Annotated in this window: 59 protein-coding genes (2 of these 59 running past the window's edge); 28 read left to right on the forward strand and 31 right to left on the reverse strand. The window is 58.0% G+C overall.

Annotated features, from left to right (window positions below):
- Positions 1-528, forward strand: partial view of a GTP-binding protein gene (locus A7976_RS03525; protein ID WP_067106941.1) — the 3' portion only. The gene continues 489 nt to the left of window position 1, outside the view; the window shows 528 of its 1017 coding nt (coding positions 490-1017); the start codon falls outside the window, past its left edge; the stop codon is at positions 526-528.
- A gap of 59 nt (positions 529-587) precedes the next feature.
- Here the strand turns inward: A7976_RS03525 and A7976_RS03530 are convergent, their stop codons facing one another.
- From A7976_RS03530 to A7976_RS03540, 3 genes are all read right to left on the reverse strand, one after another.
- Positions 588-1337 (reverse strand): endonuclease/exonuclease/phosphatase family protein, encoded by a 750-nt coding sequence (locus A7976_RS03530; protein ID WP_082877958.1) that lies wholly within the window; start codon positions 1335-1337, stop codon positions 588-590.
- Positions 1337-3496: a VTT domain-containing protein gene (locus A7976_RS03535; RefSeq protein WP_067106944.1), complete on the reverse strand. Its 2160-nt coding sequence runs from the start codon at positions 3494-3496 to the stop codon at positions 1337-1339. Before A7976_RS03535 ends, A7976_RS03530 begins: the two co-directional genes overlap by 1 nt.
- Before the next feature lie 133 nt (positions 3497-3629).
- Entirely contained in the window at positions 3630-4826 is a 1197-nt protein-coding gene (locus A7976_RS03540; protein WP_067106946.1) for an ammonium transporter, read from the reverse strand.
- Positions 4827-5049: 223 nt separating this feature from the next.
- Between A7976_RS03540 and pap the strand changes: the two genes are divergently transcribed.
- Positions 5050-6528 (forward strand): polyphosphate:AMP phosphotransferase, encoded by a 1479-nt coding sequence (gene pap / locus A7976_RS03545; RefSeq protein ID WP_067106949.1) that lies wholly within the window; start codon positions 5050-5052, stop codon positions 6526-6528.
- Here pap and A7976_RS03550 read toward each other — a convergent pair.
- From A7976_RS03550 to A7976_RS03630, 17 genes are all read right to left on the reverse strand, one after another.
- The gene (locus tag A7976_RS03550; protein WP_067106952.1) at positions 6525-7199 is read right to left on the reverse strand and encodes a hypothetical protein; all 675 of its coding nucleotides are present in this window, start codon (positions 7197-7199) and stop codon (positions 6525-6527) included. The genes pap and A7976_RS03550 overlap by 4 nt on opposite strands.
- A gap of 2 nt (positions 7200-7201) precedes the next feature.
- Positions 7202-7999, reverse strand: a complete 798-nt coding sequence (fliR, locus tag A7976_RS03555) for a flagellar biosynthetic protein FliR (protein WP_067106955.1) — start codon at positions 7997-7999, stop codon at positions 7202-7204.
- Between the two features lie 14 nt (positions 8000-8013).
- Positions 8014-8283, reverse strand: a complete 270-nt coding sequence (gene fliQ / locus A7976_RS03560; RefSeq protein ID WP_067106958.1) for a flagellar biosynthesis protein FliQ — start codon at positions 8281-8283, stop codon at positions 8014-8016.
- 12 nt (positions 8284-8295) lie between these two features.
- On the reverse strand, positions 8296-8991 hold the full coding sequence (gene fliP / locus A7976_RS03565) for a flagellar type III secretion system pore protein FliP (RefSeq protein ID WP_106403881.1): 696 nt from the start codon (positions 8989-8991) through the stop codon (positions 8296-8298).
- A 44-nt stretch (positions 8992-9035) separates the two neighbouring features.
- Positions 9036-9419: a flagellar biosynthetic protein FliO gene (gene fliO / locus A7976_RS03570; protein ID WP_165601714.1), complete on the reverse strand. Its 384-nt coding sequence runs from the start codon at positions 9417-9419 to the stop codon at positions 9036-9038.
- A 77-nt stretch (positions 9420-9496) separates the two neighbouring features.
- On the reverse strand, positions 9497-9937 hold the full coding sequence (fliN, locus tag A7976_RS03575) for a flagellar motor switch protein FliN (protein ID WP_067106967.1): 441 nt from the start codon (positions 9935-9937) through the stop codon (positions 9497-9499).
- A gap of 51 nt (positions 9938-9988) precedes the next feature.
- Complete coding sequence (fliM, locus tag A7976_RS03580; RefSeq protein WP_067106969.1) at positions 9989-10975, reverse strand: flagellar motor switch protein FliM; 987 nt, start codon at positions 10973-10975, stop codon at positions 9989-9991.
- Positions 10976-11008: 33 nt separating this feature from the next.
- Entirely contained in the window at positions 11009-11530 is a 522-nt protein-coding gene (fliL, locus tag A7976_RS03585; RefSeq protein WP_067106971.1) for a flagellar basal body-associated protein FliL, read from the reverse strand.
- A 216-nt stretch (positions 11531-11746) separates the two neighbouring features.
- Positions 11747-12760, reverse strand: a complete 1014-nt coding sequence (locus A7976_RS03590) for a flagellar hook-length control protein FliK (protein WP_082877959.1) — start codon at positions 12758-12760, stop codon at positions 11747-11749.
- A 69-nt stretch (positions 12761-12829) separates the two neighbouring features.
- Positions 12830-13282: a flagellar export protein FliJ gene (fliJ, locus tag A7976_RS03595; RefSeq protein ID WP_067106977.1), complete on the reverse strand. Its 453-nt coding sequence runs from the start codon at positions 13280-13282 to the stop codon at positions 12830-12832.
- Positions 13283-13303: 21 nt separating this feature from the next.
- The gene (gene fliI, locus A7976_RS03600) at positions 13304-14719 is read right to left on the reverse strand and encodes a flagellar protein export ATPase FliI (RefSeq protein WP_067106979.1); all 1416 of its coding nucleotides are present in this window, start codon (positions 14717-14719) and stop codon (positions 13304-13306) included.
- Positions 14706-15356, reverse strand: coding sequence for a flagellar assembly protein FliH (locus A7976_RS03605; RefSeq protein ID WP_131800991.1), 651 nt, complete (start codon positions 15354-15356; stop codon positions 14706-14708). Before A7976_RS03605 ends, fliI begins: the two co-directional genes overlap by 14 nt.
- A 39-nt stretch (positions 15357-15395) precedes the next feature.
- Positions 15396-16388 (reverse strand): flagellar motor switch protein FliG, encoded by a 993-nt coding sequence (gene fliG, locus A7976_RS03610; RefSeq protein WP_067106985.1) that lies wholly within the window; start codon positions 16386-16388, stop codon positions 15396-15398.
- Positions 16385-18037, reverse strand: coding sequence for a flagellar basal-body MS-ring/collar protein FliF (gene fliF / locus A7976_RS03615; protein WP_067106988.1), 1653 nt, complete (start codon positions 18035-18037; stop codon positions 16385-16387). Before fliF ends, fliG begins: the two co-directional genes overlap by 4 nt.
- 134 nt (positions 18038-18171) lie before the next feature.
- A complete protein-coding gene (fliE, locus tag A7976_RS03620) occupies positions 18172-18489 on the reverse strand; it encodes a flagellar hook-basal body complex protein FliE (protein ID WP_067106991.1) in 318 nt (105 codons plus the stop codon).
- 116 nt (positions 18490-18605) lie between these two features.
- The gene (locus A7976_RS03625) at positions 18606-19931 is read right to left on the reverse strand and encodes a sigma-54 dependent transcriptional regulator (protein WP_067106993.1); all 1326 of its coding nucleotides are present in this window, start codon (positions 19929-19931) and stop codon (positions 18606-18608) included.
- The gene (locus tag A7976_RS03630; RefSeq protein ID WP_067106996.1) at positions 19928-21094 is read right to left on the reverse strand and encodes a PAS domain-containing sensor histidine kinase; all 1167 of its coding nucleotides are present in this window, start codon (positions 21092-21094) and stop codon (positions 19928-19930) included. Before A7976_RS03630 ends, A7976_RS03625 begins: the two co-directional genes overlap by 4 nt.
- A gap of 467 nt (positions 21095-21561) precedes the next feature.
- On the opposite strand from A7976_RS03630, the gene A7976_RS03635 reads away from it, so the two are divergent.
- The 10 genes from A7976_RS03635 (at position 21562) to hslO (ending at position 31335) form a co-directional block, all read left to right on the forward strand.
- Positions 21562-22521, forward strand: a complete 960-nt coding sequence (locus tag A7976_RS03635) for a chemotaxis protein (protein ID WP_067106999.1) — start codon at positions 21562-21564, stop codon at positions 22519-22521.
- A gap of 23 nt (positions 22522-22544) precedes the next feature.
- Positions 22545-23480 carry a chemotaxis protein gene (locus A7976_RS03640; protein WP_067107390.1) on the forward strand — a complete coding sequence of 312 codons (936 nt, stop codon included), beginning with the start codon at positions 22545-22547 and terminating at the stop codon, positions 23478-23480.
- Positions 23481-23506: 26 nt separating this feature from the next.
- A complete protein-coding gene (gene cheY, locus A7976_RS03645) occupies positions 23507-23896 on the forward strand; it encodes a chemotaxis response regulator CheY (protein ID WP_067107003.1) in 390 nt (129 codons plus the stop codon).
- Between the two features lie 16 nt (positions 23897-23912).
- Positions 23913-24680: a protein phosphatase CheZ gene (gene cheZ, locus A7976_RS03650; protein WP_067107006.1), complete on the forward strand. Its 768-nt coding sequence runs from the start codon at positions 23913-23915 to the stop codon at positions 24678-24680.
- Positions 24681-24698: 18 nt separating this feature from the next.
- Entirely contained in the window at positions 24699-26531 is a 1833-nt protein-coding gene (locus A7976_RS03655; protein ID WP_067107009.1) for a chemotaxis protein CheA, read from the forward strand.
- Positions 26532-26623: 92 nt separating this feature from the next.
- Entirely contained in the window at positions 26624-27838 is a 1215-nt protein-coding gene (locus A7976_RS03660; protein ID WP_067107012.1) for an EAL and HDOD domain-containing protein, read from the forward strand.
- 43 nt (positions 27839-27881) lie between these two features.
- A complete protein-coding gene (locus A7976_RS03665; RefSeq protein ID WP_067107015.1) occupies positions 27882-29084 on the forward strand; it encodes a PilT/PilU family type 4a pilus ATPase in 1203 nt (400 codons plus the stop codon).
- A gap of 4 nt (positions 29085-29088) precedes the next feature.
- The gene (locus A7976_RS03670) at positions 29089-29409 is read left to right on the forward strand and encodes a DUF3301 domain-containing protein (protein ID WP_067107018.1); all 321 of its coding nucleotides are present in this window, start codon (positions 29089-29091) and stop codon (positions 29407-29409) included.
- A 19-nt stretch (positions 29410-29428) separates the two neighbouring features.
- Positions 29429-30361 carry a tRNA glutamyl-Q(34) synthetase GluQRS gene (gene gluQRS / locus A7976_RS03675; protein ID WP_067107021.1) on the forward strand — a complete coding sequence of 311 codons (933 nt, stop codon included), beginning with the start codon at positions 29429-29431 and terminating at the stop codon, positions 30359-30361.
- 95 nt (positions 30362-30456) lie between these two features.
- On the forward strand, positions 30457-31335 hold the full coding sequence (gene hslO / locus A7976_RS03680; RefSeq protein ID WP_067107023.1) for an Hsp33 family molecular chaperone HslO: 879 nt from the start codon (positions 30457-30459) through the stop codon (positions 31333-31335).
- On the opposite strand, the gene A7976_RS03685 is transcribed toward hslO, so the two are convergent.
- Both A7976_RS03685 and A7976_RS03690 read right to left on the reverse strand, forming a co-directional pair.
- Complete coding sequence (locus A7976_RS03685) at positions 31332-33503, reverse strand: bifunctional diguanylate cyclase/phosphodiesterase (RefSeq protein ID WP_240483776.1); 2172 nt, start codon at positions 33501-33503, stop codon at positions 31332-31334. The two genes, hslO and A7976_RS03685, sit on opposite strands and share 4 nt — an antisense overlap.
- 105 nt (positions 33504-33608) lie before the next feature.
- Positions 33609-34385: an RNA methyltransferase gene (locus A7976_RS03690; protein WP_082877961.1), complete on the reverse strand. Its 777-nt coding sequence runs from the start codon at positions 34383-34385 to the stop codon at positions 33609-33611.
- A gap of 57 nt (positions 34386-34442) precedes the next feature.
- Between A7976_RS03690 and A7976_RS03695 the strand changes: the two genes are divergently transcribed.
- The 3 genes from A7976_RS03695 to A7976_RS03705 all read left to right on the forward strand — a co-directional run bounded on the left by A7976_RS03695 (position 34443) and on the right by A7976_RS03705 (position 37231).
- Positions 34443-35165: a pseudouridine synthase gene (locus tag A7976_RS03695; protein ID WP_067107418.1), complete on the forward strand. Its 723-nt coding sequence runs from the start codon at positions 34443-34445 to the stop codon at positions 35163-35165.
- Positions 35162-35569: an MAPEG family protein gene (locus A7976_RS03700; RefSeq protein WP_067107029.1), complete on the forward strand. Its 408-nt coding sequence runs from the start codon at positions 35162-35164 to the stop codon at positions 35567-35569. Before A7976_RS03695 ends, A7976_RS03700 begins: the two co-directional genes overlap by 4 nt.
- A 201-nt stretch (positions 35570-35770) precedes the next feature.
- Entirely contained in the window at positions 35771-37231 is a 1461-nt protein-coding gene (locus A7976_RS03705) for a DEAD/DEAH box helicase (RefSeq protein ID WP_082877962.1), read from the forward strand.
- A 67-nt stretch (positions 37232-37298) separates the two neighbouring features.
- Here A7976_RS03705 and A7976_RS03710 read toward each other — a convergent pair whose 3' ends face one another.
- The gene (locus A7976_RS03710) at positions 37299-38042 is read right to left on the reverse strand and encodes a ferredoxin--NADP reductase (RefSeq protein WP_067107035.1); all 744 of its coding nucleotides are present in this window, start codon (positions 38040-38042) and stop codon (positions 37299-37301) included.
- A gap of 138 nt (positions 38043-38180) precedes the next feature.
- On the opposite strand from A7976_RS03710, the gene A7976_RS03715 reads away from it, so the two are divergent.
- The gene (locus tag A7976_RS03715) at positions 38181-38534 is read left to right on the forward strand and encodes a hypothetical protein (RefSeq protein ID WP_067107038.1); all 354 of its coding nucleotides are present in this window, start codon (positions 38181-38183) and stop codon (positions 38532-38534) included.
- Between the two features lie 134 nt (positions 38535-38668).
- Here A7976_RS03715 and A7976_RS03720 read toward each other — a convergent pair whose 3' ends face one another.
- On the reverse strand, positions 38669-38881 hold the full coding sequence (locus tag A7976_RS03720; RefSeq protein WP_067107041.1) for a hypothetical protein: 213 nt from the start codon (positions 38879-38881) through the stop codon (positions 38669-38671).
- A gap of 295 nt (positions 38882-39176) precedes the next feature.
- Here A7976_RS03720 and A7976_RS03725 point away from each other — a divergent pair, with 295 nt between their 5' ends.
- The gene (locus A7976_RS03725; RefSeq protein ID WP_240483777.1) at positions 39177-39611 is read left to right on the forward strand and encodes a hemerythrin domain-containing protein; all 435 of its coding nucleotides are present in this window, start codon (positions 39177-39179) and stop codon (positions 39609-39611) included.
- A 48-nt stretch (positions 39612-39659) separates the two neighbouring features.
- Here the strand turns inward: A7976_RS03725 and recJ are convergent, their stop codons facing one another.
- Together recJ and A7976_RS03735 are read right to left on the reverse strand one after the other, a co-directional pair.
- Positions 39660-41351 carry a single-stranded-DNA-specific exonuclease RecJ gene (gene recJ / locus A7976_RS03730; protein ID WP_067107044.1) on the reverse strand — a complete coding sequence of 564 codons (1692 nt, stop codon included), beginning with the start codon at positions 41349-41351 and terminating at the stop codon, positions 39660-39662.
- Positions 41344-42321, reverse strand: a complete 978-nt coding sequence (locus tag A7976_RS03735) for a phosphoglycerate mutase (protein ID WP_131800992.1) — start codon at positions 42319-42321, stop codon at positions 41344-41346. Before A7976_RS03735 ends, recJ begins: the two co-directional genes overlap by 8 nt.
- A 70-nt stretch (positions 42322-42391) precedes the next feature.
- Between A7976_RS03735 and A7976_RS03740 the strand changes: the two genes are divergently transcribed.
- The 9 genes from A7976_RS03740 (at position 42392) to A7976_RS03780 (ending at position 53505) form a co-directional block, all read left to right on the forward strand.
- Positions 42392-42847: a histidine phosphatase family protein gene (locus tag A7976_RS03740; protein WP_067107049.1), complete on the forward strand. Its 456-nt coding sequence runs from the start codon at positions 42392-42394 to the stop codon at positions 42845-42847.
- Positions 42848-42856: 9 nt separating this feature from the next.
- Positions 42857-44890: a TonB-dependent siderophore receptor gene (locus A7976_RS03745; protein ID WP_067107051.1), complete on the forward strand. Its 2034-nt coding sequence runs from the start codon at positions 42857-42859 to the stop codon at positions 44888-44890.
- Positions 44891-44893: 3 nt separating this feature from the next.
- Positions 44894-45811 (forward strand): ABC transporter substrate-binding protein, encoded by a 918-nt coding sequence (locus A7976_RS03750; protein ID WP_067107053.1) that lies wholly within the window; start codon positions 44894-44896, stop codon positions 45809-45811.
- A gap of 1 nt (position 45812) precedes the next feature.
- Positions 45813-47951, forward strand: coding sequence for an EAL domain-containing protein (locus A7976_RS03755; RefSeq protein ID WP_067107057.1), 2139 nt, complete (start codon positions 45813-45815; stop codon positions 47949-47951).
- A gap of 5 nt (positions 47952-47956) precedes the next feature.
- The gene (locus A7976_RS03760; protein ID WP_067107060.1) at positions 47957-48592 is read left to right on the forward strand and encodes a ParA family protein; all 636 of its coding nucleotides are present in this window, start codon (positions 47957-47959) and stop codon (positions 48590-48592) included.
- A complete protein-coding gene (locus A7976_RS03765) occupies positions 48582-50084 on the forward strand; it encodes a CYTH and CHAD domain-containing protein (protein WP_067107063.1) in 1503 nt (500 codons plus the stop codon). Before A7976_RS03760 ends, A7976_RS03765 begins: the two co-directional genes overlap by 11 nt.
- Before the next feature lie 65 nt (positions 50085-50149).
- Positions 50150-50533, forward strand: coding sequence for a DUF6394 family protein (locus tag A7976_RS03770; RefSeq protein ID WP_067107066.1), 384 nt, complete (start codon positions 50150-50152; stop codon positions 50531-50533).
- Between the two features lie 17 nt (positions 50534-50550).
- The gene (locus A7976_RS03775) at positions 50551-52242 is read left to right on the forward strand and encodes a TrkA family potassium uptake protein (protein WP_067107069.1); all 1692 of its coding nucleotides are present in this window, start codon (positions 50551-50553) and stop codon (positions 52240-52242) included.
- A 45-nt stretch (positions 52243-52287) separates the two neighbouring features.
- Complete coding sequence (locus tag A7976_RS03780; RefSeq protein ID WP_067107072.1) at positions 52288-53505, forward strand: MFS transporter; 1218 nt, start codon at positions 52288-52290, stop codon at positions 53503-53505.
- Positions 53506-53617: 112 nt separating this feature from the next.
- On the opposite strand, the gene A7976_RS03785 is transcribed toward A7976_RS03780, so the two are convergent.
- A complete protein-coding gene (locus A7976_RS03785; RefSeq protein ID WP_240483778.1) occupies positions 53618-54208 on the reverse strand; it encodes a glycine zipper 2TM domain-containing protein in 591 nt (196 codons plus the stop codon).
- 223 nt (positions 54209-54431) lie between these two features.
- Between A7976_RS03785 and A7976_RS03790 the strand changes: the two genes are divergently transcribed.
- Positions 54432-55373: a pentapeptide repeat-containing protein gene (locus tag A7976_RS03790; RefSeq protein ID WP_088178366.1), complete on the forward strand. Its 942-nt coding sequence runs from the start codon at positions 54432-54434 to the stop codon at positions 55371-55373.
- 13 nt (positions 55374-55386) lie between these two features.
- On the opposite strand, the gene A7976_RS03795 is transcribed toward A7976_RS03790, so the two are convergent.
- The gene (locus A7976_RS03795) at positions 55387-55962 is read right to left on the reverse strand and encodes a DUF882 domain-containing protein (RefSeq protein WP_067107074.1); all 576 of its coding nucleotides are present in this window, start codon (positions 55960-55962) and stop codon (positions 55387-55389) included.
- Positions 55963-55970: 8 nt separating this feature from the next.
- A complete protein-coding gene (locus A7976_RS03800; protein WP_240483779.1) occupies positions 55971-56846 on the reverse strand; it encodes a L,D-transpeptidase family protein in 876 nt (291 codons plus the stop codon).
- A gap of 95 nt (positions 56847-56941) precedes the next feature.
- On the opposite strand from A7976_RS03800, the gene A7976_RS03805 reads away from it, so the two are divergent.
- Positions 56942-57133, forward strand: a complete 192-nt coding sequence (locus A7976_RS03805) for a hypothetical protein (protein ID WP_067107081.1) — start codon at positions 56942-56944, stop codon at positions 57131-57133.
- Here the strand turns inward: A7976_RS03805 and A7976_RS03810 are convergent.
- The gene (locus A7976_RS03810) at positions 57130-57594 is read right to left on the reverse strand and encodes a YhcH/YjgK/YiaL family protein (protein ID WP_067107084.1); all 465 of its coding nucleotides are present in this window, start codon (positions 57592-57594) and stop codon (positions 57130-57132) included. The two genes, A7976_RS03805 and A7976_RS03810, sit on opposite strands and share 4 nt — an antisense overlap.
- A protein-coding gene (locus A7976_RS03815; protein WP_067107087.1) for a leucyl aminopeptidase family protein crosses the window boundary here: on the reverse strand, positions 57591-57671 show its final stretch. Its footprint extends 1380 nt past the window's final position; the window shows 81 of its 1461 coding nt (coding positions 1381-1461); its start codon lies beyond the right edge, outside the window; it ends in the stop codon at positions 57591-57593. The genes A7976_RS03810 and A7976_RS03815 overlap by 4 nt, the downstream gene beginning before the upstream one ends.

A 57671-nucleotide genomic window follows, 5' to 3' on the forward strand; every position in this document is an offset into this window, starting at 1 on the left:
ATTTCGAAAGCCGATCTCGCCACGCGGGAGCAACTGGAGGCGCTCACCCAGGCTTTGAGCACACTCAATCCGGGCGCAACGCAGCATCGCATGACGTTCGGCCACATCGACCCGCAATCCATCATCAACGTCGGCCTGTTCGACGCCGACAGCAAAAAAGCCCAGCCGCAACGCTGGCTGCGCTCGCCGGACCGCGCCAACACCGTGCGCGGCACCTTGCCGCAAAAAATACACAACGACGCCATCGCCAGCTTTACGGTCGCCCTGCCCAAGCCATTACGCTGGGCAGCACTGGAAAAAGCGCTGGAAAAACTGTGCGAGCAGCACGGCCCCGTCCTGCTCCGCCTGAAAGGCATTATCCATGCGGAAGAAAGCCCGGTGCCGTTTGCGGTCCATGCGGTTCAGCATACGCTCTACCCGCCCGTGCCCCTTGCAGGCTGGAATGAGGAACAGCCAGAATCGCGCATCGTGATCATAGGAAAAGGTCTGGACGAGAAGAAAATCCGCAATCTGCTGATGCAGATTTAGAGCCTGTTTCAGGAGATATCATCCTCCGCCGCGAAGCTTCGGGATACATGCAACAGGCCCTAGCCGTCGATACGCGCGATCAGGGGAAGATGATCCGAAGCTGTTCTCGCCAGTGGCGTTGCATGCACATCGACGTGTACCAGCCGTCGGCGCGGGCTGATCCAGATGCGGTCCAGCGCGAATACCGGCCAGGGCGCCGGAAATGTCGCCGGCGCGGGCGCTTCCTCGAAATGACGATGCAGCATGCGCAGCGGCCTTCCCCAGGTCAGCCATTCGTTGATGTCGCCCATCAGGATCATCGCCATCTGATTGGTGCCGAAAGCGTGCAGCAAGGTGCGTATCTGCGCGCGGCGCTCGCCGGGGCGCAGGCCGAGATGGGTGGCAACCACGCGTAGCGGATGACCGTGGCAATCGATATCTGCATCCAGCGCGCCACGCGGTTCGCAACGGCCGAAGGCGAGATTGATATTGCGTGTGGCGATGATGGGATAGCGGCTGAGAACCGCATTTCCAAAGCGGCGTTGCGGATTGCAATGGGTCGGGCCCTCCACCGCGTTGTAACCGGTCGCCATTTGCAGCACCTCCAGGACATCCGGCCAATCGCTGCCGCCGAGCGGCACTTCCTGCAATGCAATGATGTCAGCGTGCATTTCCTCCAGTACCTCGCCTACGCGGTCGGGGACAAAGCGGCCATCCATCCCGATGGCACTGTGGATGTTATACGTGGCAACGGTGACCGGCCAGGGAGTAAAGTCCGGGGTCATGCCCTCTTCGGCAGGACTCAGCAGATTGGCGTCGTTCAGATTCATTATGTTTGGGCGTTGCTCCTGCGCTCGAACAGGCGTTGCAACCCAACCGCCGTGCCAATCAACAGCACTGCCACGCCAGCCAGTACGGCAATCGCTTCGGGGCTCGGATTGCGTACTGCCTCGGCGAGGTGGTGGGCGAAAGTCACGGTGATAATGATGCCAGGCGCCATGCCCAGGGCGGTTCCGATCAGGTAATCGCGGAAACGTATCTGCAATGCGCCGGCCAGCACATTGACCATGGTAAATGGCGCCACCGGCAGCAGGCGCGTGATCACCATCGCGACGATGCCTTGCCTGGAGAGACGGCGGCTAATGCGGCTCACGCGCGCTCCGATGAAACGATGCACGCCATCCCTGCCCAGCCAGCGACCGACGCCGTAGCTTATGACCGCGCTCAACAGCGTGCCTCCGGCGGCATAGAAGCCGCCCGTCAGCGGCCCGAACACGATGCCGGTCACGCCTATCAGCAGCATCACAGGCACCATCAGCATTCCGGCAACGACGTAACCCAGGATCACCGCCAGCGGGGTGAATGGCAAGGCGTCCAGACTGCGTGCCAATTTGATCAGCGCAGCCAGGTTGACTGCTTCACCCAACGGCGTAGAGCGCCACGCGACGGCCAGCAACGCCAGCGCAACCGCGGTTACTCCCAACACGATCATGCGGCGCGGCACCGGTTTATGGTCATCCCTGGGAACGAATTGCTCGATCAGCGCATCCGGATCGATAGGTTTTTCGGGATCCAATACTGCCTGATCCGGAATCAGCGCATCCAGCTCGGGCGTGGCTTCGGGCTCAAGCACGCGCAATGATCTGGCGGAACCCTGCAAGGCCGCAACCGTTTCATGCAGGCTTTGGCGCCGCTGAAGTTCCGCATCCACCTGTTCCGGTTTAACGTCGAGATGCTCGGCCATCAGCCGGCTGCGCAGGTGCGCGATCGCACCGCGGATTTCGTCCCGCCTGCTGCCATGCGCTTCAATGACCAGCTTGCATTCGGTATCCAACGCCATCGAGCGATTGCTGAGATTGGCCGAACCGACACCGAGAACGTCGTCGTCCACCGTGAAAACCTTGCTGTGCACATTCAGGCAGTTATCGCCGTTCAGGCCGGGAAGCTCTGCGCAATACATCCGGTAGCGCCCCCGTGCATCGGCCTGTTTCAGGCGGCGATGCACGCGTGCCCGCAATACCCCCATGGTGGATTGTTCCAGCCAGCCACTCTGGATTCTTGGCATGACGATCATGACTTCCGGCGCGTCATCCTCGATCAGGCGCGCCGCCAGGGCGTTGCATATCAGATCGGAAGTAAAATACTGATTCTCGAAAAAAAGCCTCTGCCGCGCAGCGGCGATGGCATCGAGATGCAGCTGGCGCACCTCGTACACGCCCTCGCGCCCGTTATAGGCCGGCTCGGTGCGCGCAATGCCAACTTCAATGTCGATGATGTCGGGGGCAATGTCTTCAGGCCATAAATCGGCCGCCGTGTTCACCGACGCAGCCTTGGGCTCCTGGCCTGTCGCACGCTCCCAGCGCTGGCGTGCCAGTTCGCCAAGCGCACGCGCCGCGTCACCGTCAATCATGGCCTGCACATCGTGGAAAGGCCCGTAAGGCTTGCCGTCGCTACTGCGGCGCAAGGGCGAATCGCAGGCATGCTCGGGGGTATCCCAGCGGCAACGCGTGATATCCAGCCCTCCCGCAAATGCCAGCGCATCGTCGATAACCACGACTTTTTGGTGATGCGAAGCTCCCACCGGATGTTTCTCATCCATATGAAACATCAATCGCCGATGATGTCCACGCCAGCCCAGTCTGGTCACCGGCCATTTGCGCTCCAGCGCAAACAGCATCGCAAAATCCCAGTTCAGCACATGAATGTGCAGGTCGGGGCGGGCATCTGCGACCGCATACAGAAAATTTCCCAGTTGCTCCGGATAGCCGTCGTTCGCGCCTTGCGGCACCAGCCGTATCTGACTGTCGATATCCCAACCCAGAATGAAAACGCTATGCCTGGCCTTGAGAATGGCTTGCCGCAACGTCCGAAAATAAATCTCGGCATCGACCAGCATGCTGAAACGCCGAGCATGCTCGATACGCCAGCAATTGCGACCAGGCTGCAAAAGGCGGGAGGGCTGATGCGCAGATGTATGGCTGAGAGACATGATCGGGCGCCAGAAAGGAACTTTTGTTCGACGCTCGAATGCCGCGATGGTTTCTGAAGGATATTAGGCAAATGAATTAAAAAAGGCCTGAAGTCAGGCCTTTTTGATTTTATAAAGCTGAAAATTTTACGGTCTACTCTTCCGACTCCGGCGTTGCCGTAATCTTGTGAATGGACAAGTCAGCGCCGTTGAATTCATCTTCTGCATCGAGGCGGATTCCAAAAATAGCTTTCAACAACCCATAAACGGTAAAACCCGCTATCAGGGCAATGCCCACACCGCCCAATGTGCCCAGCACCTGGGACATAAAACTGACGCCACCCATGCCTCCCAGTGCCTTGGCACCGAAAATGCCGGCGGCGATGCCGCCCCAGGCGCCGCACAAGCCATGCAGCGGCCAGACGCCGAGAACGTCGTCGATTTTCCAGCGATTTTGCGTGAGCGTGAATGCCCAGACGAACAATCCACCGGCAACCGCTCCGGTAGCCAGCGCGCCCAGCGGGTGCATGACATCGGAGCCGGCGCAAACTGCAACCAGGCCGGCCAATGGACCGTTATGAACGAAGCCGGGGTCGTTCTTGCCGCAAAGCAGCGCCGCCAGCGTACCGCCTGCCAGCGCCATCAGCGAATTCATCGCGACCAGGCCGGTGACGGCCTGCAGGGTTTGCGCAGACATGACGTTGAAGCCGAACCAGCCAACCGTGAGTATCCACGCCCCCAGCGCCAGGAAAGGAATGTTGGAGGGCGGGAAGGCGTGCAGGCGCCCATCCTTGCCGTAACGGCCATTACGCGCGCCCAGCAGAATAACGGCTCCGAAGGCTATCCAGCCGCCCATCGCATGGACGACCACGGAGCCGGCGAAGTCATGGAATTTTGCCCCGAAGCTGGCATTCAGCCAGTCCTGGATACCGAAATGGCCGTTCCAGGCAATGCCTTCGAAAAACGGATATACCACACCCACCAGCGCAAAAGTAGCGGCGATTTGCGGGTTGAATTTCGCACGCTCGGCAATGCCACCGGAAATAATGGCGGGAATTGCTGCAGCGAAAGTCAGCAGGAAGAAGAACTTGACCAGCTCATAGCCGTTCTTGGCCGCCAATACTTCCGCGCCCTGCAGAAAGCCGACGCCATAGGCGATGCCGTAGCCAATGAAGAAATAGGCGATGGTGGAAACCGAAAAATCCACCATGATCTTGACCAACGCGTTGACCTGATTCTTGCGTCGTACCGTTCCTACTTCCAGGAATGCGAACCCCGCGTGCATCGCAAGCACCATAATGGCGCCTAACAATACGAACAAAACGTCATTTGCCGATTGCAATGTCTCCATAACCCCTCCATTGATAAATTCAAGACGGCTAAAAATAGCAAATTTCGAGCCAAATCCTCAAGTTATTGTTTAGGAAAACAATTCTGTAAATCAAAAACGGTATTACGCACCAATTTTGTGCCATGCAGTGTGCATTGCATTATTTTGGTGCCTTTTGGCGCATTCTTTACATTCCGGATCGAATGTTCCATCCTCTTTGGCATCTCACAGACGAGTAAACGCAATGTTTGAATCCGCCGAGCTTGGGCATCAGATCGACAAGGAAACTTACCGGCAGGAAGTCCCCACCTTGCGCGAAGCACTTCTTGAAGCGCAACTCGACTTGCTTGAATCGCGAAAATTTCCAGTCGTTATCCTGATAGGAGGTGTAGATGGCGCCGGCAAGGGCGAGACCGTCAACAAGATCAACGAGTGGATGGACCCGCGGCATATCGATACCTATGCGTTCGGGCCGGCGTCCGACGAAGAGGCGGAGCGGCCGCGCATGTGGCGCTACTGGCGCACCCTGCCGCCCAAGGGAAAAATCGGCATTTATTTCGGATCATGGTATAGCGACCCCATCGCCAGGCGCGTATATGGCGAGAGCAAGAACGAAGCACTGGTCGAGGCCATGGATGAAATTGTCCGGTTCGAAAAAATGCTGATCGACGAAGGCACACTTGTGCTCAAGTTCTGGTTTCATCTATCCAGGGATAAGCAGAAAGCGCGGATAGACAAGCTGAAAAGCGATTCGATGACACGCTGGCGAATCTCCGATCGGGACAAAAAACACTACAAGCTATATGACAAATTCAAATCGGTGTCCGAGCAAATGCTGCGGGAAACCAGCACTGCCGGCGCGCCCTGGATCATCGTCGAAGGTTTCGATGCGAACTACCGTAACCTGACCGTCGGCAAGCACATCCTGCAGGCAATCCGCGACCGTCTCGATAGCGCTCAGGCATCGCCACATGAGTTGAATACTCCGCCCTTGATGGCATCCGCCGATAATACCAACGTCCTCTCGAATCTCGATTTATCGCATAAGCTTGAAGACAAGAAGTACGGCGAAAAACTGGAACGCTACCAGGGCAAGCTGAACGAGCTCTCGCGCGACCCGAAATTCGGCAAGCTGTCGGTCATATGCGTTTTCGAAGGCCCTGACGCGGCGGGCAAGGGTGGATGCATACGCCACGTCACGCAGGCGGTGGACGCTCGTCTGTTTCATGTCATTCCCATCGCCGCGCCCACCGAGGAAGAACGTGCCCAGCCTTATCTGTGGCGTTTCTGGCGCCGCATCCCCCGACACGGGAGCCTGACGATATTCGACCGCTCCTGGTATGGGCGTGTTTTGGTCGAGCGTATCGAAGGCTTTTGCAGCGAATATGACTGGATGCGCGCCTATGGCGAAATCAATGACTTCGAGGAGCAGCTCAGCCTTCATAATTTCGTTGTCGTGAAATTCTGGCTGCAAATCAGCAAGGACGAGCAATTGCGGCGCTTCGATGAGCGCCAGAACACGCCTTACAAACGATTCAAGATTACCGAGGAAGACTGGCGCAATCGCGACAAGTGGGAGGCATACGAAACGGCAGTGTGCGACATGATAGACCGGACCAGCACGGACCACGTGCCCTGGACGCTGGTCGAGGCCAACGACAAGAACTACGCGCGCATCAAGGTATTGAAAACCTTGTGCGCACGAATCGAAAAGGCGATTTAGGTTTCTTCCTGCTGCGCATCCAGCACGAGATGGCTGGCAGCCTCAGGATCGCCTATCCAGAAATAGTAGAATTCCTGCACGACGATCTGGAACAACAGGCGCATTTCCTTCATGGCAAACAAGGGAAGCGTGGAATCGACGGCTTTACGGTAGAGGCCCGCCTCTTTTGCCGATGCTCCGCGCAAACGCACAAGCAGGAGTTTTACCAGCTTGCTGCGCGTTTCCACCACGGATTTCTCGGCTCCCTCGTCGCGCAAAGCGGAAGCATATGCTTTCAATGGCCATGTTTCGGCCAGCTCGAATTTTTCCTGATCTATGCTTTTCCAGAGCGTTCGCAAATCTTCCAATGGGACGTGGTCGTGCAGGTTTGCGATATCGTACCCGCCTCCGGAATGCATGGCCGCAATCGCCTTGATATCGCTGGCCCAGAAATAATAGTATTCGCGCGCCACCGTGAGAAACGCCGGCCAGGCCGTTCTGTCCAGCAAATCCAGTACACACTCGATCTGATCGCGAAAAGCATTGCCGTCCATTGGCTGATGTTCGAGCAACGGCAATAGCTTCATTAGCAATGTTCTACGCTGCGCCAGATTCTCGGCGCTTGCGCCCTTGCTTTCCAGAAAACGCAAATAAGCGTTGAAAGCGTCCTGCTCCCGGTTATTTTTTGTCATGTTCAGAATGCCGCCGGATAACTCGCATCGGATGCGATTTTCATCATTGTCATGATTGCCGTCTCTATCATCGAACTGAATATAGGCAGCAAATAACTTACCGAAAGCGAGATTACCACGAAGCCCACCGCCAGCGTCAGCGGAAAACCCACGGCAAAAATATTCAGTTGCGGCGCCGCGCGCGTCAGGATTGCCAACGCCACGTTCACCATCATCAATACCGCGATAACCGGCAGGGCGATCATCACACCCCCGCGGAAGATTTCTCCACCCCACAACGCCAATGTCCGCCAGCCCTCGTTAGCGAGGGGATGCAAGCCTATCGGCAATACCTGAAAGCTTTCGACCAGTGCCGTAATAACCAGCAAATGGCCATTGATGGCAAGAAACAGCAGCATGGCGACGATACCCAGGAATTGCCCCATGACGGGGACTTGCGCCGAATTTTGCGGATCGAAAAAGGTCGCAAACCCCAAGCCCATCTGCAGGCCCATGATGTGGCCGGCCATTTCAATTGCCGAGAAAATGACGCGAATCGCCAGCCCCATGGCAAAGCCGATCATCAATTGCTGCGCCACAATGAACAGCCCTTGGCCGGATGCGGGCGGTACCTGAGGCAAGGGGCCAACCAGCGGAGCGACAAGAACGGTCAACAGAAAGGCAAATCCGATTTTGGTGGCGGCCGGGATGCCGCGCGCGCCAAAAAACGGGGCTGTGGCAACCAGGGCAAGAATGCGAAAGAAAGGCCAGAAGAACGCCGCAATCCAGACGTCCACTTGCGCAGAGGTGAAGCTAATCACTTCCCCTCCCGCTTCTATCCGATCATGCCCGGAATACTGATAAATAGCCGGCGCATGTAATCGAGCATCATGTTCAACATCCAGGGTCCGGCCAGGATCAGCACGAGCACCAGCACCAGCAGCTTGGGAATGAAGGACAAGGTCATTTCGTTGATTTGTGTAGCCGCCTGAAACAGACTCACCAGCAAGCCCGTCGCCAATGCCGCACCGAGCAATGGCGCCGATACCAGCACGGTCATTTCCAGGGCTTGCTGCGTTAGCGTTAGAACGGTTTCAGGAGTCATCCGCGCCTCGCACTACACATAAAAGCTTTGCACCAGCGAACCTATCAGCAGACTCCATCCATCCACCAGTACGAAGAGCATCAGCTTGAACGGGAAGGATATCGTCACCGGTGACAGCATCATCATACCCATGGACATCAGCACGCTTGCAACGACCATGTCGATGATCAGGAAAGGAATGAATATCACGAAACCGATCTGAAAGGCGGTCTTGAGTTCGCTGATCACGTATGCAGGCACCAGCACCTTGAGCGGCACAGCCTCCGGCCCTTGCAGCGGCGGTGTTTTGGATAGCTTCACGAACAAGGCAAGATCTTCCTGCCGCGTCTGTTGCAGCATGAACTCTTTCAACGGCCCGGAGCCTTTTTCCAGCGCCTGCATCACGTTCATCTGATCGGCAAGATAAGGCTGCAATGCCTCGTTATTGATCTTGTCGAACACCGGCGCCATGACGAAGAACGTCAAAAAAAGTGCAAGGCCAATCAAGACCTGGTTGGGCGGGGATTGCAAGGTACCGAGCGCTTGCCGCAGCAGCGAAAGCACGATAATGATGCGGGTAAAAGCCGTCATCATCAGCAATACCGCCGGCAGGAAAGTCAGCGACGTCAGCAGGATCAGCGTTTGCAGGCTGAGCGAATAGCTTTGCCCGCCACCCGGAGCGGGTGTACTGGTAAACGCCGGGATGCCGGTCTCCGCAACAGCGACCATCGGCACCAGCAGCAAAAGCAATGCCAACCAGAAACTTCGCGACCTCACGCCCGCCCTCGCTGGTTGAGCATTTCTTTCAGGCGCAAATAAAACGATTCCGCCGACATTTCCGGCGAGGAAGCCACGGCTTCGCCCTCCGGTCGAGGCATTTGATGAAGCGTGGAAATATGTCCCGGAGCAACCCCTAGCACCAGACGGGTATCACCCACATCCACCAGCACGACACGCTCCTTGGGGCCGACTGCCACACCGCCAACCACGCGCAACGCGCCTGACGCCGCCACTTGCCCCGGCGCCAGCTTTCGCAGCAGCCAGGCAGTTCCTGCAATGGCGGCCAGTACCATGCCCAGCCCGAACAACACCTGCAGCAGACTGAGAAAAGAAGTCGTAGCGACCGGCGGAGATGCGGGTTCCGCAGCAGCCGACATAAGAGGTGAAGCTAAAAGCAGAAACAGACAGGCAAGCTGTGCCCTATCGCACGAGAACCGCGTGGATAAAGCCAGACTCATCGGAGTTTTTTGATTCGTTCTGAGGGAGTAATAATGTCGGTCAAGCGAATGCCGAACTTTTCGTTCACCACCACGACTTCGCCCTGGGCGACCAGGCACCCATTCACGAATACGTCGAGAGGTTCGCCGGCAAGTTCATTCAACTCGACGACCGAGCCTTGCGCGAGTTGCAAAAGATTGCGGATTGGCATTTTGGTGCGGCCAAGCTCAACGGTAAGCTGGATAGGAATATCCATCACCAGCTCGAGATTCTTGGTCGCTTCCGGGGAAAGGCCTGAAATATCGGGATTGAGGTTGCCGAACACGGCCGGCTTGACGTCATCGGCAGGGCTGCTGGCAGGCTGCTCGGACGCTTCCGCTTCAGCTTGCTCGGCCATCGCTGCCGCCCAATCGTCGGCGGTAAACTGCTCGTTGGCGCTGGCGTCTTCTTCTGCCATCTAACCTACCCCAAGAAAAATTGCGTGCGCGAGATGCGCTGAAACAATCGGCTACCCTGCCAGACTTTCAGCCGCGAGAAACTTTTTGACCTTGAGCGCATACTGGCCGTTGTGCACTCCATATCCGCACTCCAGAACCGGAACCCCCTCGACATGCGCGGTAATCGAGTCTGGAATATCCAGCGATATCACATCGCCGATCTTCATTTCCAGCAATTCGCGCACCGTCAATTCAGCTTCCGTCAGGTTGGCAACCAGCTTTACTTCGGTCGACTGCACCTGGCTGCTCAGGAAATTGACCCAGCGTTCGTCAACCTCCATGCGATCGCCATGCATGTCTTCATACAACTGGTCGCGGATCGGTTCAATCATAGCATAGGGCATGCATACGTGAAAATCGCCGCCGACCGGCCCGATCTCGATATTGAATGTGGTTACCACAACCACTTCGCTCGGCGTGGCGATGTTCGCGAACTGCGTATTCATTTCCGAACGGATGTAATCGAACTTGATCGGATGGACGGGCGCCCAGGCTTTTTCCAGCTCGTCAGTCGCCACGCCCAGGAGATTGCGGATGATACGCTGCTCCGTCTGGGTGAAATCCCGCCCTTCGACACGCGTGTGATACCGGCCATCGCCGCCAAAGAGATTATCGATGACCATGAACACCAGATTCGGGTCGAAAATCATCAGCGCCGTGCCGCGCAAGGGTTTGACATGCATCAGGTTGAGATTGGTGGGAACCACCAGATTGCGGACAAACTCTGCATACTTCAATAACTTTACCGGGCCGACCGAAATTTCGGCCGTGCGGCGGGTGAAGTTGAATAAACCGATACGCAGATTACGAGCAAACCGTTCGTTAATGACTTCCATCGTGGGCATGCGGCCCCGCACGATGCGATCCTGGCTTGCGAGATTGTAGCTTTGAACGCCGACAGCTTCTCCTGCGTGCACATCTTCGGCCGCATCGGATTCGCCGCTTACCCCTTTCAGCAGGGCATCGACCTCTTCCTGTGACAGGATATCGTCAGACATATCTCAATTTTGTTTGCTCGAATTCAACCCGCATTACTGCACGATGAAGGAAGCCGGCAAGATCACTTCCTTCACACCCCGTTTGGCAACCTCGCCAGGACGAATTTCCAATGTTTCGTTTACGACTTTCTTCAGATCGTCCTTAAGCTTCACATCGCTTCCTGGCGCCAGCATCTCCGCCATGGTCTTGGTGCGCAGCAAGCTGCTGATACGGTCGCTCAATTTGGACTTTTTCTCTTCAACGAGCTTGGCCGTTTCCTCATTGGCTACCTCCAGCTCAAGCTTTGGAACCTGCAGGTAATGGGCGGAACCATCCTCAGCTTGAATATTGACCGTAAACTTTTCCTCAAAAGGTACCAGAACGGTCTTGGCATGCTCTACTTCCGCATGCACGGCCTCCTCCTTGTCTTTCCCCTTCTTGCCTTTACCCCCGAGTAGCAGGAAAGCTGCGGCTCCGCCCGCTATCGCCAATGCCAGCACTGCGATGATGATAATCAACAGTTTTTTGCTTTTACGCGGAGGAACAACCTCCGCCGCCACTTCTTCCTTGGCCATTACCGCTCCATCTGATTTACGCTAAATAGACGGACTAAACCCATCCTCTATCACTCAAGCGGTTTATAACCTTAACTTCCATAAAAAACAAGTGGTTTTGCCATATTATTTATGCGGTTTGTCAGACCATTCGGACGACATGCGCAACATAAAAACAAAAGGCGCCCCCAGGGCGCCAGAAAGATGCGGCAATCATCCGCACAAAGCCATCGATGCTCAGGCGAAAAAATCGACCATGCCATTACGTTCAAGGGAGGTAACGGCTGCCGGCAACATCGAAGTAAAATCGTTGTCAGACTCTTGCTCCCATCTTCGGGATGAATGGCTGGCCTGCTGTTCTCCTTGCTGTTGCTGCTGTGAAGCCAAGCCGACATTGACCGAAACGTTTCCAAGATTGATACCGCTTTCGCCAAACATTTCGCGCAATCGCGGCATCGCCGCTTCGAGGGCCTCCTTGACGGGCATGTGCTGGGTATTGAATGTCAGTGTCGCCTGGCCGTCGCTCATGCTGAGTTTAATTTCCAGGGGCCCCAATGAAGGAGGATTAAGCCGGAGTTCCGCTCCTTGATGCTGCTGGCCCACCATCCACATCACACGATCGCCGAGCGCATCGCTCCAGGCCGCGCTCGCTACCGGTTGTGGAATCGCACCGGAGACAGGGGATGTGGGGGATGCAGCGGCTGGCTTCGCATGCATCGCCGGCCGCACTGACTGCTCAGCCAGCGCCTCCGAAGAAGCGGAAAATACCGATTGCGGTTCCATATCGGCAAAAGATGCCGAATTCCCGGCAACCGATTGCCGCCCCGCCATGACTTCTTCAGTAATATTCGCCGCCAGTGCCTGGCCTCGAACGGCACCGATTACTTGCCCGGAAGCCGATAAGGTCGGGAGTTCTTCCGCGGAAGGCTCGGCAGCAACCGGGACGGCAGGAACAACAGGCATCCCCATCACACCCTGCGGCAATTGCACGAGGGTATCCGAAAACCCCGCGTCCGCGCTTATCTCCCGAGTCGAATCAATATCTAAAAGACCTTCCACATCAATGACTTCCCCGGACTTCCCCAACTGCCCCTCAGCGGAAATACCCAGTTGTTGCGCAAGCATTGCGGCAAAGAATATTGGCGTATCTGCCTGACCGGGAAGGCCGGTCAATGTAGCGTCGACAGCGGAAGTTTCGCCTGGAGACAACATCTGTGCGGAAAGCTGTGTCGGAAGGATTACTGCGGCCATTATGCACCTGTGTATGGAATTTACACAGGGAATAAGCAACTACCGTTCCAACTGAAAAATCGAAGCAGATTATTCTGGAGTATCGCTGTTGCGGCGATGCAGATTACGGGCAAACTCATCCTGCAACCGCTGATCCAGCCGCTCTTCGGACTTTCGTTCCGCCTCGTCATGGCGTTGGCGCAACGTCTGATATGCCTTGACTTCGCGCTCGCGCGCCTGCCATTCTTCTTGCCCCTTGTGCCAGCGCATGCGGCAGCGCTCGACCTCTTCGGCCTGGGCGCGTATCGCCAACTCCAGCTTCAGTATGAAAGCCTGGAAATCCCGGAGTTGCGAAATGGAAAATCCGGTTTGTGCCTGCTGATGCAAACGCTGGTTGTATTCGTCGAGGAATCCCTGCAATTGGTGCAGTTTGTTTTCGGAATCCTGCCACGCCTGCTTGAGTCGAGCTAGCGCCTGCGCAGCCGCCTGACTGCGATCCTCCGCCAGATTGATCAATGGCTGCAAATGAAAAGGCTTGGCCATGGATTATTCCTCTTTAACGCGTCAAGGCATCCCCAGTAATGTTGCCAGCTCATGGCGGCTATCCGCAACGCCAACCCGCTCTTCGACCGGCTGGCGCAAAAAGGCTTCCAGATGCGGATACAGCATGATCGCTTCGTCTAATTGCGGATCGGTGCCGCGCACATAAGCGCCGACATTGATCAGGTCGCGGCTGCGCTGATAGCGGGAATACAACGATTTGAAGCGCCGCACCAGGTCGAACTCCGTATTGGTAATCAACGAGTTCATCGCGCGACTGATGGAGGCCTCGATGTCAATTGCCGGGTAGTGGCCCTGATCGGCCAGATTACGCGATAGCACAATGTGGCCGTCGAGAATGGCGCGGGCGCTATCGGCGATAGGGTCCATCTGGTCGTCGCCCTCCGCCAGCACCGTATAAAAGGCGGTAATCGAGCCTCCGCCGCGAACACCGTTGCCGGCACGCTCGACCAATTGCGGCAGTTTGGCAAACACGGAGGGCGGATAGCCGCGAGTAGCGGGCGGCTCGCCGACAGCCAGCGCGATTTCACGCTGGGCCATCGCATAACGGGTCAGCGAATCCATGATCAGCAGCACATTCTTACCCTGATCGCGGAAATACTCGGCAACAGCCGTTGCATAAGCCGCGCCATGCAATCGCATCAGGGGCGGCGTATCGGCAGGCGCAGCCACCACGACGGAACGCGCCATACCCTCTTCGCCGAGAATCTGCTCGATGAACTCCTTGACCTCGCGGCCGCGCTCGCCGATGAGGCCGACCACGGTGATATCGGCATCGGTGTATCGGGCCATCATGCCCAGCAGCATGCTTTTACCGACACCGCTGCCGGCGAACAACCCCATCCGCTGTCCCCGCCCAACCGGCAACAAGGCATTGATCGCACGCACGCCGACATCCAGCGTTTCGCGGATCGGTTCACGCAACAAGGGATTGGCCGGACGGCTTTGCAGCGGGGCGCGATCGGCCAGTTGCAACGGCCCCAGCTGATCCAGCGGACGGCCGTTGCCATCCAGCACGCGGCCCAGCATTTGCGGCCCAACGGATATCTGCTTTACGCGGTCTTCCGACCGGCGACGCAAGACCTGCGGCCGGTGGCCGTGCTGAGGATGAGGAGCCGGCTCGGCCTCGACCAGTGAAACGCTCGCTCCGGGCACGACACCGTATACGTCCGCCTCCGGCATCAGGAGCAATTTATCGCCGGAAAAACCGACAACTTCCGCGTCGACGGTCTGACCGTTAGGGAGAGAGATGATGCAAACGCTGCCAACAGGAGCCTTGACGCCGACCGCCTCCAGGACCAGTCCGGCCACACGCGTCAGTTTTCCGGTCGCCTTCCAGGGAGAAGTATGCGTAATCGCTTCGCTGCAGTCGCTGAGGTAGTGGTTCCAGTTGTCGATCAGCTTGTTAGCGCGGGCCATCTTCGTCGAGCCAACTCATGTCTTTTCCGAGTGCAGCCGCCAGGCGCTCCCACCTATTCGCCAGCGTTGCATCGATCTCGGTGGCAGTAGTTTCGATGCGGCAGCCGCCGCGGGCGATGCGCTGATCCTCGACGACTTTCCAACCGCCCAGCGCAATTTCATTTTGCATGTAAGTCTTTACCAGCGCTGCATCCTCGGGGTGAAGATGCAGATGCGGGTGCTGGGAATGTTGCGGGATGCTTTCCATGACATTGCGTACGATGGGCAACAGCAGCTCCGGGCGCACCTTGAGCGACTGCCGCAAAATCTGCTTGGAAATTTCCAGGGAAAGATTCAGCAGCTCTTCGCTCGTGGATTTTCCGAACTGCTTGATGGCATCTTCCACCGAAGCAAGCAATTCCTTCATCTGCAGGAACTCCTCCTCGGCTTTCGCGACCCCCTGCTTGTAACCGGCTTCCTGGCCTTCGCTGTAGCCAAGGTCATAGCCTTCCTGATGCGCCTGGCGATGGATATCCTCCAACGCCTCAGCCGTGGGAAGCTTGACTCGCTGAACCTCGACATCCACCTCGTCCAGCGCTGCCGGTTCCCAGCGCTGGTAGTTTGTGCCGCTGTCGTGCTGCATAGTATCTTTCGCCACGATTAACCCCGGTTCGCGAACTGCCGGCCGGATGCCGGGTTAAACAAAACTTTCCTCGCCCTTGCCGCCGAGAACGATCTGGCCTTCGTCTGCCAGACGCCGCACGATCTTGAGAATCTCCTTCTGCTCGCCCTCCACTTCGCTGAGACGAACCGGCCCCTTGGCTTCGAGATCATCCCGCAACATTTCGGCCGCGCGCTGCGACATGTTCTTGAAGATTTTCTCGCGCATTTCCGGCGTGGCGCCCTTGAGAGCAACGATCAGGGACTCGGACTGAATCTCGCGCAACAGCAACTGGATACCGCGGTCGTCGATCTTGCCGATATCCTCGAACACAAACATTTCGTCCTGAATCCTCTGGGCCAGCTCCTCGTCGAACTCCTTGATGTTGCCGATAACGGTGCTCTCCACGGTTCCTCCCATGAAGTTGAGGATTTCCGCCGCCGCCTTGACGCCGCCCACCTTGGATTTCTTGATATGGTCCGAGCCGGACAACAGCTTGGTCAACACGTCGTTCAACTCTCGTAGCGCGTGCGGCTGCACGCCGTCGAGCGTCGCGATTCGCAGCATGACATCGTTGCGCAAACGCTCGGTGAACAGCTGGAGGATTTCGCTCGCCTGATCGTAATCGAGATGCACCAGTATTGTCGCAATGATCTGTGGGTGCTCGTTCTTGATCATTTCCGCAACGGAGGCGGAATCCATCCATTTCAGGCTTTCGATACCGCTGGTATCGCCGCCTTGCAGAATGCGGTCGATCAGATTGGTCGCCTTGTCGCCCAGGGCTTTGGTCAAAATACTGCGGATATAGTTATCCGACCCCACGCCCAGCGTCGTCCGTTCTTCCGCCTCTGCACGAAAATCGCGCAACGATACCTGGATTTGTTCACGGGTGATATTGTCCAGGCCCGCCATCGCCATGCCGATTTTCTGGACCTCCTTCGGACCCAGGTACTTCAGCACCTCGGCAGCCTCCTCCTCGCCAATGCTCATCAGGAGGATGGCGCTTTTAAGAACCCCGTCCTCACTCATTCCTTGTTCACCCAGTCCTTGACGACATTAGCAACGATCTTGGGTTCCTGCTTGGCCATATCCTTCACGAGTTGAAGGTCTTCCTCATACGAATGCGTTCTCTTGCCGATAGTTACGACCGCACCCTCTCCCTCCGCCGTCGCAAAAGGCTCCTGCATGGCGGGCCCCTCGGCACCTGCCGCCCTGGCGCTGCCGATCGCCGACAATTCCGTCAGCATGGGCTTGAGCACTCCCAGCACCAGATACATCAGCAGGCCGGCAATGACGAGATATTTCACGATCTCCTTGGCCAGCGCCTGCATCGCAGGGTCTTTCCAGATCGGCAAGGACGCCAGTTCCTCGCCTTCGGCAAGGTTGAATGGCGCATTCACCACATTCAAGGTATCGCCACGCGCCTGGTTGAAACCCATGGCCTCTTTCGCCAGGTTATAGACCTGCGCAAGCTCTTCCTTGGACAAGGCCTGATAAGTGACCTTGCCCTTCTTGTCCCTGATTGCCTTGTTATTGACCACGACCGCGACAGACAGCCGCTTGATGCTACCTACCGGCAGCTTCGTGTGGCTGATCGTCTTGTCCAGTTCGTAATTGGTCGTGGACTCCTTGTGAATGGGGCCTACCACAGCGGTATTGTTTGCCGCCGTTGCAGGTGTCCTTCCCCCTGCAGCATTGATAGGCGCTGTCGCGGCTCCCGGCGGCTGATTCGACAAAGCACCCGGGACGCCGCCCGCCGTTTGCCCGTCGCCGGCCGTTTCCGAAGTTTGCTGGCTACGGATACTGGACTGTTCCGGCGTGGGATTGGGTTTATAGGTTTCGGCCGTCTGCTCGGTAAATGAAAAATCCAGGTCGGCGGTCACCTGCGCCCGAATATTGCTGACCCCAGTGATCGGGCTAATAATGCTTTCGATGCGGCGCGTATAACTTTGTTCAACCTGATGAAGGTATTCCAGCTGGCTTGAATCCAAGCCGAGGACAGTACCCTTGTCACCATTTTGCGTCAGCATATTGCCGTTCTGGTCGATGACGGTCACATTGCCCGGCGGCATTTCCGGCACACTGCTGGAAACCAGATGAACGATACCCTCTACTTGAGCCTTGTCCAGCACACGCCCGGAGTAGAGACTGACCAGCACGGAGGCAGAGGGCTTCTGCTGCTCGCGTACAAAGACGGTGGGTTTGGGGATGGCAAGATGAACGCGCGCGCCCTGCACAGCCGAGATCGTTTCGATGGTGCGTGTGATTTCGCCTTCCAGCGCGCGCTGATAATTGATGTTTTCCTGAAACTGGGTGAGCCCGAATTTCTGGTTGTCCATCAATTCAAAGCCGACGGCACCGCCTTTGGGCAAGCCTTCGGAAGCAAGCTTCAGCCTTGCCTCGTACACCATCGCGGATGGCACAAGTATGGTGCCGCCTTCGCCCATCTTGTACGGGATATTCTGTTTCTGGAGGGATTCGATTACGGCGCCGCCGTCCCGGTCGCCCAGGTTGCCGTAAAGCACGCGGTAGTCCGGAGCCTGCGCCCACATGAGGGCACCGATAATAATGGCGATCACTGCCGCCACCGCCACCATCAGGCCGAATTTTCGCTGCGGCGGGAGTTGGTTAAACCCCCGCATCAACGCGCTGAATGATTGCCCAGAAGCTTCGGCCATATTTCTCTATCGATAGCTCAAATACCGTTGAGTATTTTGAATTGCGTTGGGCGCTATTGTAATGGAAATAGGGTGGAAATGCGCCGCGAATTGCAGCGCAGATAATAAGGAGGAAAAACGCGGAAAAAGCGGGCTTAAACCTGCATGTTCATGATGTCCTGATACGCGGTCACCAGCTTGTTGCGTACCTGCACCATGGTCTGGAACGAGAGATTGGCTTTTTGCAACGATACCATCACATCCTGGATGTTGGCATCCGGCTGCCCGAGCTGAAATGCCTGGGCCAGCTTGTCGGCATCCTGCTGGACGGCATTCACGCCTTCGACCGCGTCCTTGAGCATACCGGCAAAATCTGCCGCTCCGCCCTCCGCTGCCGGCGCACTTTTGCCAGCCGCAAGCGCAGAGGTGGCGCTCAGCTGACTGAGTAATTGATCGATGCCTTTGGTATCCATTGCTATCCTTGTGCCTGCATTGCCGGGCGGGAGCCTACCTGAAAAATGATTATATTCCCTGTGGAGCCAGGCTGCATATTATTCATATACATAGACAAAGCAATTCGCATGCCCGTTCAATCAGCCTCGCGATACTGCTGCAATTTATGCCGCAACGTACGCTCGCTCATCCCCAGTTTTTGGGCGGCCAGCTTGCGCGACCCATTGACCGAGGCCAGCGTTGTCATGATGTGCGCTTTCTCCAGCGACTTGAGATCCTGCGCGCCCTCTTCCTCATCATGGTTCTCATCTGTGTGTACCAATGCACCCTGCGAGGAGGGCAAGTGCAAATGCTCGGGCTTTACCACTTCGGCAGGCGCAAGAATCACGGCACGCTGGATAACGTTTTCCATTTCGCGCACATTCCCCGGCCATCCGTAATTCAGCATGGCCTGCTCGGAGGAAGCATCAAGGCGCAAGCCGCCGCGTCCCATGGCGCTTGCCATATCGTTCAGGAATCGCCGGGCCAGCGGCAGGATGTCCTGCTTGCGCTCGCGCAGCGGCAATATTTTCAGCGGAAATACATTCAGGCGGTAATACAAATCTTCCCTGAAGTTACCCTTGGCTACTTCAGTCTGCATATCGCGATTGGTAGTGGCAACAATGCGAACATCAAGCGAGATTGCCTTGTGCCCTCCAACGCGCTCTACTTCGCGTTCCTGCAACACGCGCAGCAGCTTGGCCTGCAACGCCAGCGGCATTTCGGAGATTTCGTCCAGCAGCAAAGTGCCACCCTGTGCCTGCTCGAATTTTCCTGCCTGAGCCTGTGTTGCTCCGGTAAACGCACCCTTTTCGTAGCCGAACATTGTTGCTTCAAGCAGATTATCCGGGATGGCCGCGCAATTGATCGCCACAAAGGGCTGCGTTGCACGTGGCGAATGCCGGTGAATAAAACGTGCAAGCACCTCTTTGCCGGTTCCGCTCTCACCTGAAATCATGACGGTGGCGGGCGTCCCTGCTACACGCAAGGCAAGCGAGAAAAGCTCACTGGTCCGGGGATCGTCCATCACGGCATCGCCATCCTCCCCGAAACTGACCGGCAGCATATATCGCGCCACCTGAGCCAGCAAATCAGCCACATCGAAAGGCTTCACCATGTAATTGCTGGCGCCTTCGCGCATGGCCTCAACCGCCTGCGAAATGACACCGTAAGCCGTCATTAACAGCACGGGCAAATGCGGCCAGCGCGACTTGATCTCGTGCAACAGCGTGATGCCGTTCATGTTCGGCATCTGCACATCGGTAATGACCAGGCCGACCGCATGCTCCTTCAACAATTCGATCGCATGCGCGCCATCCACTGCCGCATGAACCCGGTAGCGGGAAAGTGTCAGCGTGTCACTAAGCGCCTCGCGCAAATCGGGGTCGTCTTCCACCACCAGGATGGGCAATGGCTTTTTCATAAACTGGACTCTTGTTTGCTGACAGGCAGGCGCAGGATGAATTCGCTTCCTGCACCTTCCTCGGATTGCAATGAAATTTCGCCGCCGTGCATCTGCGCCACTTCGCGAACGATGGCGAGCCCAAGACCCGTGCCTTCCGTACGCGTGGTAAAAAAGGGCTCGAACAAGCGATCCTGCAGTTTTTGCGGAATCCCCTTGCCCGTGTCAGCCACATGGAATGCCAGCCAACCGCCCGACTCAACCTCGGCCGAGAGACTCACTCGCTGCCGAGGCTGGCAAGCCTGCATCGCATTAGTGAGTAGATTGGTCAATGCCCCGGAAAGCGCTTCGCGACTCCCCATGACATACACACCCGCCGGATCGTTCGATACTTCGAAAACCAGCCCGTGCTGCGCCATTTGCGGCTCCATGACCTGCTGCACATCGGCCAGCAGCGCGGAGACGGCAATGCGATCCTGGCTGCTTTTTCCGCCCCGCACGAAGATGAGCATTTCCCGGATGAGGCGCTCCAGGGAATGCAGACGAGCCAGAGCCTTGTCCGCAAAGCGCTCGCGATCTTCCGGCGCAAGCTCGCCACGCAAATGGGAAGTATAAAGGAGCGCTGCCGAAAGCGGCGTGCGCAGCTGATGCGCCAGGCCGGCAACCATTTCCCCCATTGAGGAAAGCCGCTTGTGCCGCTGCAATTGATCCTGCAGTTGATAGGCCTCGGTCACGTCTTGCAGCAGCAGGATTTCCCCACCTTGCTCGCCTATGCGATTGGCGGAGATGACAATGCGGCGCCCGCTGTCGCCGACAAGCCATTCCCCATGGGTGCTTGTAGGCTGAAGCTCACGCTCGCACACCTCGGACCATTTCTCGCCGAGCAAGCCGCCGGACAGCAAACTAGATACCGCCGGATTCGCTTCGTTGACCCGCCCCTCGTCGTCAAGCACCACCACACCACCGGGCAAGGCCGCCAGCAGGCGGCTCAGGCGTTGCGAAAGACTTTCCTTTTCTTCCAGTTGCCGGCGCAGTTCGCTGTTGGTGACTGCCAGCTCCTGCGTCAGCTGCTCGACCTGCTTCTGAAGCTCGCGATAAGCATCGGTCAGCTGCTCGGACACTTGATTGAAAAGGGTAAAGGCTTCCTGCAACTCTTCAGGCGAAGATGGGGCAGCGGGATTCACGAGTGTACCCCGTGCGTAACAAGCAGCGCCGGGCCAATGATTGCCACTACATTTTTCATAGGGCTTAAGTATAGTGTGACGAAGAAACAATTTGGATACGCGGACAACAAAAATATGCGTAAAACCGGCATTCCAGCCTACCTGCAGCCCTTCCGGAAAAAGCGATTCCCGCATTCCAAATATGTTCTCGGGCAGGGCAGAAATTAAGTTCAGGGCACACCACGTGATGGCCGAGATCCCGCTTTCCACTCAATTTGTACAAAATTCCTGAATTTGCCCGGCATTTCTCTTTCACAATATGCAATCATTCGATGTTTGCCAAACTGGTCAGCGATGCATGGAACGGCCTGCCTGGCAAAGTTCGTCTTGGAACGTATGGCGAGCGGTTCATTGTTATGCTTTTCCAGTGCATAATTACGCACTATTAATAAATAGATAAGTCCATTTCCGGACGGAGCTATAAGAGCATGTCTGAATTATTGAAACGGATCGACGCACGTACCAAGCTCGCCGGATCCAACAAGCTGGAAATGCTGCTGTTCTCGCTTGGCAAGGATCAGCGCTCCGGGCGCGAAGAAACCTTTGGCATCAATGTGTTCAAGGTGCGGGAGGTCATGCGCATTCCCGAAATCACCCGCGCGCCGGACATGCCTCCGTCCGTGGAGGGCATGGTCAGCCTGCGCGGCAGCCTGGTACCGGTCATCGATCTGATCAAGTATGTCGGCATCCATAACGAAAAGCCGCCCGAAATCATGATCGTCACCGAATACAACGGGCATACGCAGGGCTTTCTCGTTGAAAGCGTGGACACGATCCTGCGCGTGGACTGGTCGGCCATGAAGGTTCCGCCGGAAATGCTGACCGTGCAGATGGGCGGCCTGATCACGGCGGTCACCGAGCTGAAAGACAAACGCATCGTCATGATGATGGACGTGGAAAAAATCCTCGCGGACACCTCCAGCTATGCGGACGACATCACCATCGCCTCGCTTGCCCCGCTCAACCTCGGCGAAAAGACTGTGTTCTTTACCGACGACTCGGTGGTGGCACGCAAGCAGATCCAGAAAACCCTGGAAGCGCTAGGTATCAAATTTCTGTTCTCGACCAACGGCAAGGAAGCATGGCAGGAACTGCAAAAAGTCGCAGCGCGAGCCGAGGCAACGCAACAGTCGGTCAAGGATTTCATCCAGCTGATTCTGACCGATGTCGAAATGCCGGAAATGGACGGTTATGTCCTCACCCGCAACATCAAGAGTGACGCCCGCTTTGCCGGCGTACCCGTATTGATGCATTCGTCGCTTTCCAGTTCGGCCAACCAGCACCTCGGAAAATCGGTCGGCGTGGATGAATACGTGCCAAAATTCGAACCGCAAAAGCTGGCCGAAGTCCTGTCTCGACTGCTGTCGGTCTCGGCCAGCCGTACCTGAATCGTGGAGATGTGATGCAAGAAATGTCTATCGATACCGATAACAACCTGCTGGACGCGATCGATGCGCGCACCAAGCTGGCCGGTTCCAACAAAATGGAAATTCTGCTGTTCTCGCTGGGCAGCAATGAAATTTTCGGGATCAACGTCTTCAAGGTGCGCGAAGTCACCAATACGCCCAATATCACCAAGACGCCGAACGTGCCTCGGGGCGTGGAAGGCTTCATTTCGCTGCGCGGAAACATCATCCCGGTCATTTCGCTCTCCAGCTTCATCAATCTCGGCGACCCGGCGGGTTGCACCAATCAGACGCTGATCGTCACGGAATTCAGCCGGCATACGCAAGGCTTCCTGGTGCACGAGGTGGACCGCATCATCCGCGTTGACTGGGACAAGGTAAAACCGCCTCAGGACATGCTGGCCGGCAACGAAGGCCTGATTACCGCAATTACCGAATTGCCCGATGGCCGCCTGGTTTCCATCCTCGACGTGGAGCAACTGCTGGCCTCCGCGCTCGGCGAGCCCGACATTCCTGAGCTTGCGCAATTCAACGACAATATCGAACGCTATATCTTTTTTGCCGATGACTCCCTGGTGGCGCGCAAGAGTATCGTCTCCGTGCTGGACCGCATGGGCATCAAATACCAGCAAGCGGGCAATGGCATTGAAGCGTGGGAAAAGCTCAAGAGCCTTGCCGCGCGCGCACAGCAGGAAAATCGGCCGTTGCATGAGTCGTTGCGACTGATTCTGACCGATGCGGAAATGCCGGAGATGGATGGCTACGTACTGACCAAGAACATCAAGAACGATCGCCGCTTCGACGGCATCCCTATCGTGATGCATTCCTCGCTTTCCTCGCAAGCCAACAGAACCATGGGATTACAGGCAGGCGTCGATGCCTATGTGCCGAAATTCGATCCGGTCATCCTGTCCGAAACGCTGCGTCCTTTACTTGTATAACCTATCGAAAGTCATGGGGTCATTGAATGGCTGATAAAAACCTGAAGATTCTGATCGTGGACGATTTCTCGACCATGCGCCGGATCGTCCGCAACCTGCTCAAGGAACTGGGCTTCACCAACGCCGACGAAGCTGAAGACGGCGTCGTTGCCTTGCAAAAGCTCAAGTCCGGCAGCTTCCAGTTTGTCGTAAGCGACTGGAACATGCCCAATATGACGGGCATCGAACTGCTTCGCGCCATACGTGCCGACGCCGACCTCAAGCATCTTCCGGTGTTGATGGTGACGGCAGAAGCCAAAAAGGAAAACATCATCGAGGCGGCCCAGGCGGGAGCCAGCGGCTATGTGGTCAAGCCTTTCACTGCCGCCACGCTGGAAGAGAAACTCAATAAAGTCTTCGAAAAACACGGCTTGTAATTAGGAGAGTAATTAGGTGAGTACTGATAACGGCGATTCCGACGAACTCGAAGCACTATTCGACAGCATTGCGCAAGCGCATACCGAGAAACCGGCCGAAGCAGCGGCACCCGAACCAATAGTAGCCGCCTCGGCCCTTGCCCAGCGCGAAGCCATGGCCATCCCGGCTGCCGGCGGTGCGGAAGGTGGTGTCCACTCCCAGATCGGCCACCTGACGCGCGCCCTGCACGACACCATGCGCGAACTCGGCTACGACAAGACGCTGGAACGCGCCGTCGGCAAAATGCCGGATACACGCGACCGCCTGAATTACATTTCGACTCTTACCGAGCAGGCTGCGGTGAAGACCTTGAACGCCGTCGAGGAAACCAAGCCACTGCAACAGAAAATGGAGGCCGGCGCATCCCAGCTTTCCGCGCGTTGGCAAGAGCTGTTCGAACGCAAGCTGGATACCGAGCAATTCAAGTCGCTTGTGCACCAGACCCGCAGCTATCTGCAGGAGGTTCCGCTGAGCACCAAGGCGACCAATGCACAGCTGATGGATATCGTAATGGCTCAGGACTATCAGGATCTTACAGGCCAGGTGATCAAGAGACTGTCCGAGACCGTGCAACAACTCGAAAACCAGCTGGTTGCCCTGCTCATCGAGACTCTGCCGGAAGATAAAAAGAAGGAAATGGATAATTCGCTGCTCAACGGTCCTGTCATTAATGCCGATGGGCGCTCCGATGTCGTGACCAGCCAGGCGCAGGTGGATGACCTGCTGGACAGCCTGGGTTTCTGAGTTATTTAAGGGAAAAACATGAGTGATTTCGCTGGCATGGAGGACATGCTGCAGGACTTCCTGACCGAAGCCTCGGATTTGCTGTCCGGCGTAGACAACAAGCTGGTCGACCTCGAAAAACGCCCCGACGACAAAGAGCTGCTGAACGAGATTTTCCGTGGGTTTCATACCATCAAGGGCGGCGCGGGCTTTCTTAACGCGACCGAAATGGTCAAGCTCTGCCATCGCACGGAAAACCTGTTCGACAAGCTGCGCAACGCCGAGATGACGCTCAACCCGAGCATCATGGATGTCATCATGGCCTCCACCGGCGTTGTACGCGACATGTTCGCCGAGCTTTCGTCGGCAAAGCAGCCCTCCCCAGCCGATTCAGCCCTGCTTGCCTCGCTGGACGCCGTCCTGGCGGGAGAAACCGTAGCCGCCGCCCCAGCGCCAAGCACGCCCTCGCCTCAAGTCCCGGATGCCGCATCTGTCGCAGGATTCAGCGGCGAACCGGACTGGAATCAGCTCTTCCATAGCCTGGTCGGTGGCGACACCCACGTTGCGCACGTAACCCCGGTCGCCCCTCCGGCTGAGGTTCAGCCCGTTCCGGCGAAACCGGCTGCTCCCACGCCACGGCCTGCTGCCGTCGGCACCGCGGCCGTTGCCGCATCAGCCAAGGACACCACGATTCGCGTCGATACGGCGCGCCTCGACCAGGTACTCAATCTTTCCGGCGAAATCGGCCTGACCAAGAATCGCCTGACCTGCCTGCGTACGGCCATCATGCAAGGCAAGGTCGATCAGGAAACCATCAAGGATCTGGACGAAGCCGTCAGCCATCTCGATCTTCTCGTCGGCGACCTGCAAAACGCGGTCATGAAAACCCGTATGCAGCCTATCGGCCGCCTGTTCCAGAAGTACCCGCGACTGGCTCGCGACGTCGCCCGCCAGTTGGGCAAGGATGTCGAACTCGTCCTCTCAGGCGAAGAAACCGAAATCGACAAGACCATGATCGAGGATCTGAACGATCCGCTGGTGCACCTGATCCGCAACGCGGTCGATCATGGCGTGGATGGCCCGGAGGAGCGCCTTGCAGCCGGCAAGCCGGCCAAGAGCCTGGTGCACCTCTCCGCAGAACAGGTCGGCGACCACATCATCATCGAGATTACTGACGACGGCCGCGGCATTCGTGCCGATGTGATCCGTCAGAAAGCGGTAGAAAAAGGCCTGATCGACATCGAGACGGCCAACAGCCTGGATGAAAAACAGAGTCTCAACCTGATCTTCCTGCCAGGATTCTCCACCAAGGACCAGATTTCCGACGTTTCCGGCCGCGGTGTTGGCATGGACGTGGTCAAGACCAACATCCAGAAACTCAATGGCCGCGTCGACGTGACTTCCGTCGTCGGCCAGGGCTCCACTTTCCGCATCATGCTGCCGCTGACGCTGGCTATCCTGCCGGTGCTGATGGTTCGTCTCGGCACGCAGCCTTTCGCAGTGCCGCTGTCCATGGTGCGCGAGATATTGCCGATCCGCTCCGAGGATGTGCAGCGCGTGTCCGGCAAGGCGACGATGATCGTGCGCGAGGAAGTGCTGCCCATCCGCACGTTGGCCAGCCTGATCGGTTGGCCAGTCTCGGGCGTGCCTGCATTCGGCGTGCTGATGCAGTGCGGGGAAAGCAATTTCATCCTGGCGATCGACAGCTTCATCGGCCAGGCGGATGTCGTCATCAAACCGCTGCATGACATCAAGCCCAAGGGTATTGCGGGAGCCACTCTGACAGGGGATGGCGCCATCGTTCTGGTACTGGATATGGAAGCACTGCTGAGTGTGGAAACGCAGGATACCAAGGCCGCACTGTTTGCTTGATTCGCCATTTTCCGGAGCTTCAACGGTTTTAGAAATACCGGATTGCCTTCCTCCCGCAATCCGGTAGCCATTATTTTTATACGGAAAACATAATGCAAGATCATGCATTTATCGGGCGCCAGCCCCTGCTCGACTCCAAACAGCAGATTATTGCTTACGAATTGCTGTTTCGAGACAGTGCCAACGCTCATGACGCCGTCATTGAAGACAACCTGAAGTCCTGCGCCCGCGTACTCGTGAACACCATGTCCGAGATGGGCGCTCAATGGCTGCTCGGCGACAAACTGGCATTCATCAACGTCAGCGAGGAATTGCTGCACAGCGAATTTCTCGAACTCCTGCCGCCGCAACGTACCGTACTTGAAGTCCTTGAAAACGTCCCCGCCACCGAAGCCGTCGTCCAGCGCATCAAGGAATTGCGCGAGCAGGGCTTCCAGATCGCGCTCGACGATTTCGTGCCCACCGCAGAAACCATACCGCTGTTGAAGCTTGCGCATTACGTGAAGCTCGACGTACATGAACATGGCCTGGAAAACACCGCAAAGCTGTTTGCCCAGCTCAAGACATTGCCCGTCAAACTGGTCGCAGAAAAGGTGGAAACCCCTGAGGAGTTCGAAGCCTGCAAGAAAATGGGCTTCCATTACTTTCAGGGATACTATTTCGCCCACCCGGAAACACTGACCGCGCGCGTCATCAATCCGACCTATGCCTCCGTGCTGGATCTGCTCAACATGGTGAGCAAGGATGCCGACGTCAAGGACGTCGAAAACGGCTTTAAACGCGATCCTGCGCTTTCGTTCAAACTGCTGCGCTACATCAACTCCGTCGGCTTCGGGCTCTCCTGCGAAATCCAGTCGATTCGTCATGCGCTGACTATCCTCGGCACCAAACAGCTCTACCGCTGGCTGACATTGCTGATGGTCACTGCCGGTGAAAATGCCGCCTCGCCTGCGCTGATGAAAACCGCGATCACGCGCGGCCGCCTGACGGAACTCCTCGGCACCGACTATTTCGACAAGACCGATCGCGACAATCTTTTCATTGTCGGCGTGTTTTCCCTGCTCGATGCCATGCTGGAAATGCCCATGGATCAGGTGCTCGAAAAGGTCCTGCTGCCGGAGGCGGTCACCGATGCCTTGCTCAACCGCGAAGGCATCTACGGGCCTTTCCTGCAACTCGCCGAGGCGTGCGAAGACGCCGACAGCTCACGCATTGCGGAACTCGCGGCTTCCCTGCAATACGATCCGGACAAGGTTAATAACTGCCATATCGCAGCCTTGGCCTGGGTCGAGAATCTGGGTGTTTGAACACCCAGCCTGACCGTCTTCAATCACTGATCGAGTACTCCGCATGACGAACGAACAGGCTCTGGCGTACATGCACAATCTCCTGCGTGTCATGCTGGAGAAAAAAGCCTCCGACCTTTTCATCTCAGCCGATTTTCCGCCTGCAATGAAGATTGACGGCAAGATGACGCCGCTCAATGCCCAGCGCCTCACCGGCGAACATACCAAGGCATTCGCTCATGCGTTGATGAACGACAAGCAGCGCAATGAATTCGCGCAGGAAAAAGAATGCAATTTTGCGATCTGGCCGAAGGAAATCGGCCGTTTCCGCGTCAATGTCTTCGTTCAGCAGGAAAATGTCGGCATGGTGCTGCGTACCATCACCACCAAGATTCCGAATTTCGACGAACTCGGCCTGCCGCCGCAACTGAAGGACGTGATGATGGCCAAGCGCGGCCTGATCATTCTGGTAGGCGGCACGGGCTCCGGAAAATCGACCACGCTGGCGGCCCTGATCGATTACCGCAACGAACATTCCTACGGTCATATCATCACCATCGAAGACCCGGTGGAGTATGTGCATCCGAGCAAGAACTGCCTGATTACGCATCGCGAAGTCGGCCGCGACACCAATGGCTGGTTCAACGCGCTCAAGAATACGTTGCGGCAGGCGCCTGATGTAATCCTGATCGGCGAAATCCGCGACCGGGAAACCATGGAATTCGCGCTCGCCTTCGCCGAGACGGGGCACTTGTGCATGGCGACCCTGCACGCCAACAGCGCCAATCAGGCGCTGGACCGCATCATCAATTTCTTCCCGGAAGAACGGCACGCGCAATTGCACATGGATCTTTCGCTCAACCTGCGCGCCTTTGTTTCGCAGCGGCTGGTGCCGAAAAAAGACGGCGGACGCTGTGCTGCCATCGAAATCCTGCTCAACTCCCCACTGGTTGCCGACCTGATCCTCAAGGGCGAAACCAATATGGTGAAGGAGACCATGGCGAAATCCATAGAGCTGGGCATGCAGACCTTCGATCAGGCATTGTTCAATCTGTGCGAAGAAGGCCGGATCACTGAAGAGGACGCACTGCGCAACGCCGATTCGATCAACGAGTTGCGCTTGAGATTCAAGCTGCACAGCAAGGATTCCAAGTCCAAGGACGCAATGTCGCGCATCGATCATCTCTCGCTGCACGAAGAGGAACCCGAGGAAGAGGCGCCGTTAGACGCCGCGCCCGGCCCAGATACTCCCAAAACCGCAGGTTAAAGGCATGGAAATCGCATTACTCGTAACACTCGCTATCATCGCCTGGCTCTGGCTGGATGGCATCAAGGCGCGTGAAATCGCAGTCAAGGCCGGCCAGGAAGCTGCCGAGAAATCCGGATTGCAGTTTCTCGACGAAACCGTAGGCATGATCAGGCTTCGTGCCGGACGCGACGGTGCCGGACGCATGCAGCTCAAGCGCACGTATGGCTTCGAGGTCAGCGACACCGGCATCGAACGCCTTGATTGCAGCATCACCCTGCTTGGCAAACGGGTCGAAGCCATCGACATTCCGCCGCACCTGGACAACGTTGTCCGGCTGTATTAATCCGAACTCCGCACTTTGAATGGCAAACGCACCTTACCGTGGCCGTTTCGCCCCTTCCCCTACCGGCCCCTTGCACTTCGGCTCGCTGGTCGCGGCCCTTGGCAGTTATCTTGAAGCAAAATGCCACAATGGCACCTGGCTGGTTCGCATGGAGGATATCGATCCGCCACGCGAAATGCCCGGGGCCGCGGATGCCATACTCCGAACGCTGGAAGCCTATGGATTCGAATGGGATGGGCCGGTGCTTTACCAAAGCCTGCGTAGCGGGCTCTATGATGCAGCACTAACAAAACTCAGGAACGACGGTCTGCTCTACCCTTGCGCCTGCACGCGCAAGGAAATCATGGATTTCGCAATGCCGGGGGTCGACGGCCCCATTTATCCCGGTACCTGTCGCGATGGATTGCCGCCAGACCGTGTGCCGCGCGCCTGGCGGGTTCGGGTCGATGCAGCTGAAATCATATTCGAAGATGCGATACAAGGAACCATGCGACAGAACCTCGCCCGGGATATCGGCGACTTCGTATTGAAACGCGCTGACGGTTTTTTTGCCTATCAACTGGCGGTAGTGATAGACGACGCAGCGCAAGGCATCACGCACGTAGTGCGCGGCTCCGATCTGCTGGACTCCACGCCGCGCCAGATTTATCTGCAACAGCGGCTGGATTTACCCACGCCGAGCTATGCCCATCTGCCAGTCGCAACAAACATCGCCGGAGAAAAACTCAGCAAGCAGACATTGGCTCGGCCGCTCGAACTGGCGCAACCGGTCTCTGCCCTATGGCAAGCATTGGATTTTCTGGGTCAGCAACCGCCTCAGGCACTTGCGGGGGAAAACCTGGCAGAGCTATGGAAATGGGCCGTTGCGCATTGGCATATCGAGCACATCCCTAAACAACGGGCAATCGTGGCACAAGATGCGTCGCATGTCTCGGCCACGACCAAACCCTGATGCCGCAATCCCCCATGCCACGGAACCAACGGGCTTCTCTTCTGGTCGCAAGAGTTTGATAATATGCGCCCTTTAGCCCCCATTCCGAGTCTCCAATGTCAATAACCGACTCCACCTTGTCCCGCTTCATTTTCGAACACGCCCCAATACGGGGCGAATTCACCCATGTCGGCGAAGCCTGGCGAACCATGCTGGCCCAGCACAATTACCCTCCCGTATTGAAAGGCCTGCTGGGCGAACTGGTAGCGGCGAGCGCGCTGCTGGCGGCGACCCTCAAGCTGAGGGGCTCGCTGATCCTGCAAATCCAGGGCAATGGCCCGATTTCCCTGCTGGTGGTGGAATGCACCGGCGACCTGAAAATGCGCGCGACCGCAAAATGGAAAGGCGATCTGCCGCACACCCGGCTGGCAGATCTGATCGGCGAGGGCAGCTTCGTCATTACGCTGGACCCCAAGGACGGCAATCAGACCTATCAGGGCATTGTGCCGCTGGAAGGCGATAGCGTCGCAGAAGTGCTTCAGAACTACATGATGCGCTCCGAACAGCTTGAAACGCGGCTGTGGCTGGCTGCGGACAGCACCTGCGTAGGCGGCATGCTGTTGCAGAAAATGCCCGAGCAGGAAGCTCGTGACGATGACGCGTGGAACCGCGCAGGTCAACTGGCGGCGACGCTGACTCCAAATGAATTGCTCGAATTACCCGCGCCGGAGATTCTGCACCGCCTGTTCCATGAGGAAGACATCCGATTGTTCGAAGCACAGGAAGTACGCTTCGAATGCACCTGTTCGCGGGATAGTGTCACCGGCATGCTGCGCATGCTGGGGCATGATGAAATCCGCAGCATAGTCGAAGAACATGGCCGCGTCGAAGTACATTGCGAATTTTGCAACCAACGCTATGAATTCGATCCGGTGGATGCGGAGCAGGTTTTCGTCACCACGATCAAGGTGCCGGGCAGCGAAGCCAAGCACTAACCTCTACTTCCCACCATTCCTTCCAGCACTTCAGCCGTCACCGGGCGGCTGAAAAAATACCCCTGGAATTCGTCGCAGCCTATGCTGCGCAGATAGTCGTACTGATACTGCGTCTCGACCCCTTCCGCAATCACCTTCAAGCCCAGGCTTTGTCCCAGCGCCACGATGGCACGCAATATCGCCAGATTTGCCGGCTCGGCCTCCAGATCGTCGACAAAAGCCTTGTCGATCTTGAGGCGGTCGATAGGAAAGTGCTTCAGGTAGGCCATGCTGGAATAACCGGTGCCGAAATCATCGATGGCGAGACTGACCCCGAGCGCTTTCAGGGCGTGCAAGGTTTCGATGAATTTTTCGGTGTCGTGCACCAGCATGCTTTCGGTGATCTCCAGCTCCAGGCATTTCGCTTCCAGCCCGGAATCGCGCAACACGGTTTCCACCATGTTGACGAGACCCGGTTGCCGGAACTGGCGCGGCGAAACATTCACTGCGACCGGCACCGGATATCCGAATTTTTCTCTCAATTCGCGCGCCTGGCGGCAAGCGGTAAAGAGCACCCAATAACCGATTTCCTCGATCATTCCGGTTTCTTCTGCAACGGGGATAAAGCTTCCTGGCGAAACCATCTCCTCGCCCTCCGGCTGCCATCGGATCAAGGCCTCCACACCGCAGATGCGACCGCTCGCGATATCGATCTGAGGCTGATAATACAGCCGGAATTCCTCGTTTTCGAGAGCGCGGCGCAGACGATACTCGATATCCAGACGCTCCAGCAGCGCGGCATTCAGTTCGCGCGTATAAAACTGGAAATTGTTGCGTCCGGCGTGCTTGGCCTTGTACATCGCCGAATCCGCGCTCTTGAGAAGTGTGTTGTAATTGTTGCCGTCGTCCGGGTAAATGCTGACACCGATACTGCACGATACCGTGTAATCCCAGCTATTAATGACAAATGGCTGCGCGATTGACGCCAATACGCGTTGCATGCTCTGCGCCACATCTTCGACCCGATTGAGCCCCGTGATCAACAAGACGAATTCATCCCCGCCCAGCCGCACGACGGTATCCGACTCGCGCACGCAATCCGCGAGACGTGCTGACATGGCCACCAGCAACTCATCGCCGATATGGTGCCCCATGCTGTCGTTGATCATCTTGAATTGATCCAGATCGACGAATGCCACCGCCACTTTGGAGTGATAGCGGTCGGCAAAACTCATGCACTGCTGCAGGCGATCCGACAACAGGGTTCGATTCGGCAAGCCGGTCAGGCTATCATGCGTCGCCTGGTATTCGATCTGCCGCTCGTAACTCTTGCGCTCGGTGATGTCTTCCACCGTGCCTTCGTAAAACAACAGGTTGCCGTCCGCATCGCGCACTTCGCGCGCGTTCTCGGTAATCCAGATGACATCGCCATTCTTGCGATACACCTGCGCTTCGAAATGCTGCACCCGGCCCTGCGCCTGCATCAGGCTCACAAACTCCTGCCGCTTCCCCGGATCGACATACAATTGCTTCTGGATATCGGAAATGCCCTCAACCAGATCCTGGGTCGATTCGTAACCGTAGATCCGTGCCAGCGCGGGATTGAAATTCAGGTATCTCCCGGAGGGTGTCGTCTGGTAAATGCCTTCGATGGCATTCTCAAAAATCGAGCGGTAGCGTTCCTCGGCTTCACGCGCCGCTTCTTCGCTCCGTTTGCGCAAGGTGATGTCCTGGATAAAACCTTCCAACGCCTCAACTTCGCCCGCCTCGTTATACAACGGCATACCGCGCTCAAGCACCCAGCGCACCCCGCCGTCGGCGTGCATGATCCGGTACTCCGCTTCAAAAACCTCGCCTGCATTCGCCGACTCGATGAATCGCGCGCGCACCCATTCCCGATCGGCCTTGAAAGTGACCTGCTCGTAAGAAATACGATTGTTGTAGAGCATGTCCCCGGGCTCGTAACCTGTCAGCGCCCGGCAACCCTGGCTGATGAAAATCATCGTCCAGTTTTCGTCCCACAGACAACAGTAGACCATGCCCTCCAGATTATCCAGCAGCGAATCCAGCATACGCTCGCGGTCTTCCAGCAATGCGCGCAGGTTGGCGCTCAACTTGATATTCGGCGCAAGCGGTAGCACATGCCTCTCCAATTCGAGCATGGGAAATTCGGTGCCGGGACTGTTCATGAGGCATGATCAAGCAGATTTCATGCCGATGATAGTCTTCACAAGAAGGCCGAAAATGGTGGTATACGCCATCATGAGGCGTCACCAAAGTGCACACGCACGCAATTAGTGCGAGAGTTGCCTTACACGCTCGAAAAAGCAGATGGCGGATGCGGCAGCGGCATTCAGCGATTCGACGCTGCCTGACATGGGGATGGTGACGCGCACGGAGGCCATGCGCTGCAACGCCGGCGAAAGACCGGCGCCCTCGTTGCCGACCAGAAACAGCACTGGCCCAGTGAGATCGAGAGCATAAAGCGACTGATCGGCATCGAGGCTGGTTGCGATGGAAATTCCGCCAAACGCCGCCAGCTTTTCAGCCGGATCGACGCGCTCTTCGACCGCCATCGCAAAATGCGCCCCCATGCCCGCGCGCAACACCTTGGGCGACCAGGCATCGGCGCAGCCCGGCGTAAGCCAGGCCATTTGCGCCCCGGCAGCCGCGGCCGAACGCAGGATGGAGCCGATATTGCCGGGATCCTGGATATCCTCCAGCAGCACACAGAAATCCTGCGTTTCCGGCAATCTGGAATGCGGCGTTTCCACCAGCGCCAGAATGCCTACGGGCGTTTCGACCGGGGAAACTTCGGCAAACAGCGCGTCCGACAGCATGATTGTTTGCGGTGCGATGATGCTTTCAAGCAGGCGGGAACATTCCTCATGCGCGACCCCGCTTTCCGAAACCACCAGCAGCTCCGGCTTGCCGCCAGCCGCCACATATGCCTCGATCAGATGCACGCCATCCAGCAGTGTGCGCCCCGCCTTGCGGCGCTCCCGAGCGGATTCGGTCAGCTTCTTCAGTTGCTTGTAGGTGGGATTGTCCCGGGATATGATGTTTTTCATAGAATGCCTGTAGTATCCGGCCATTATAAATTCAAGACCTTCTCAAAGATTGCCCTCATGCAGATTGAACGTATTCTCCACTCGCAGGGCTTCGGCGCGCGCAAACTGTGCCGCATCCTGGTCCGCCATCACGAAGTGACCGTCAACGGCGAGCCGTGCGACGACCCATTCGCGGATTTCAGCACGGATAACCTGCGCTTTACCGTCAAGGGAGAGCCGTGGGAATACCGCGAAAAAGCCCACCTGATGCTGAACAAGCCCGCCGGTTACGAATGCTCGCTGAAGCCGGCCCATCATCCAGGCGTGCACGCCCTGTTGCCGATGCCATTGCGCGAGCGCGGCGTACAGAATATCGGCCGTCTCGACGAAGACACCACCGGCCTGCTGCTGTTTTCCGACGACGGCCAGTTCATTCATCGCATGGGCTCGCCCAAATGGAAAGTACCGAAGGTGTACGAAGTCACCCTGAAGCATGCCGCAGATGAAAAGCTCGTTGCCGCCTTGCTGCAAGGCGTGCAGCTTAACGACGAACCGGCCCCCATCGCCGCGCTGGGCTGCGAAGCGATCTCGGAAAGGCTGCTGCACCTCACCCTGGGCGAAGGCAAATACCATCAGGTAAAGCGGATGGTAGCGGCAGCCGGCAATCGGGTTGAGGCGCTGAAACGCATCGCCATCGGCCGCCTCGCCTTGCCGAAAGATCTGCCCGAGGGCCAATGGCGCTGGCTGAGCCCGGCTGACCTCGAAGCCCTGCTGCCGACCCGGGAAGCCGCGACAAAATGATGCCAATCGTCGTGCCCTTTTATGCCGCGTTGCTGGCGCTCTTGTTTGTCGCGCTGAGCATACGCGTCATCAAAGCACGACGCCAGGAAAGGGTCGCCATCGGCGACGGCGGTAATCTCCGCCTGCGCCGCATCATCGGCGTACATAACAATTTCGCGCAGTACGTGCCGCTGGCCTTGCTGCTGCTGACGTTTGTCGAATTGACGGCAGCACCGCTCCTGCTGGTACACATCCTTTGCCTGTTACTGCTGATCGGCCGATGCATCCATGCCTACGGCGTGAGCCATGCAAGCGAGAACTTCAGATTTCGCGCCCTGGGCATGCACCTGACTTTTGCCAGCATTGCACTCGCGGCGCTTTATCTGCTGTTTTCAACCTTGATGCGTCTTGTCATTGCCGGTTAGAGCAATCGCAACGCCGTCGCTTATGTCCACTTTCCCCAGAAATCGCTGGCTATTCGAGTCAGTCTGCGTATAATCCGCGGCTACCGTGCGTGCTACCAATCAACGCACCGGTCATTTTCTCATCCGGTCTTCGACCATATAACTCGTCTGCCTCGATTGGTGCCCTCAACGTGAGTGGCAGGCCGTCGCAGGAGTTTTACCTTGTCTACTGAAATTCTTTTTGCCGACCTCGGTCTGGCACAACCGCTGCTGCGCGCGATTGCCGACGCCGGCTATACCAAACCCACCCCGGTGCAGGCGCAAGCCATTCCGCAAGTACTGAAGGGCGGCGACCTGTTGGCAGGCGCACAAACCGGCACCGGCAAGACCGCCGGCTTCACGCTGCCTATCCTGCATCTGCTGAGCGAAAAACCGCTGGCCGCCAAGCCCGGCCGTCCGCGCTGCCTGATCCTCGTCCCGACGCGCGAACTCGCGGCCCAGGTCGAGGAATCGGTGCAAACCTATGGCAAATATCTGCAGCATTCCTCGATGGTGATGTTCGGCGGTGTCGGCATCAACCCCCAGATCACGCGCCTGCGCAAACCGCTGGATATCCTGGTCGCCACGCCCGGCCGCCTGCTCGACCACGTCGGCCAGAAGACGCTGGATCTTTCGGCCATCGAAATCCTTGTGCTGGACGAAGCCGACCGCATGCTGGACATGGGCTTCATCCGCGACATCAAGAAAATTCTTGCGCTGCTGCCGAAGGAACGTCAGAACCTGCTGTTCTCCGCGACCTTCTCTGACGAAATCAAGGCGCTGGCCGACGGCCTGCTGCATAACCCCGGCTTCGTCGAAGTCGCGCGCCGCAACACGGCTTCGGAACTGGTGGCGCAAACCGTGCACCTGGTGCCGCAAAGCCACAAGCGCGACCTGATGAGCCACCTGATCCGCCATCACGACTGGAAACAAGTACTGGTCTTTACCCGCACCAAGCATGGCGCCAACCGCCTGGCTGAAAAACTGGTCAAGGACGGCATTCCCGCCGCCGCGATCCACGGCAACAAGAGCCAGTCGGCGCGCACCAAGGCGCTGGCGCAGTTCAAGGACGGCAGCATCCCGGTGCTGGTTGCGACCGACATCGCCGCGCGCGGGCTGGATATCGACCAGTTGCCGCAAGTGGTGAATTTCGAACTGCCCAACGTGCCGGAAGACTACGTACACCGCATCGGCCGCACCGGCCGTGCGGGTGCCAGCGGCGCTGCCGTATCGCTGGTTGATCATGAAGAAATCAAGCTGCTGAAGGATATCGAGAAGCTGATCAAGCGCGATATCCCGAAGATTGCCGTCGAAGGTTTCGAGCCGCCTGCGCGCGCCGAACCGGAAGCGCCGCGTCCGCCGCGTCAGCAACAGCAACGCCGCCCGCAATCCGCGCAAGGCCAGGGTCGCCCGCAGGGAAACGGCCAGACTCGCAGTGGCAGAGGGCCGGCGCCGGACCGGAATCGTGACGCAAGTGCCGGTCAAGGGCGCGCGCAAAACGCACGCAACGGTCAGCCGCAAAACGGCCAGCAGCGCCAAGCGCAGAAAGCCAAGCCGCAACAGCACATGTCCGAAGCGGCGCGCCATCAGGCAATGCCGCAACCGGCGCTGTTTTCACCCAAGCCGGTTTACCGGGGGCGCTAACACGCTAGCGGTATAAAAAAGAAATGGCCCGGTTCGGGCCATTTTCTTTTCTTTGCTACCGATTGAATTACCAATAGCTTTCCGTCGTGATATGCCCCGGATCGCGGCGCCGGTGTTTCTTGAATCCACGCCCGATCAGGCATTGCGTCACATCCTCCACCATGGCCGGGTTGCCGCACAGCACGAAATGGCTGTCTTCGGCGCGGATGGGGGTGCCCGCCGCCATTTCCAGCGAGCCGTTCTCGATCGCCTGGGGAATACGCCCCGGCTGCGCGAAAGGCCATGTTTCGCGGCTGATGAAAGGAACAAAGGCAAAGCGCTCAGGATTTGCTGCCGCAAGCGCGGCGATGCGCTCCTGATAGCTGAGTTCGCTCAGCGTGCGCACCGCATACACCAGCACAACCCGCTCGAAACGCGCCCATAACTTGCCCTCGTCCAGTATCGCCAGAAACGGCCCGACACCGGTGCCCGTCGCCATGAACCACAGATGTTTCGCCTGCGGGATTTCATCGAGAACCATGAAGCCGTTGGCACGCGGAGAAACCAGAATGTCATCGCCCGCCTCCAGCTGGATAAGTCGCGGCGTCAACTGCCCTTGAGGAACATGGATGTAATAGATTTCCAGCGGCGTATGTCTGGGGGGATTGAGCAGCGAATATGGCCGCCCGATGATTTCACCGTCTATTTCCAGCCCGATCTTGACGAACTGGCCGGCCTGGTGAGGCTCGATCGCTGCATCGATATACAAGGTGTGCAGCTTTTCATTCCATCTTTTGTGATCAACGACTTTCCCGTGAATCCAGGCCGCCATGCTCTTCCTTTCCGTTACGTCCAGTGATCTTGCAAAACGCGCGTAGGCATAATGATATTACGCGTTTTCAAGGCAGAACTTGCGACAACCAGACAGGTCGTAAAGTAATCACATATCCTTAACTCAAGGAGAATCATCATGCCAAGAGGAGTCAGCCCCAAGCGAGAACGTGAATACAAGAAACTGGAACACAAGTTCGAGAAGGAACATCGTTACCCGGGCCGCGAAGAAGAAGTCGCGGCACGTATCGTCAACAAGCAACGCAAGATGTATGGCGAGACCAAGGATGAAAAGGAGAAGGATGCACGCGGCCAATCGCCGGATCGCAACCTCCCCTTGCCTGACTTCCAGAAACTGACCATCCGTCAGGTGGAGCGGCAGATGGAGTCCCTTTCCGCCGCCCAATTGCGGAAAATTCGCGCTTATGAATTGAAACACAAGCACCGAAAGGGCTTGCTGACCAGCATCGACCGCAAGCTGTCGGCGCATTAAGCACTTGTCAGACCGTCTCAAACATAGTGTTGCAGGGCAACGAACTGCGTTATCCGCCCGTATTTGTAAAAACGGCCTGGACATTCCAGGCCGTTTTACCGCCTACCCTCCGGCATGCGGCTTGTTACGAAACGTTACCGATTCTTGTGGCTTTGGCTACCCGCCTTGGAATGTTGTTCACTGCTGCCGCCACGGCTAGGCGAACTCTTGGATTGCGAAGAATTCTTGTGGCTCTGGCTGCCAGCCTTGGCATGTTGCTCAGGGGTGCCGCCACGCGTGGATTTTTGCTCAGGCATCATTTGCTCCTTCTCATTTAAAGAAAAAACGTTGCCGTTCAAAACCAGCAACGTGAGCTCATGCTACCGCTGCCGACCGCTCACTTTAAGGGATCAGCGTCCGATTTACATGTCGGAATTTCATTACATAATTATTGTTTTATAAAGGCTTTTAACTCCTACAGGATTATAGGAAGAACGCCGACATTTTTAATCCCGCGAAAAATTATGATGGGCTCATCGAGAGTTTTCAACGTCGTCACAACAACCCTCAGGAGTCATCAAAATGCAACATACGCAAACCTCACGCTCAACTTCAACTTCCAAATCATCCAAACTTGCATCCATGGATGCGATGGAAATGTTAATGGACGATCACAAAAAAGTGCAGAAGATGTTCAAGGATTTCGAGAAGCTGTCGAGCAGCGACAAATCCACCAAGCGCGAAAAGGCTGAACTGGCCAAAATGATCTGTCAGGAACTCAAGGTGCACGCCACCTTGGAAGAAGAAATTTTCTACCCGGCGGTACGCGAGGCCATCAATGCCTCCGATATCATGAACGAAGCCGCCGTCGAACATGAGTGCGCCAAGTCCTTGATCGGTCAGATCGAAACTTGCGAACCGAGCGACGAACATTACGATGCGATGGTGATCGTGCTAGGCGAATACGTGAACCACCACATCGAGGAAGAAGAAAAGGAAATGTTCCCCAAGGTGAAGAAAAGCAAGCTGGATACAGCGGCGCTCGGGGAAGAAATAATGGAGCACAAACAGGAACTGCTAAAGCAGTTCCATCACTGACTCAGCCTGCGGAAAGCATGGAATGCGTGAGGACGCAAGCTCGCTATCTCAGGCGTGTTCCCAATACCGCAGCACCAGTTGCACATTGCGACTGCCGTTGTATTCGTTGACCTGTAACCGGTAAACAGCGCGTATGACCGCCGGCAACTGGTCGATGCAATTGAACAGGATCGCCTCGAAGCGACGCCCGGATTTTTCCAGGCGTAGCTTCAGGTGGCGCTCCCCCACAATCCGCTGCTCCGCCACCTGAAATGCATCGTCGAACTCCGGTGCGGCAAACCCTTGCCCCCACACATGATTTTCCAGCAACTCGGCGAGGCCGAGATCGATATCTTCCGGCGCAATCGGGCCATCGGTTTCGAGAATGGCTTCAAGATCGGCCGGGGTCAGCAGGCCGCGCACCACGGCCTCGAAAGCTGTCGAAAAGCGCTCAAAATCGCGTTCGGCAATGGATAGCCCCGCCGCCATCGCATGACCGCCAAACTTCAGGATCAAATCGGGATGGCGCTTGGACACCAGATCCAGCGCATCGCGCAGATGCAGCCCTGAAATCGAACGGCCGGAACCCTTGAGCACTCCGTCGCCACCCGGAGCGAACGCAATCACCGGCCGATGAAAGCGCTCCTTGATGCGCGAGGCGAGAATGCCGATCACGCCCTGGTGCCACTCGGGCTCGTAAATGCTGAGCGTGTAATGCTCGCCCGGATCGATCTCCTCAAGACTCAGCAGCGCGGATTCCTGCATGTCGGCTTCGATATCGCGCCGCTCGCGGTTGAGCGCGTCGAGCTGTTGCGCGAACAGCATCGCCTCGGCGCTCGTTTCCGCGAGCAGGCAGGCAATCCCCAATGACATATCCTGCAACCGCCCCGCCGCATTCAGCCGTGGCCCGGCGCCGAAACCGAAATCCTGTGCCGTGGCGCGGCGCAAATCGCGTCCCGCCACGCGCAACAGCGCCTCTACCCCCGGACAGGCCTTGCCGGCGCGTATGCGGCGCAGGCCCTGCTCGACCAGAATGCGGTTGTTGTCGTCCAGCCGCACCAGGTCGGCTACCGTGCCAAGCGCCACCAGGTCGAGCAGCTCGGTCAGGTTGGGTTCGGGCTTGCCGTCGTAAGCGCCGCGTGCGCGCAACTCGCTGCGCAATGCCAGCATCAGATAAAAAGCCACGCCCACGCCCGCCAGGTGTTTGCTGGGGAAGTCACAGCCCGGCTGGTTGGGGTTGATGATGCACGCCGCGTCGGGCAACTCATCGCCCGGCAAATGGTGATCCGTCACCAGCACTTCGATGCCGAGCCCCTTGGCGGCACGCACACCCTCGACGCTGGCAATGCCGTTATCCACGGTGATGATGAAATCCGGCTTGCGCTCGGCGGCCAACGCGACGATTTCCGGCGTCAAGCCGTAGCCGTATTCGAAGCGATTGGGGACGAGGTAGTCAACTTCACCGCCCATCATGCGCAGCCCGCGCACGCTCACTGCGCATGCCGTGGCGCCGTCGGTATCGTAGTCGGCCACCACCAGCAGGCGTTTTTTCTGCGCGATGGCATCCGCCAGCAGCGAGGCCATGCGGCCCAGGTCTTTCATCTGCGCCGGCGAAATCAGCCCGGCCAGGGAATATTCGAGCTGCGCCGGTGAAACAATGCCGCGGGCGGCCAGGATGCGCGCCAATACGCGATGACGCCCGGACTGCTGCAAGGTTTCCGCCTGTTCGGAGCCGAAACTGCGGGTCACGATACTAACCAAGATAACTCTCCAGAGGCCGCGCGCGGCGCCAGAATTTCCAAAGATCGGCGCGCGTCACGGTAAAGCTGTATACGGTGTCGCCGGCGAGATGCAACGTCAATCGCGCCACATGGCCTTTGCGCAGCATATCCAGCAACGGAGCGAACCAGTCTTTTTCCAGTCGCTCCAGTGCCTGTTGCGGCTCCATCGAAGACAAACGCGGATGTACCACGAGATGCTCGCCGGCATCATGCGCCTGCCGCAGCCAGTCCCGAGCGGAAGACGGCAGCACCGCCAGGCGGCTTTGATGCACCATCGCCAAGCCGCGCGCCAGCGCGTCATCCGCCCAGATCGACAACTCCGGTTGCGGCGCTCTGGCAATCAATTCGCCGCCGCCCCACAGCCAGACGCTATTTACCGGCATTTCCCCGCCCTGTTCCAGATCGGCGTTGACGGGATGCGCGTGCAGCAGCATTTGCAGTTCGTTCAGCAAGCCGTGCCATTTCAGGCCGTCACCACCTTGCGGCAAGTATGGCTGGATATCGCGCCCCATCACCTGCGCCAGAGGATGTGTGCGCAGATCGGGCCGCTGCGCGAGATCGAGATACCAGCGCCGCGCGTCGGCCGCATGGAAGCACATGCCATCGGCTGCGAAATGGCGGTTCAGCGCGTCAACGAACTGTTGCGCCTGTTCCATCCGCAACGCGGGCGTACATTCGGCGAGGGCAAAGCTGTCGCGATGCAACACCAGCGAAACCGGGTCGGCACAAAGCCAGTAGCCGTCCGGCTGCAAGCCGTCGCCCAGCGCGGCAAAAGGCGCTGCCGGAATATCCTGCTGTGGTGCGACATCGAACCGGCGGCATAGCCAATCGGCGGCATTGCCCGCAAACTCGCGTTGCGCGTGACGCAAAAGCGTGCCCAATGCAGGCCCGGCTGCAGAGGCAGCAAGCGTGCCGCGGGCAAAGCCCGGCAACAGCAGTTGGCAATGCAATTCGGATTTCAATGTCGTTACAATCAAAGTGCGCTAGTATTCGCCATATTTCAAAAAAAGCATCGTCACGATGGAACTAATATTGTGGCGCCATGCGGAAGCTGAGGACAGTATTCCCGACATGGCGCGAGAACTGACTTCCAAGGGACAAAAGCAGGCCAGACACATGGCCGCCTGGCTGAAGCCTCGCCTGCCGGAAGGCACTCGCATACTCGTCAGCCCTGCGCGGCGCACCCAGCAAACCGCAGCAGCGCTCGGCGTGGATTTTAGCACGCTGGAAGCCCTCGCTCCGGATACCACGGCGGAAGCCGTGCTCGCGGCGGCCGGCTGGCCGAATCACTCGCAAAGCGCGCTGATCGTCGGCCACCAGCCGACCCTGGGTGAAGTCGCATCCATCATTCTTGAAAGCGCGATTCCTTCCATGAGCATCAAGAAAGGTGCCGTCTGGTGGTTTAGCGCACGGCGCGGCGACCCGCAGGATATCGCCCTCAAGGCCATGATTTCTCCGGACATGTTGCAGGACTGATCGGCGGCGATGGCCATCCAGCGCTTACTTGTGGTTCTTTGCGTAGCCTGGCCCTGTCATGCCTTTGCCGCCGATGTTACCGAGCTGAGCGAGGAAGCCTACCTTGGCGAGATGCCCACGGTACTGACCGTGTCGCGCCTTGCGCAGCCGGTGGATGAAAGTCCATCGGCGGTCACCGTCATCGACGAGGAAACAATACGCGCATCCGGAGTCGTCGACCTCGCCGATATTTTCCGCCTGGTGCCCGGCATGTACGTCGGCCACAACGCCGGCTATTTTCATACCGTCAACCCCACCGTCAGCTACCACGGGCTGACCGATGCCTACTCGCGCCGCATGCAGGTGCTGATCGATGGGCGCTCGGTTTACTCGCCGATCTACGGCGGCGTGCAGTGGAGCGACATCCCGCTTGCCATCGAGGATATCGCCCGCATCGAAGTCACGCGCGGCCCGAATTCCGCCAGCCACGGCGCGAACTCGTTTCTCGGCGTCATCAACATCATCACCAAACATACCTCGGAAACCCTGGGCAACATGGCGGTGCTGACTTCGGGCAGTGATCGCAAAGGCCTGACATTGCGCCACGGCGGCAAAGAGGGCGACTTGCAGTACCGCATCACGGCAGGCCTGAAAAACGATCAAGGCATCCAGGCGCGTAATGACGACAAGCGCATCCGCATTCTCAACCTGCGCGCCGACTATCGCCTCAACGCGCAGGACGAGCTGGAGTTCCAGTTCGGCTACAACGGCGGCGACCGCGAAGAAGGCATGCTGGAAGAAGATGCGCTGGTGTTCCTGCCACGCACCAAAGAGGTCTACAACCATTTCGAACAATTGAACTGGCGCCGCACGCTCGGGCCGGAAGCCGAATTCAAAATCCAGGCCTATCACTCGTACGATGTCTCGGACGATCATGTGCGATCAGCCGATCTGTCCTTCCTCCCCGTCCCGCTACTGAATCCCAGGCTAGCGTTCGATCACGAGGTGATGACCGAACGCTACGATCTGGAAGCGCAACATACCTTTGCCCCCAGCGCCACCACCCGCCTGGCCTGGGGTGGCGGCCTTCGTCTCGACCGCACGCGATCGGAGGTGTTTCTGGGAACCGACGACACGGAACGCTTCCGCCTTTCGCGCCTGTTCGGGCATCTTGAATGGAATCCTGTCCAACGGCTGATTGTGAATGCCGGCGCCATGCTGGAACACAACAGCATGACCGGGTCCGACCTGACGCCGCGCTTCAGCGTCAATTACAAGCTCGCTCCCGGCCATACCTTGCGTGCGGGCATCTCCACGGCAACGCGAACCCCCACGCTGCTGGAAGAGAAATTCAACATGCGCATTCTGATTCCTACTGCCGTGCCCGGGTTGACGCTCTTCGAGCAGCAGTTTCTCAATCCGGGCAGATTATCGCCGGAACGCATCACTTCCCGCGAACTGGGCTATCAAGGCCAAGTGGGCGCGCTGTCGCTGGATGCCCGTTTATTTCACGATCAGATCCGCGATGTCATCGCCCAATACCGGATAGAGCCTTTTCCCCATCCGGCCGATTTGACGCCGATTTCCGACCGCACCCTGGGCAACCGCAACAGCAGCGACCTGACGGTTCACGGCTTCGAAGCACAGGCGCAACTGCGGCTCGGATCGCACACCCGCATCATCGGCAATTTTTCCCACATCCGCATCAATCCGGACATGGATACCACCTTCACCAGCAGCAGTGAAGCCTCGCGTTTCGAAGAACTGCAAGCGTCGATGCCGGTCAACAGCTTCAGCCTGCTGGCCTGGCATCGTTTCGGCAGCGGCTGGATGGGCACGGTCGGCTATTACCAATTGGGCGAGACGAAAATGCCCGGCGACGGCAATCACGTTGACTCTGCCCGCCACTGGGATCTCCGGCTGGCCCGCAGTTTCACCCTGGGCAGAACACAAAACCAGATTTCCCTGACCTCGCAGAATGCCTTCGATTACGACTATCAGGAATTTGCCCGCTACAACAGCATGCAGCGGCGCACCTATCTTCAGTACCGCGTGGACTTTTAGCGCATGTTGCGCAGCGCCCTGACACTGCTTGCCTGTCTCATTCCACTGATGGCCTTCGCGCCTGCCGCATGCGCCTACGATCGCATTGTCGTGCTCGTCGGCAACACCTCGAATACCAGCGATGAATTCATCCGGGAATTCAAGGGACGCCTGGGCAATCGCAGCGGCCGCCAGATCAGCGTGCGCGGCATCGCCGACACGCCGGCTTTTCAAGCCGACAAGGGAGCATTGGTCGTCGCAGTGGGTGTCCAGGCGCTGCAATATGCCGCCAGGCAGAACGGAAACCAGGCCGTGCTCGGGGTTCTGATTCCGCAGCCGGCCTTCGAGAAAATCCGCGCATCCGCAAGTAACAACAACCTCTCCGCCATCGTCCTCGACCAACCGCCATCCCGTCAGATGCGGTTGCTGCATATGCTGCTCCCGCAAGCGAAGAACATCGGCATCCTGCTCGGGCCAATCTCAACGCGCAGCAACGGATTCCTCGCCAAGGCGGCGGCTGATAACGACCTCAAGGCGATCATGGCCACCATCCAGACGGAAGGCGATCTCACGCCTGCCTTGAAACCATTGCTTGAGCTCTCTGACGCGCTTCTCGCCGTGCCCGATCCGCTGGTACACCAGCCCGGCACCGCGCAAACCTTGTTGCTCACCAGCTACCGTTACCAGAAACCGGTCATTGGCTATTCGCAGGCTTACGTAACCGCCGGGGCACTCGCGGCGGTTTACAGCAGTCCGTCCGACATTGCACGCCAGGCGGCAGAAGTCGCCGACCAATTTCCCGAGCGGCAGAAAGCCTTGCCGCCCCTCCAGCCACCACGCTATTTTTCCGTCGGCATCAATCGTCAGGTTGCGCGTTCGCTCGGCCTCGATCTTCAGGATGCAGAGTCGCTGACGGAATCCCTGATGAAGGAAGAGCAATAGCATGAAAACTTTTGCCGATATACGAACCCGCGTACTCGTGCTGGCCATCTTGCCAGCGCTGATCATCGCCGTGCTGCTGACGGCGCACTCCACCCGACAAAGCCTGTCCGAACTGGACAGCGGCCTGCATGAGCGCGGGCGCATCATCGCGCTGCAATTGGCAGCCGCTTCCGAATATGGCGTGGTGTCGGGCAATACCGCCATCCTGCAAAACCTGGTGCAACACACGATGACGCAGGAAAACGACATTCAGGCCGTGCTGGTGACGGACAACCAGGGCCGCACCATGGCGGTAAGCGGAAAACCCATCCTGCAGGAAGTTATCGCTGCAGAAAGCAAGACAGACCGGCCAAGCGAATGGAATACCGACGGGCAAATCATGTTCAGCGCGCCGGTCATCCGCAGCATGGTTGAAATCGACGATTACCAGAGTTTCTCCGGTGACGATACAAGCCGGGCAAGCAAGTTGGCAGGGCATGTATTCGTGGTGCTGGCGACCGCGGACCTCGCAAACCTCAAGGAAAACATGATCGGCCAGAATTTGCTGATCGGCCTGCTCGGGCTGGCGATCAGCGGCATCATCGGCTGGCGCATGGGGCGCGGTATCGCCAGGTCCATTCATGCAATGGCCGACGCGGTGGGGAAAGTTGCGGAAGGCCATCTCGACACCCGCGTACAGCAAGCCTCCTCGGGCGAACTGGGCGCGCTGGAACGGGGATTCAACGAGATGTCCACACGGCTGCAACTGGCGCACGGCACAATGCAGGAACGCATCGACGAAGCTACGCAGCAACTCAGCTACCAGGCGCGCCACGACGTGCTGACCGGGCTGATCAACCGCCGCGAGATCGAGGCACGGCTGGAACGCGCGCTGGCGAATGCGCGCGAGCTTGGCACGCAGCATGTGTTCTGCTACATGGATCTTGACCAGTTCAAGATCGTCAACGACACCTGCGGACACCATGCCGGCGATACCCTGCTGCGACAGCTGAGCCTGATCCTGCGTCAGCGCATCCGCGAAGAAGACACGCTGGCGCGTCTCGGCGGCGACGAATTCGGCCTGCTGCTGCAAAACTGCTCCATCCATGATGCGCGCCAGATGGCGCAGGAACTGCTGGATATCGTGGGCGAGTTCCGCTTTGTGCATGAAGACAAGATTTTCGGCGTAGGCGTCAGCATCGGAATGATTGCCATCACGGCCCAGACGGCGTCCGTCGAGAACCTGCTGAGCGCCTCCGACAGCGCCTGCTTCGCCGCCAAGGACAATGGGCGCAACCGCATTCATATATTCGAGCCGGAAGACGACGACCTGGCGCGGCGGCACGGCGAAATGCAATGGATCGCCCGCATCACCCAGGCGCTCGAGGAAAACCGCTTCTGCCTGTACTGCCAGCCCATCCTGCCACTGGGCTCGAACACCGACGAGAACCGCTATTTCGAAATACTGCTGCGCAAGCTCGGGCCGGAAGGCAAGATCATTCCGCCCATGGCATTCATTCCGGCGGCAGAGCGCTTTCACATGATGCCGGCCATCGACCGCTGGGTGATCCGCAACGCCCTGGCCGTCTACCGCGAGATGCTGAACAAGCGCGGCAGCGAAATACAGTGCGTGTTCACCATCAACCTGTCCGGCGTTTCGCTGGGCGACCCGGAACTGCTCGGCTACATCATGGACCAGATGATCCTGCACGGCGTACCGCCGACCGGCATCTGCTTCGAGATCACCGAAACCGCGGCCATCGTCAACCTCGCCCATACCATAGAACTGATCAAGACGCTGAAGGGTGTAGGCTGCGGATTCCTGCTGGACGACTTCGGCAGCGGCATGTCGTCTTTCGCTTATCTCAAGAACCTGCAAGTGGACTTCATCAAGATCGACGGCGCTTTCGTGCGCGATATCGCCACCAACCCCATCGACCTGGCGATGGTGCAATCCATCCACGGCATCGCCAAGGCCATGCAGATCAAGACCATCGCGGAGTTCGTGGAAAGCGCCCAGGCGGTGGAAATACTTGAGACGATGGGGGTACACTACGGACAGGGCTTCCATCTCGGAAAGCCCGTACCGATCGAGCAGGCCATCATGAGCCTGGATCGGCAACCCTTGAAAACCGAGTCCCAGAATGGGCTCCAGGACTAATCACCGTGCGTACAGTATTGATTGCAAATCCCAAGGGCGGGAGCGGCAAAACCACGCTTGCCACCAACCTGGCCGGTTATTTCGCCACGCGCGGCCGCCGTGTCGTGCTCGCCGACCTCGACCGCCAGCAATCCTCGCTCGGCTGGTTGCAGCGCCGTCCATACAAGTTGCCGCTGATCCAGGGGGTTGACGGACGCAAGCACAGGGAGCCCGATCCCGGCGCGGAATGGACCATTCTCGATTCACCTGCTGCCTTGCACGGCGACAAGCTCGCTGAAGCGATCAAACTGGCGGATTGGGTGCTCGTGCCCATGCAGCCCTCGGCATTCGATATCGGCGCCACTCGCGAATTTCTGGACGCGCTGCGCGAGGAAAAGGCCGTACGCAAGGAGCGCGTCGCGGTCGGCCTCGTCGGCATGCGCGTGGATGCGCGCACCCACTCGGCCGCGACACTGAATCAATTCTTGAGCACGAGCGGTTTCGCCGTACCCACCAGCCTGCGCGACGCCCAGGTATACGCACTGGCAGCGGAGCAAGGCGCGAGCCTGTTCGACATCCGCCCGTCGCTGGTCGCACGCGACTTGCAGCAATGGGCGCCGCTACTCCACTGGCTGACCTCCACGGGCAAACATGCCCAATGAAGTAGAACTCAAGCTGCGCATTCGCGCCGCCGATGTCTCGCGTCTGCGCCATCATCCGGCGGTGCGGCAGGCACTCACAGGCAAACCCATCACGCGCCGCCTCACCAGCATCTATTACGACACCCCCGCGCTGGCCCTGCTGGACACCGACCTGAGCCTGCGCGTGCGGCGCATGTCCGGCGGCTGGTTCCAGGCGGTGAAAGGCGCCGGGCATTCGCTGGCCGGACTGCACCAGCGCATGGAATGGGAGGACATCATCGCCCACGGCGAACCGGACTTCAGCAAGATCACCGACCCGGCGCTGACCCAGGTTTTCGACGACCCCGACCTGCGCGCCGCGCTGCGGCCCATCTTCACCACCGACGTGCGGCGCACCGAATGGCAACTTGCGCCCGCCGAAGGCAGCCAGATCGAGATGGCGCTCGATCTCGGCGATCTCATCGTCGATGACAAGCGTGAGCCGATCTGCGAAGTCGAGCTGGAACTGAAGGCCGGCGAGCCCGTTCGCCTGTTCGAATTCGCGCTGACGCTGCTGGACGATATTCCTCTGTGGATCGAAAACGTCAGCAAGGCGCAGCGCGGCTATGCCCACTACCGGCCGCAACCGGCCCAGGCCAGGCGTGCGCGTGATGTAAGCCTGTATCGCAAGATGACAGTGGTCGAGGCCTGCCGGACCATTCTGTGGGAGTGCCTCGCGCATTTGCAGGGCAACCACGACGTGGTGGTATTTGGCAATGATGCGGAAGGCGTGCATCAGATGCGCGTCGCCTTGCGGCGCATGCGCTCGGCGATGGCGATCTTCGCCGAACACATGCCCCCTGCCGACGACCTCCGGGCGGAATTGAAATGGCTGGCAGCGACGCTGGGCGAAGCCCGCGATCTCGATGTCTTCCTGCAGGCAACCCTGCCGCCGATACGCCAGCAACTGGCACACCCCGGCCTGGAGAAGCTGGAGAAAAATGCGTGCCGGGCACAGCAGGGCGCGCACGAGGCCGTATCCGCCGCGCTCGATTCGCAGCGCTACCAGCGCCTGCTGCTGCGACTGGGCATCTGGATGGAACAGGCGCCGGCCGGCAAACACGCAACGACGCTGGACGCTTTCGCACGCGCTACCCTGCAAAAACGCCATCGCCGGCTGCGCAAGCACGGCAAGCGCTGGCACGAAATGTCGGGAGAAGAGCGCCACGCCGCCCGCATTGCCGCGAAAAAACTGCGATACGCCGCCGAATTCTTCGCGAGCCTGTATCCGACAGAGCAAACCCGGCCCTACCTGCGCCGCCTTGCGCGCATGCTTGACACCTTGGGCGAGCTCAACGACATGGCTGTCACGGACCGCCTGATCGCCCGATTGATGGGTAGCCGTCCGGGAAAGGCACTGGGCGAAGTGCCGCTGATCGTCAAGGGCTGGAATGCGTTGAGCACCCAACGCCAGCTAAAAAAACTGAAAGCAGACTGGAACCGCCTCTCCGACACCCGTCCGTTCTGGGAATGACGGACTGCGAATCCGAATCTTTTGTTATGATCCTGCCATTATTCAACTGTTGTTAAGGGAATATCATGAATCTGGAAAAAGTCGCCTTCGGCTTCTTCATCGTATTGGCGATGACGCTCAACTTCGGTTTTTTCATTGGAGACATGGGCAATCCCGAGTTTCATCATTCCTATGAGCTTTATGCAGCCATCGTGGTCAACCTGATCGCGACCGTACTGAAATTCGGTGACCGGACCCAGATCGGCGCCATCCATCTTTCCACCAGCCTGGTCGCCGATATCCAGTTGATTGCCGCCGCCGTCATCTGGGCCATATTCGGTGCCATGGGAGACACCCCGATCGCAACCAGCACCATGGTCAGCATCGTGTCGCTGTCGGGCGGCGCATTCCTGGCCAACGTCACCTCCGTGATCCTGCTGATCATCGAAACCATCATGTTGCGGCGCTAAACGCGCGGCGGGTTGTTGTGAACAGCATTTTCTTCCTGATCCTGCGGCGCATGCGCGCGCCGCTGATTACGCTGATCGTCAGCTACGGCATCGCCGTGTTCGGCTTTACGCTGATGCCCGGCCTGGACGCCCAGGGCCAGCCGTGGCAGATGAGCATCTTCGAAGCCTTCTATGTCATTAGCTACACCGCCACCACCATCGGTTTCGGCGAAATTCCCTACCCGTTCAGCCAGGCGCAACGGCTGTGGATGACGTTTTCGATCTATCTGACAGTCATTTCCTGGTTCTATGCCATCGGCAAGATCATCGCGCTGGCGCAGGATCCGGCATTGCGCCAGGCCATCACCCTGGCGCGCTTCGGCCGCACGGTAAGCAGCCTGTACGAGCCTTACTACATCGTCTGCGGCTACGGCGAAACCGGCAGCCTGCTGGTCGGCGCGCTGGACCAGAAAGGCATGCGGGTCGTTACCCTGGATATTGATCAGGAACGCATCAACGAACTGGAGCTACAGGACTATCAATCGCCGGTGCCGGGACTGTGCGCCGACGCCAAGCTGCCCGAAACGCTGCTGCAGGCAGGCATCCATCATCCGCATTGCCGCGGGATCGCGGCGCTCACCAATGACGACCATGTCAATCTCGCGGTGGCAGTGGCAGTCAAACTCATTAACCCGGAGCTGCCGGTGCTGTGTCGTGCCGAGCATATTGAAACGGCAGCCAACATGGCCTCGTTCGGCACCGATCACATCATCAACCCTTACGAACTGTTCGGCGAACACCTCGCCATGGAAATCCATTCGCTGGGCACCTACCTGCTGCACGAATGGCTGACCGGCGTGCCCGGTACCTCGCTGCCCTCTCCCGTGCCGCCGCCGGTCGGCCATTGGGTCGTGTGCGGCTACGGCCGTTTCGGCAAGGCCGTGGTCAGGAACCTGGAACAGGAAGGGGCCAGCATCCAGATCATCGAAGCCCAGCCCGAACTCACCGGCTGCGAAAACTTCATTCGCGGCAGCGGCACCGAGGCACATACCTTGATCGAAGCCGGAGTCGAACGGGCCGTCGGCATCGTCGCCGGCACTGACAACGACACCAATAACCTGTCGATCGCCATGACCGCGCTCGAGCTCAGGCCTGATCTCTTCGTGGTCATCCGCAAGAACCGGCGCTTCAACAGCGTTCTGTTCCGAAAATTCAACGCCGACATCACCATGCAGCTGAGCGACATCATCGCGCACGAATGCCTGGCCCACCTGATTACGCCGATGCTGGCACAATTCCTTCATCTCGCTCGTAGTCAGAGCAACGCCTGGGCCAACCAGCTCATCAGCCGACTGGTGGCCGTGGTCGGGGAAAACGTGCCGGAAACATGGGGTGCCTATATCAACATGGAGCGCTCGCCCGCAGTCATGTGTCTCCTTGAAGAAGGGAAACCCGTGACCCTGGAGCTGTTGACGAAAGACCCCTATAACCGCGAGCAACCCCTCTTTCTGGTGCCGCTGCTGCTGATCCGCGGCAATCAAAGCATGCTGCTGCCGGAACTGGAGACGCCTCTCCTTGCCGGCGACCGCATCCTGTTCTGCGGTACGCAAACGGCGAAGGCTGCCCATCCGCTGCTGGTACTGAACCAGAAAGTCCTGAGGTATGTACAGGAAGGCGTGGAAATTCCAGACAGCATTGTTTGGCGCTGGCTGGCCGAGCGGCAGCGATAGCTGCCAGCCTTCGAATCGTGCCCGTGCCTGCATACTAGGAATTCCATGCTCACTCCGCTTTTGCGCAACCCTGCCTTTCTGAAGCTGCTCGCCTTTCGTGTCCAGATCGTGCTGTCCTACCAGATGGTCGCGGTCGTGGTCGGCTGGCATATCTACGAACTCACGCGCGATCCGCTGGCGCTGGGGCTGATCGGGCTGGCAGAAGTCATCCCCTATTTCTGCTGTGCCCTGTTCGCAGGCTATGCGATCGACCATCACTCGCGCCGCATGTTCGGCGTGATGGCTTGCGTCATGCTCTTCCTGAATACACTGGTGTTGCTTGCCGTGTCTGCCGGCCTGATTTCGGGCGATCCCACGCTGTGGATTTACGGTTCCATTGTCCTCACCGGCATTGCGCGCGCCTTCATCGGCCCTTCCTACAATTCGCTATTCGCGATCATACTTCCGCGCCGGCAATATGCGCGCGCTGCCGGCATCGGCAGTTCCATTTTCCAGCTCGGATTGATCATCGGACCGGCGCTCGGCGGCATACTGGTCGGCTGGGCGGGCAAAACCACGGCATATGCCGTCGCCACGTTGCTGGCTTTGAGCGCCGCAGCCATGCTGCTTTCCCTGCGCGTCAAGGAGCCGGCGCCCGCCAAAAGCGCACCGGTATTCAAGAGCATCGCCGAAGGGCTGCGTTTTGTCGCCAAAAACCAGGTGATGCTTGCGGCCCAGACGCTGGACATGTTCGCCGTCCTCTTCGGCGGCGCGGTCGCCATGCTGCCGGCATTCATACATGAAATATTCCATTACGGGCCGGAAGGCCTGGGCATTTTGCGCGCAGCGCCGGCAATCGGCGCCGTGGCTACCGGCCTTTATCTCGCCCGCCATCCCATCGACAAGCACGCCGGGCGCTGGCTGCTCGGCGCCGTGGCCGGCTTCGGCCTGTGCATCATCGCCTTCGCGCTTTCCAAGAGCTTCTGGCTGGCCGGTATCATGCTCCTGCTTTCCGGCGCCTGCGACGGGGTGAGCGTGGTTTTGCGCAGCGCCATCATGCAATTGATGACACCCGATGCCATGCGTGGACGCGTCGCCGCCATCAACGGCATCTTCATCGGCTCCTCCAACGAACTCGGCGCGTTCGAGTCCGGCATCGCAGCACGGTTCCTGGGCCTCGTGCCGTCAGTGGTGTTCGGTGGCATGATGACCCTGGGGGTTGTCGGCGCAATGGCAAAACTGGCTCCGAAGCTACGGCGGCTGGAGTTGCGGGATTTGCATTGAAGGACTTTGTACGTCCGTTCATCCGTATCAAAAAAAAACCGCCGGAAATTCCGGCGGCTTGAAGGGCCGATATCGCTTCTGGCGAAAATCAGCCGACTCGTCCTGAGTTCGGTTAATCGCGACCGCGGCGCTTGTCCCAACCGCGATGCCAGCCGTTATCCCGGTAGCCGGGCTCCATGTAGCTGACGCGCTCGTCGTAGTCGGGAGCAACGGCAACCCTGACGCGGATATTCCTGCCCGGGTCGTTGGGCATCACCGTGGTGTAATCGCGACCGTCATAGCGGTAAGTCACCAGATAGTTACGCGTCACGGTTTGCCAATCGTCCACGGTTACACAACGCTCGACCGGGCGGGTGGCATAGCTGCGGCGGTCGCTGTTGTCGATGCGGTCGCCGACGATGGCGCCTGTTGCGGCACCTACGGCGGCACCGGCAACGCGGCCGCTGCCCTTGCCGATCTGGCTGCCGAGCAGGCCGCCGGCGATACCGCCGATGATGGCGCCGCCGATGTCGCGGCTGCCGGAATTGGAATAGGACTCACGCGTGTACTCGGTACGGCATTCCTCGCGCGGCACATTGACGCGTTCGACTTGCGGCTCAACGGAAATCACGCGTGCGCTATCGTAATAGACATCATCCGCTGCTGCGGGCAGCGATATCGCGCTCATTATCAGTATCGAAGCAGCAGTCTTGTTGATCTTCACGTTTGATACTCCTTCTGGTTGATCGATGGCCACCAAATTGCAGCGGTTGAGCTAACAACGCGGCGCTTTTCCATTCGGTTGACCGACCAGACGGTCAGCCCATGTCAAATTCTGTAAATAGCTGATCGAATGAATTTTTCAAAAGGTAACGGGACTAAGGGATTACAGGCGGATAACCAGCTTGCGCGCAAGCGTATTCCATTCCAATAACAGGAGAAAAATCATGCGTACATCAGGGGTTGTTTTCAGCGTACTGTTGGCAATATCCGGCATCGCCGGCGCAGCGGAAATGGGTGACAACTGTACGGTCGGTTTATCGATGGGGCAGATGATGAAAACGGATTGCTCTGTAAAAACAGACTACAAGGGCAAGACATACTGCTTCAGCAATGAAGAGGCGAAAAAGACGTTCATGGCGAACCCGGATGCTGTCATCAAGAAAGCAAAAGCCTTTTACGACAAGAACGCCGAAACGGAACGCGAAAAAATCAGCCAGGCCGATGCGCTGAAACAGATCCAGAGCAAAAGCTGCGACTTATCCAACAAGGATGTGGGCTACCTGGAGTTTGACGGAATGGACTTGCGGCATTGCAAGCTGGTCAACACCAGCTTTTTCGGTGCTTATCTGCGCGGCGCCAACCTTTCCGGGGCCGATATGCAACGCGCCTATCTCAATCTGGCGCGGCTGGAAAACACCAATCTCTCCGGCGCCAACCTGACAGACGCCATCATTTTCCAGGCCATTTTCGACAAGACCAACTTCGCCGGGGCGAATCTCACCAACGCACGCGTCATCGGTACGCTGGGGGCGGTGGACATGAGCGGTATCAATGCGAAAAACGGCCGCTTCGGGCTAGATATCGGCAATCAGCCGATGGGGCAGATGAAATTCGACTCGGTGGGCGGCAAGTTTGCCAAGGCTAACTTCGAAGGCGCCGATCTCAACATTGCGAGCTTCCGTTTTGCCGACATGACGGGTGCCAACCTGAAAAACGCCAACCTGCACCGCGCCGACCTGATCAATGCGGACTTGACCGGCGCCGACCTCACCGGCGCGAACTTGACCGATGCCGACGTGGATGGAGCGATCTTCAAGGACGTAAAAGGGTTATCTACGGTAAAAGGCATGGCCTCCGTAAAAGGCAAGTGCGTCGATTGCAAATAGGCGCGAAGTCGAATTACGCGCCAGTCCACTGCCGCACGCGGCCGACATCCATGTGAACGAAGTCAGACACCGGGTAATAGCCGACGCCGCCGCCTTTCAGCGCCAGAGCCGCCCGGTGCACCTTGGCGAGATCGCGTCCGGGCAGGCGGATATCGATGGCCAGTCCATCCATGTGCAAGCTGTGCCTGGCGACGCCGCTGCTGTTTTTGGCCAGCATCGCATTGGTGGTAGGTGAACGATAACCGGAAACCACCTGAAACTCGGCCGTCGTGTCCAGCTTCATCGACAACGAATGCAACAGATCGAGCAGCCCGGTATCGATGGGGCTGACGTCGCCGGAGCGGAAATCGCGCAACACATGATAAATATTCGCGAGGCTATCCTTCTGATAGGCGCCATCCGCCCAATACACGGCGCTCAGCTTTTCGCCGGTATGCAAATGGTAGAACGACAGTTTGCGCTCCGGCTCATTTGACATTGCCGCCAGCGCCTGGCCGGGCACCGCGGCGGCCAGCATTGCGGCCGCGCTCATTTTCAAGAATCCGCGTCGGCTCAATGCCGGCAACAACAACTCGTCCTGCTCCTTCATGTGCTCTCCTAGTCGGCTGCGCGCGTTACATCGCGAGCCACGCCGTCATGCGCGGCGATCACTTCCGCCACTCTGCTCCAGTCAATGGTGGAATCGACTCGAGCAGAAGCGGCAAGTTCCTTGATTAGCTCTTTCGCATCAATACCCTTGCGATAGATATCGCGATGCACTTCCAGATAGATCTTGTTATTGGGCGCGACGTATAACAGCACCGGCTCGTAGATAATGATGCCGGCATCGCCCTTGTTTGTTGTTGCGAACATTTCTGCGGCGTCGTCCGGATGCAAGCGTATGCAGCCATGACTCTGGAAATGATAGATACTTTCGGGCGCAATCGTGCCATGGATGCCCAGCCCAGGCAAGCTCAAGCCCATCCAGTACTTGCCCAACGGGTTCTCCGGCCCCGGAGGAATCTGCTCGCGCACGGGCTCGCCGAGGAGTGCCATTTCCTGCTGAATCGAAGGAGGCACGAACCAGGTCTTGCCTTCCTGACGGCTCGTAATCGTGAATTTCCCGGTATCGGTCGGCCAGTCGGGACGCCCGAGCCCGACAGGATAAGCCTTGTCCACTTTGCTACCCCGCATGCGGAACAGCATGCGTTGCGGAAGATTGATAATGATCCCGTCGCTGAGCAATGCGGGAACGATATGGCGATTGTCGATACGCAAAACCCGGCCGATTTTCAACGGACCGGATGCCTGCAAACCGTTCTCCTTGAGAATCAGGTAAGGGTCGACGCCATAGCGGGCACCGATCCGGGTAAGCGTATCTCCAGCTTTCACCTCATAGGTAAACGTGGAACCGATCAACGCTATTCCAGACAAGGTCTGCGCTGATGAAGCAGCGCTCCACACCACCAGAAAACAGGCGATGACATACCGCATTTGGGTTATTGTCAGGAATATTTTTTTATTCATAATCAACGATGTAACAAACAAGGCCAACCCGTTACCAATTCTAAACAAGGGAGTTAAGTGCCATGATGAGAGAGGTTGAACGTTCGATTGCCGCGTTCCCGGGAACCATTCCGGAGCAAGTCAGGATGTGGGATGCCAAGGTCGTATCGCGTATGGTTCAACACCCATCGGCTTTCGAGGAGTTCAAGGCCGGAAACGACATCACGAAGTGGCACATCTATATGTCGCTGCGCTTAAAACCGACCGCGTTTTAGCCTTCACCTGAACCGTTTACCGCGATTTTCAGCACTACCTTGCGGATAGATCCCGCCCCCACTAGCGGCGCATGCGCATCTTCTGGAAAAAACACGCAATAAGCCCCCGCCGGCACGCTGACCCAACTCGCCGGCGCATCGAAAAAGAACCGGATGTCCCGTTTGTCGCTATATTCGGCCACGGGTTCCCGGCAGTCGCATAACGGCTTCCATCCCATCTCGTCCGCGCCTTGCAACACCAGCTGAATATCGATGTACTTGCGATGGCATTCCAACTGGGCGTCGGCGCGGGCACGGCCGTCGGCCTCTTGAATAAGGGCGAACAGCTTCTCGCCCTCGATGGGATAACGTCCCGGCGCCAGCGCCATCAAATCGGTTTCGCGCAGGAAAACAAACGCCTTGGAGAAAAGCGGATGCAAAGCCTCATAGCGATGCGCATTCGCCAGCACGTCGAAAATCATGCTTGCTCCGGTTCTGCAAGCGCTTGCAGCAGTTTCAATCCGAAGCCCACGCCAAAGCCCGTGACGTCGCTCGCGAC

The organism is Methylobacillus sp. MM3, assembly GCF_001645185.1.
In the GTDB taxonomy this organism is placed as follows: domain Bacteria; phylum Pseudomonadota; class Gammaproteobacteria; order Burkholderiales; family Methylophilaceae; genus MM2.

Excerpts from the sequence above, each read along its gene's own strand:
- A7976_RS03530 (WP_082877958.1), bottom strand. The coding sequence starts at position 1,337 with ATGAATCTGAACGACGCCAATCTGCTGAGTCCTGCCGAAGAGGGCATG.
- A7976_RS03535 (WP_067106944.1), bottom strand. The coding sequence starts at position 3,496 with ATGTCTCTCAGCCATACATCTGCGCATCAGCCCTCCCGCCTTTTGCAG.
- A7976_RS03540 (WP_067106946.1), bottom strand. The coding sequence starts at position 4,826 with ATGGAGACATTGCAATCGGCAAATGACGTTTTGTTCGTATTGTTAGGC.
- pap (WP_067106949.1), top strand. The coding sequence starts at position 5,050 with ATGTTTGAATCCGCCGAGCTTGGGCATCAGATCGACAAGGAAACTTAC.
- A7976_RS03550 (WP_067106952.1), bottom strand. The coding sequence starts at position 7,199 with ATGACAAAAAATAACCGGGAGCAGGACGCTTTCAACGCTTATTTGCGT.
- fliQ (WP_067106958.1), bottom strand. The coding sequence starts at position 8,283 with ATGACTCCTGAAACCGTTCTAACGCTAACGCAGCAAGCCCTGGAAATG.
- fliP (WP_106403881.1), bottom strand. The coding sequence starts at position 8,991 with ATGGTCGCTGTTGCGGAGACCGGCATCCCGGCGTTTACCAGTACACCC.
- fliO (WP_165601714.1), bottom strand. The coding sequence starts at position 9,419 with ATGTCGGCTGCTGCGGAACCCGCATCTCCGCCGGTCGCTACGACTTCT.
- fliN (WP_067106967.1), bottom strand. The coding sequence starts at position 9,937 with ATGGCAGAAGAAGACGCCAGCGCCAACGAGCAGTTTACCGCCGACGAT.
- fliM (WP_067106969.1), bottom strand. The coding sequence starts at position 10,975 with ATGTCTGACGATATCCTGTCACAGGAAGAGGTCGATGCCCTGCTGAAA.
- fliL (WP_067106971.1), bottom strand. The coding sequence starts at position 11,530 with ATGGCCAAGGAAGAAGTGGCGGCGGAGGTTGTTCCTCCGCGTAAAAGC.
- A7976_RS03590 (WP_082877959.1), bottom strand. The coding sequence starts at position 12,760 with ATGGCCGCAGTAATCCTTCCGACACAGCTTTCCGCACAGATGTTGTCT.
- fliJ (WP_067106977.1), bottom strand. The coding sequence starts at position 13,282 with ATGGCCAAGCCTTTTCATTTGCAGCCATTGATCAATCTGGCGGAGGAT.
- fliI (WP_067106979.1), bottom strand. The coding sequence starts at position 14,719 with ATGGCCCGCGCTAACAAGCTGATCGACAACTGGAACCACTACCTCAGC.
- fliG (WP_067106985.1), bottom strand. The coding sequence starts at position 16,388 with ATGAGTGAGGACGGGGTTCTTAAAAGCGCCATCCTCCTGATGAGCATT.
- fliF (WP_067106988.1), bottom strand. The coding sequence starts at position 18,037 with ATGGCCGAAGCTTCTGGGCAATCATTCAGCGCGTTGATGCGGGGGTTT.
- fliE (WP_067106991.1), bottom strand. The coding sequence starts at position 18,489 with ATGGATACCAAAGGCATCGATCAATTACTCAGTCAGCTGAGCGCCACC.
- A7976_RS03625 (WP_067106993.1), bottom strand. The coding sequence starts at position 19,931 with ATGAAAAAGCCATTGCCCATCCTGGTGGTGGAAGACGACCCCGATTTG.
- A7976_RS03635 (WP_067106999.1), top strand. The coding sequence starts at position 21,562 with ATGTCTGAATTATTGAAACGGATCGACGCACGTACCAAGCTCGCCGGA.
- A7976_RS03640 (WP_067107390.1), top strand. The coding sequence starts at position 22,545 with ATGTCTATCGATACCGATAACAACCTGCTGGACGCGATCGATGCGCGC.
- cheY (WP_067107003.1), top strand. The coding sequence starts at position 23,507 with ATGGCTGATAAAAACCTGAAGATTCTGATCGTGGACGATTTCTCGACC.
- A7976_RS03655 (WP_067107009.1), top strand. The coding sequence starts at position 24,699 with ATGAGTGATTTCGCTGGCATGGAGGACATGCTGCAGGACTTCCTGACC.
- A7976_RS03660 (WP_067107012.1), top strand. The coding sequence starts at position 26,624 with ATGCAAGATCATGCATTTATCGGGCGCCAGCCCCTGCTCGACTCCAAA.
- A7976_RS03665 (WP_067107015.1), top strand. The coding sequence starts at position 27,882 with ATGACGAACGAACAGGCTCTGGCGTACATGCACAATCTCCTGCGTGTC.
- A7976_RS03670 (WP_067107018.1), top strand. The coding sequence starts at position 29,089 with ATGGAAATCGCATTACTCGTAACACTCGCTATCATCGCCTGGCTCTGG.
- gluQRS (WP_067107021.1), top strand. The coding sequence starts at position 29,429 with ATGGCAAACGCACCTTACCGTGGCCGTTTCGCCCCTTCCCCTACCGGC.
- hslO (WP_067107023.1), top strand. The coding sequence starts at position 30,457 with ATGTCAATAACCGACTCCACCTTGTCCCGCTTCATTTTCGAACACGCC.
- A7976_RS03685 (WP_240483776.1), bottom strand. The coding sequence starts at position 33,503 with ATGAACAGTCCCGGCACCGAATTTCCCATGCTCGAATTGGAGAGGCAT.
- A7976_RS03690 (WP_082877961.1), bottom strand. The coding sequence starts at position 34,385 with ATGAAAAACATCATATCCCGGGACAATCCCACCTACAAGCAACTGAAG.
- A7976_RS03695 (WP_067107418.1), top strand. The coding sequence starts at position 34,443 with ATGCAGATTGAACGTATTCTCCACTCGCAGGGCTTCGGCGCGCGCAAA.
- A7976_RS03700 (WP_067107029.1), top strand. The coding sequence starts at position 35,162 with ATGATGCCAATCGTCGTGCCCTTTTATGCCGCGTTGCTGGCGCTCTTG.
- A7976_RS03710 (WP_067107035.1), bottom strand. The coding sequence starts at position 38,042 with ATGGCGGCCTGGATTCACGGGAAAGTCGTTGATCACAAAAGATGGAAT.
- A7976_RS03715 (WP_067107038.1), top strand. The coding sequence starts at position 38,181 with ATGCCAAGAGGAGTCAGCCCCAAGCGAGAACGTGAATACAAGAAACTG.
- A7976_RS03725 (WP_240483777.1), top strand. The coding sequence starts at position 39,177 with ATGGACGATCACAAAAAAGTGCAGAAGATGTTCAAGGATTTCGAGAAG.
- A7976_RS03740 (WP_067107049.1), top strand. The coding sequence starts at position 42,392 with ATGGAACTAATATTGTGGCGCCATGCGGAAGCTGAGGACAGTATTCCC.
- A7976_RS03745 (WP_067107051.1), top strand. The coding sequence starts at position 42,857 with ATGGCCATCCAGCGCTTACTTGTGGTTCTTTGCGTAGCCTGGCCCTGT.
- A7976_RS03750 (WP_067107053.1), top strand. The coding sequence starts at position 44,894 with ATGTTGCGCAGCGCCCTGACACTGCTTGCCTGTCTCATTCCACTGATG.
- A7976_RS03755 (WP_067107057.1), top strand. The coding sequence starts at position 45,813 with ATGAAAACTTTTGCCGATATACGAACCCGCGTACTCGTGCTGGCCATC.
- A7976_RS03765 (WP_067107063.1), top strand. The coding sequence starts at position 48,582 with ATGCCCAATGAAGTAGAACTCAAGCTGCGCATTCGCGCCGCCGATGTC.
- A7976_RS03770 (WP_067107066.1), top strand. The coding sequence starts at position 50,150 with ATGAATCTGGAAAAAGTCGCCTTCGGCTTCTTCATCGTATTGGCGATG.
- A7976_RS03780 (WP_067107072.1), top strand. The coding sequence starts at position 52,288 with ATGCTCACTCCGCTTTTGCGCAACCCTGCCTTTCTGAAGCTGCTCGCC.
- A7976_RS03790 (WP_088178366.1), top strand. The coding sequence starts at position 54,432 with ATGCGTACATCAGGGGTTGTTTTCAGCGTACTGTTGGCAATATCCGGC.
- A7976_RS03795 (WP_067107074.1), bottom strand. The coding sequence starts at position 55,962 with ATGAAGGAGCAGGACGAGTTGTTGTTGCCGGCATTGAGCCGACGCGGA.
- A7976_RS03800 (WP_240483779.1), bottom strand. The coding sequence starts at position 56,846 with ATGCGGTATGTCATCGCCTGTTTTCTGGTGGTGTGGAGCGCTGCTTCA.
- A7976_RS03805 (WP_067107081.1), top strand. The coding sequence starts at position 56,942 with ATGATGAGAGAGGTTGAACGTTCGATTGCCGCGTTCCCGGGAACCATT.
- A7976_RS03810 (WP_067107084.1), bottom strand. The coding sequence starts at position 57,594 with ATGATTTTCGACGTGCTGGCGAATGCGCATCGCTATGAGGCTTTGCAT.